Raw genomic sequence first — 55,689 nt, 5'->3', positions numbered from 1 at the left:
GAACCGGATTACGGGGTCGTCCTCACCGATGCCGATCGGCACTTCCGCGACGAGGTTCGCGGCTTCCTGGCATCTGCACTAACGGACGACGTCCTTGGCTCCGGGCCCTCCGAGGTCGACCGGTTGCAGCGAATGCGGGTGTGGCAGCGCCGACTTCACGATGCCGGCCTGGCGGCGATCTCCTGGCCCGTGCAGTTCGGCGGTCGGGGCGCCACCCCGGTGCAGCAACTCGTCTTCAACGCCGAGATGGCCGCCGCACACGCCCCCGAGCCCATCAACCGCAGCGCCGTCAATCAGCTCGGTCCCACCATCATTCAGTGGGGTACCGACGACCAACGCCAGCGCTACCTGCCGAAAATCCTTTCCGGCGAGGAAGTGTGGTGTCAGGGCTTCAGCGAACCCGACGCCGGAAGCGATCTCGCCGCCCTGAAGACCAGGGCCGAACTGTGCGGCGACGAGTTGATCATCAACGGCCAGAAAATCTGGACCTCCAAGGCGCAGTACGCCGACTGGATCTACATCCTGGCGCGAACCGATCCGACAGCGGACAAGCACCGCGGGATCAGTTACATCCTTGTGCCACTAACCACGAGCGGGATCGAAGTCCGCCCGATCCGCCAGATCACCGGACAGTCCGAGTTCAACGAGGTGTTCTTCGATTCGGCGCGGGTTCCGCTCGCCAACGTACTCGGGCCACTGCACGGCGGTTGGCAGGTGGCCAAATCCACGCTGGGCTACGAGCGGGTGGGCCAAAGCCGCACCCACCGCATCGAACGACGGCTGGCGATCCTGGCCAGAATGGCGCAGGAACAGGGGGCGTTGCGGCACGAGGGCCGCGGCGACGACAGCTACGTGGCCGATCGGATCGTCAGTTTCGCCGCGCAAGTTGAGGCATTGCGTCAGATTGCGGCACAGGCAACCGCCGCCGGCGTCCGTGGTGTCAGCCCCGGACCCGAAGCGTCGGTGGCCAAGCTCATGACCTCGGAGGTCGACCAGGCGATGGCCGACTTCGGGCTGGACCTCGCCGGACCGGCCGGAACGCTGGAGCGCGGCTCGGTGGGGGCGGCCAAGAACGGCAACGTCGCACAGAGCTACCTGCTCATGCGGGCCGCGACATTCGGCGCGGGCACATCGGAGATCCAGCGCAACGTCATCGCGGAGAAGTTGCTGGGGTTGCCCCGTGACCCCTGACAGCGTGACGTCGTTGAGCGAAATCGCAGCAAGCGCAGAGGAACTCGCCCGGCTGCGCGAAGCGGCCGACGCCATCCTGCGAAAGGCGTGGTCGTCTCAGGCGTTTCGGGCTCTGCTCGACGGCCCTGGGGCGGTGTTCGACCCGAAACTGTGGCAGACCATCACCGAAGCGGGATGGGCGGACGTCTTGGTGAGCGAGACCGGCGGCGGGGGCGGCAGCGGCCTTCGCGAACTCTGCGTTCTGGCCGAAGCGGCCGGCGCCGCATCGGCACCCGTCCCTCTCGCCGTCGCGGCGGCGGCGGAGTGGTGTGAGGACCGCTGCGCCGACGGCGTCAGTCTCTTGCTGCTCGAGCGCGGTGAGCGCACCGAAGAGGGCGTCTCGGGGGTATGGCCGCTCGTGCCGTACGGCGCGGTCGCTACCAGGCTTTTGGTCTGCGCGGGCACGGGCGAGGCCACGGTTCTGGGCGCGGTCGAACCCACCGCGCCGGGCGTGCTCTGCGAACCGGTGACCCCCCTCGACCATAATCCTGCGGCGCGAATCACGTTGCACGAAACACATATTGACGTCATCGAGTCCGGCGAGTGCGCCGGACGTCGCCACCGCGAGGCGGCCTTGCGGAGTCAGGCTGCGCAGGTGGCCGAACTGGTCGGCATCGCGTCAGCCGCCAATGACGCCGCAACGGAGTACGCGAAGCTGCGCGTCGCCTTCGGCCGCCCGATCGGCACCTTCCAGGCGATCAAACACCGCCTGGTCGACCAGCGGTGCGCCATCGAAGTCGGGCGTGCGCTCGTCAATCGGGCCGCCGACGCGTGCCAGCACGAGCATCCCGATGCCGCGGCGCTGGTATCGCTCGCCGCCTTCTGGGGCGTCGACGCCCTACGCGCGGTGCCAGAAGGCGCCAGCCAGGTGTTCGGCGGAATCGCCTACACGTGGGAACACGACGCGCACATCTACCTGCGCCGCGCGGCGAGCGCGGCGGCGACCCTAGGCACCCGCGCCTACCACCGAGACGTTGCCGCGCGGTGGCTCACCGCGCGTTACCCGGCGACCGAGACCCGCGAGAGTGTGCCGTGAACCGAAGGGGTGAAACGCCTTTCCTAACCGGTGTGCGGGTGCTCCAACTTGGCGACGGGATCGCCGGTTCGGCCGCCGCGGCGCTCCTGGCCAGCCTCGGCGCGGAGGCGACGAAGGTTGTTGGTGCCGGCGCGCCTCATCGGGTGGGACCCGTGTTCGGCATCCCAGCCGGGCCGGTCGCGGCCGTTGACCTCACTCTCGATCGCGGCAAGCGGATCGTCCACCCGCCGACGGACCTCTCAGCATTGATCGACGAGCACGACATCGTGATCGTCGATCACGGCCGTGCCGTCACGCCACCGGCCGCCGAGAACGCGGTCGTCGTCACGGTCAGCCCGTTCGGCCTCGACGGGCCGCGGTCGTCGCAGCCCGGCGGCGAGCTCGTCGCCCAAGCGGCCGGCGGCATGCTCGCGACGATCGAAGGTTCCGATGGAGCACCGGTCCCCGCGCCCGGGTACGTGGCGTTGAAGGCGGCTGGAGCCGTCACGGCGCTGGCGGCATTGCACGGCCTCGATCGGCGCAACGACGGCGACAGCCCAGTGCTCGTCGACGTGTCGGTCCAGGAGGCGGTCGCGTTCACCGCGGCGCTCCCGGAATGCGCCCACGTCCTGTACGGGTGCCCCGGAAGAGCCGGCAGCGGGCGCTACCTCGCGCCGTCGGGACTCTTTCCCTGCCGTGACGGCATGGTCCGCATCACCGCCGTCGAGAACCACCAGTGGCGGGGACTGCTCGCGGCGTTGGGCCATCCGGCCTGGGCCACCGGTCTCGACGAACGCCAGGCCCGGATCGACCACGCCGATCTGATCAACCGACACGTAACAGCATGGGCGGCAACGCACGACAAAGAAGCGTGTGCGGCGCTGCTTCAGGCCAACGGCGTGCCATCCACACCGGTGAACGCGGCCGGGGAGATTCTGACGTCGCCGCAGTTTGCCTTCCGCGGCGCGGTGTCCGCAGCACAGCTTGGGGGGGTCGCCCTTTGCCTGCTCCAACCGCCGTGGCTCACCTACGGCGGAAGAGAGGCGGACCACCGCCGTACCGGCCGCCTGAGCGATTTGCGGGTCGCCGAGCTGACCCACGTCCTGGCCGGGCCGATCATCGGGGCGCTCCTCGGTGCCATGGGCGCGCGCGTGTTGCGGCTCGAAGATCCCCAGCGCCTTGACATCTATCGGCGTACGGGCCCCTTTGCCGGCGGCCGCCCAGGGGTCGAGCGCGGCGCGTATTTCTCAGTGGCCAACCATTCCAAACAAAGCCTGCTCATGGACCCGGCCCGCGCGGTGGACGACGTCGCCGCGGCGCTGTCCGACGCCGACGTCCTCATCGAGAACGTCGGCAGCGCGCGACTCTCCAGGCTCAAGGTGGATCCGGCCGACGTGGCAGGCTCGGGGAGGCTCGCGCTGCGGGTCTCCGGCTTCGGCTCGGAAGGCCCCATGGCCGGATATCGGGTATATGCCAACAATGTTCAAGCCTATGGAGGGCTGGCCGGACTGACCGTCGGACCGGATGGAGCACCGGCGCGGCTGGGCACCGTGATCGCCGATCCGCTGTCCTCGGTCGTCGCCGCCGCGGTGGTCGCCGCGTGGGCGGTCGGGCCGGCGCGTGACACCGGCGCCGTCATCGATCTCTCCATGGCCGAGGTCGTGGCGTCGACCGTGGCGGAGTTCGTCGCGGCGGCCTCCGCTCCCGGCAGTACGGTGGGCCCCGACTCCGCGCATCGCGGCGTCCATCGTGCGGCCGATGGCCGCTGGGTCGCCGTTGAGATCGCGGAGCCCGATGAGTGGAGGCGTGCAGCGGAACTGACTGCGGTGTCAAGACATTCGCAGCAACCAACGATGGCCGAGAATCTGGCGGCGCTGATTGCGGCCGCACCCGCCGACGAGGTTTCCGCGCGTCTGGGCGCGTCGGGTCTGCGCGCCGCCGCGGTGCAACGGGCCGAGGACCTGGTTGCCGATCCGCATCTGGTGATTCGCGGATTCTTCCCCGAAATCGCGCACCCGGACCCGGACATCGGTACTGCCCGACTCGTGGGGTTGCCGTGGCGATTCGTCGGTCACGGACCGGTCCCGCTCCTGCCGCCGCCGGCCCTGGGCAGCGCCAACGCGCACCAAGGAGGCATGACCAATGTCCGCTGATCGCCCCGCGACCGTGTGGGCGTCGACCTTCGTACCCGGAAAGTCACCGATCCCCGGGTACGGCCAGGACGGCTACAGCGTCGCCTGGGTCGACACCTCCGACGGGCGGCTGCAAGTGTTGGTATCCGGCCCTCGCCCGGCGCCCGGCACCGTCGGCCGAGTCGTCCAAAAGACGTTGGAGGACAACATCATCGAATTGTTCGAGGCGCAACCGGAATGACAGGGGCACACGTCGCCGGTATCGGCGTCACACCGTTCGGTAAACACGCCGACACCGCGCTCGCGACGCTCGGCTTCGAGGCCGCCGAGGCGGCACTCGCCGACGCGGGCATCGGCTATGACGCTGTGGGCGAGGTATTTACATCTTCCTCGATGGCACCGCCCCAGACCGGCCTCAAGGTGGCACTTCGCCTGGGCCGCACCGGGATTCCGGTGACCGCCATCGAGAGCGCCTCGGCGGGCGGCATGGTCGCCCTGCGGCACGCCGCGTGGGCGGTGGCCTCGGGTCGCTGCGAAACCGCGCTGGCGATCGGCTACGAGAAGACGACGGCGCTGGAACCCGGCGGGGTGGTGCCGGCGGCGGTCGACTTCTGGGACCGGTTTCCGCCGCAGATCCACTACGCGATCGAGGCGAATCGATGGCTGTATGAGGCAGGGTGCGGACCGGAGGTTTTCGGCGCCGTCGCCGCGAAGTCCTACAACCAGGCAAGGTTGAATCCGCTTGCGGCGCGGCGCAACGACGACGAGGTGACGGTCGAGCAGGTGATGGCTGCGCGGATGGTGGCCGAGCCGCTCACCAAGATGATGTGCCACGCGTCGGTCGATGGCGGTGCGGCGATCGTCGTGACCTCCGCGCAGCGCTCCCGGTCCGTGGCGATCAACGCGATCGAGCAGACAAGCTGGCCACAGGACCGCGGGTGGCCGATAGCCGGTCCGTGTGTCGGCCCGCCATCACAGATCACGCTGACCGCTCAGCGCGCGTTCGAGGCGGCGCAGGTGGCGCCGCACGAAGTGGGAGTCGTCTCCCTGCATGACATGTGCGCGAGCGAAGAGATCACCGCGCTTGTCGCTCTCGGGCTCGTCAACGTCCAGGAGGTGGCCGCGCTTGCCCATTCAGGGGGCCTGGGATCCAACGGCAAGCTGCCAACCAACACCGACGGCGGCTGCCTCGCTCGTGGTCACGCGTTCGGCGCGACGGGACTGGCGCAGACAGCGGAGGTCGTCAGTCAACTTCGCGGAGAAGCGGATTCGCGGCAGGTTCCCGATCCCCGGGTCGGACTGGCACAGGCGATGGGCGGCGGCGGCTCATGCGTCGTCGCAGTTTTAGGCCGGTGATTGTCGGCATGGGCGCGGCGCAGGCGCAATGGGTCGGCTATCAATCCCGTAGCGAGGTGGGTCGATGACTGTTCTTGACGATCCCGTCGGGCTTTTTTGCGCCGAGGCGCTGCAGGATCCGTATCCGTTGTATGACCGGATGCGCGCCGAGGCGCCGGTGCATCGCATCGGAAGCTCGGCGTTCTACGCGGTGTGCGGTTGGGATGCCGTGATGGAGGCCGTCGAACGGGTCGACGATTTTTCGTCGAACCTCACCGCGACAATGGTCTATCACGACGACGGGACGGTCACCCCGTTCGAGATGTCTCCGCCCGGCGACTCTGCGCACGCCCTGGCCACCGCGGACGACCCGGTGCACGCCATGCACCGAAAGATCTTGTTACCGCACCTGTCCGCCAAGAGGGTCCGCATCATCGAGGAGTTCGCCGCCCACACCGCCGACCGGTTGTGGGACGAGCATCTGCGCGGCGACCGCATTGAGTGGATGAGCGCGATGGCCAACCGGCTCCCGATGATGGTCGTGGCCAGACTGCTGGGCCTTCCCGACGACGACGTCGACAAGCTCATTCGTCTCGGCTACGCCACCACGACGCTGCTGGACGGGATTGTCACTCAGGCGCAGCTCGACGCGGCCGGAGCCGCTGCGATGGAACTGTCCGGCTATGTCGGGGAACATTTCGAAAAGGCCAGCGTCGAGGCCGAACACGGCCTGATGGCGGACCTGGCCCAACGCTGTGCTGCCGGCGAGTTGGAGCAGCACCCGGCGCTGACGATAATGCTCACTCTATTCAGCGCCGCCGGCGAATCCACTGCATCGCTTTTGGGCAGCGCGGCATGGATTCTCACCGACCGCCCCGAAATCCAACGGCAGATCCGTGAGAATCCCGAACTGCTGGGCGCCTTTATCGAAGAGGTACTGCGCTATGAGGCGCCGTTTCGTGGGCACTACCGCCACGCGCTGCGCGACACCACGCTCGGCGGAGTCGAGGTGCCCGCTAATTCCCATGTGCTACTGATGTGGGGAGCGGCCAATCGCGATCCCGCGCACTTCGACGCGCCAAACGAATTCCGCCTCGAACGGAGCAACGCCAAGGGGCATGTGACCTTCGGTAGGGGAGTCCACTTCTGCCTGGGGGCCGCGCTGGCCCGCCTAGAGGCCAAAATCGTGTTGGGGATGCTGCTCGAGCGCACCGCGTGGATCGAGGCGACCGACGTGGGAGAGTGGTTGCCCAGCATTCTCGTTCGGCGACGGGAGCGTCTGGAGTTGGCCACACGTTAGCGGAGTCAGCCGATGGCGCCGCGGTCCTTGAGCGCGGAGATCCGCTCCCAGTCGCGACCGAGTTCCACGATGAGCGCCACGGTGTGTTCGGCGAACGCATTTGGCCAGTCCAGCAGCATGTGTGGTTGGTGCGGTGGAAGCCGATGAGCAGGTTGCGCGGTGTCAGCGGCCGAGCAACTGCGCCAGGGGTGTCAGCGGCTGCACGCCCCCACCGCGATTGAGAACTGGTTCTAGCAAACGCATTTGCCGCATGATGCGGCGGTGGAACAGCCGAACGAGTTCGGCGTCCATGTTCTCGGGTGCCCGCAACACAAATGCCTCCAAGGCCTCATCGCCCGCACGCCAGTCGGCGCACCGGGAGCCAAGCAGATGCTCAATATCGTCAAGGTTTTCGGATTCGATCGCGGAATCGTGCCGACAGCAATCGGCAACGTAGCGTGCGGTTTGCGCGGTTTGACGCCGGCGAAAGCGCTCAACTTCGGTCTCGGCGGGCAAATCCTCGATGATGGGCGCCAACGCGTCGATAAGGCCGCCGTGCCGGACATCTGCCGGCGGCGGAAGTCGGTAATCGCCGAGGGCGAGGCCCTCGACGGCGGCCATTGCTTCGACGGCGTTGAGCGAGCATTGCTGAAACCACTCCTCATATTGCAGCAAGTCACTCATCGGAAAAGGGTTGTGCAAGACCATCACCAACGAGAGAGGCGTGGTGAGTGAGAACTGCGCGGTGTGGAACTCGACCACCGGCAGGTCCAGTTCTACGCCGGAGACCTCCTCATAGCGCCGAAATGCGCGCTCGAGGTCGCCGAACGGCTCGGAGATGTCGCGCAGGCGCAGTCCTGCGAGGTCATGCGCGGTGTCGCCGAGGTAGGCCAGTTCGACGTCGAGGAGTCCGGTCACGCGCCCATCGGCGAACATGAACTGCCCTGGATCGCCCAGGACGAAGCGAGGGTCGAACCGATGCGCGGGAACGTGGCGGCGGATCCAGCCGATGCCGAATTCGAGAAACGGTTCGGGGCGCTTTTTGGTAGACCGGTACCGCGCGACGGACTCTTCGAAGCTCGACAACGCTTGCTGCTGAGGGTCTTTGGGTAACTTGAGTCCGACGGCGGAGAATTCACCTGGATCCAGCCGATGGATCCGCGCAAGGATTTCCATGTATTCGTCGATGACCGAGTTGCGCTCTGTTGCGCTCGGCGAGGTTGACAGATTGCTGGCGCCGGACAAGCGATCCATCACGATGGCCGGTGGCGCGTCAATCCGACCGTGAATGTGTGGAACTGGGATTCCTTGCTTCTCCAGAGCTTCAAGGACTTCCGCTTCCCGATAGGTGGACATCGAGAACTCCATGCCCACGCGGTCGCCACGCACATACAGCGGCATGACTGTGCCGTCACGTTCGACGTCGGCGAACCAGGCTGGACGCCAACGTGGTTGACGCTCGAAGGCCCGCACGGGCCCGAGGTTACTCTCGAGCCAGCTTCGTACCGCCTCATCGGGTGTCATGTCACCTGGGGCCCTCGTCGGCGAGATGGACCGCGTGACCGCGTCGTTGTCCGCGCGCGGCGCCCGTGACGACCGCTACTTTGCCGGTGACGCGATTCATGTGCTTCCTCCGTTGTTGGCGATTTCGCCGTCAGGCCATGAAGGTCGTCACGCGATAATTCCGCCGTCCTTGAGGACAATGATGTCATCCCAGTCCTTGCCCAGTTCGAGTAACAGCGCTTCGGTATGTTCCGCGAACTCCGGCGACGGCCCGAGCCGCAGCGGAGTCTCGTCGAAGAGCACTGGGCTGGCCACCAATTCGTACGACTCGGTGTCACCATCAACGGATACGATCCCGCCGTTGGCACGCACCTGAGGGTCGGTTGCCACCTCGGCGGTGTTGAGCACCGGCGCCCACTGGCCGTCGAAATCCGCCAGCGCCTTGCGCCAGTGGTCGAGTGGCTCCGCAGCGATGACCTCGCGCAGCACGGCGATGGCTTCACCGGCGTTCTTGGCGAGCAGCTCATGGCTGGCGAACCGATCGTCCGCCGCGAGTTCGGGAACCCCGACCCGCGCACAGAAGTCGGCGAAGTACCGAAAAGCCTGCAGCATGGACAACCCCAGGAACCTGTTGTCGCTGGTGCGGTAGAAGCCGGTGAGCGGGTTGTGCGGTGTCACGTTGGCGCCGGCCGGGTTCGCAACCCACGGCTCGCCGCTGACCAGGGCGGCGTTCACCGCGACGCCCATCGCCCAGACACCCACGCCGAGCAGTGAGATGTCCACCGTGCGCGGTACGCCGGTGCGCTCGCGTTCGAAGAGCGCGGCGGCAATGCCGCCCGCGATCGTCATGCCGCCAATCGAATCGCCGTAGGCCGGACCGGGTTGGGCAACAACGCCATTCAGATCACTGGGGGTGGTGCTGGCGGCCCCGGCGGCACGACTCCAGAACCCGGTCATGTCATAGCCGCCCTTCCGGCCATCATCCCCGAGGGGGCCGTAGGCGCTGCCGCGCGCGTAGATGATGTCGGGGTTGGCCGCACGGAGGTCGTCGACATCGATCTTGAGCTTCGCGCGTGCGTCCGGCAGGAAGTTGGTCAGGAAGACGTCACTGTTCCGGGCGATCTCCATCAACAGCTCATGGCCGTCGGGGGTCGAGATATCCAGCGCGACGGACCGCTTCCCCCGGTTGGCGTGTTCCATCACGGGGTTGCGCGGACCTTCGATGGTGATCTTGCCGAGTTGCCGCAGGCCGCGCTGTGAATCGCCGGTGCGGGGATGCTCGATTTTCACGACGTCGGCGCCCCAGTCGGCCAGGACGGCTCCCGCGGCGGGGACGAACGTCCATTGCGCGACCTCCAGGACGCGCACGCCCGCCATCGGTCCGCCCATCATTAAGCCCCTCAGCGGTAGTCGAGTACGACAGGCAGGTGATCGTGCGTGTGCACCAATGTCGACACGCGGGGCACGCGGTCGCCGACCACGTGAATCCCCTTGGCACGCCGCGCCACTTCCTCCAGGAGCAGACGAGCTTCGCGTCGGGCCAGGGCGGCGCCCATGCAGAAGTGCTCGCCGACCCCGAAGCCGAGGTGATTGGCGGCGTCCTGGCGGTGGATGTCGAACTGTTCGGCGGTCGGGCCCCAGTGCTCTTGGTCGCGGTTCGCGGAGGCGTAGGCGAGCAGCACCCCGTCGCCTTCCTTGATGTCCGAGCCGCGCAGGCGAACGTCGCGCGCCGCCTGCCGGGCCATGCTCATCACCGGCGTCCAGTAACGCAGCACCTCCTCGACCGCGTTGCCGCTGAGGTTCGGGTCGGCGAACATTACTGCGGATTGGTCGGGATGCGCGTCGAGACAGTCCGCGATTCCCGCGATCAGGCTCTGCGTCGTCTCGCTGCCGGCGGCGAGCAAGGTGAGCGCGTAGATCATCACCTGCATCTCGTTGAAGGGTTCTCCGTCCACGGTCACCTCCGTGAGCAGCGTGAGCAGATCGTCCTGCGGACGTTCCTTGCGTTCGGCGACGAGCCCCATCAGGTAGGGTCCGATGTGCTCGAAGATGAACGCGTAGTCCTCATCGCTCGCGGCTCCGCCACCGACGTTCGCGATCGTGGTCGCCCACCCGGCGACCTTGGGCCAGTCCTCCTCGGGCACTCCCAGCAGGTAGGCGAACACATATACGGGGATGGGCTCGGCGACTCGTTGAATCCAGTCGAATTCACCGTCCGGCAGACCGTCGAGCACGTCGTTGACGACCTGGCGGACCCGCGCCTCCATCTTCGCGACCGCGGCCGGTGTGAACCGCACACCAACGGCTTTGCGGTGCACCCGGTGCACCGGCGGATCCATGAACATGATGCCGCGGTTCCCGTACCCCTGGGGTTCGCGGCCCTCCCGGTGCGCGATCAGGTCCATCATGATCCCGATGCGCTCCGACTTGAACTTCTCGGGTCGAGCGGAGATGTTTTTGATGTCGTCATATTTGGTGATCACCCAGAACTTGCCCTCGACGTACCAGTGCACGGGATCGTGTTCGCGCAACTGCGCGAACGTGGCGTTCGGGTCGCCCAGATAGAACGCCGGCTCGTCGAAGCGGGCCGCTGTGATCGTCACCATAAGACTGAACAATAGAACATCGACTGTTAATCTGCGAGTAGCCCTCCGCTCCAGCCGAGGCGCCCGCCCAGGCATTGGCAGAAGAACAAATTCTGTTTTATTGTTGCATAGTGAGCGCCGGCCTATCGCGTCTTCGGGTGTGCGATCTGGGCGGTCAACTGGCCGGCGCCGGGGCGACAAAGATCCTGGCGGCCTTCGGCGCCGAGGTCATTCGAGTCGAGGACCCCGTCACGCGCGGTATGTGGGACGCCCTGCGCGGCGTCGGCCCGTTCGTCGACGAACGTCGGGGCGTGAATCTGGGCGCGGGCTTCAACAACCACAACGTGGGCAAGCTCGGTGTGACCATCAACCTGCGCCTCGAGGCCGGCAAGGAGCTGCTGCGTGAGCTGATCGCCGTCTCCGACATCGTCTGCGAGAATTTTGCGGCCGGCGTGCTGGACAGGATGGGTTTCGGCTACGACGAGCTGCGCCGGGTCAAGCCGGACATCATCTACGTCTCCAACTGCGGCTTCGGACACAGCGGCCCGTACCGCGATTTCAAGACCTGGGGTCCGATCGTTCAGGCGCTGAGTGGGCTGACCTTCACCGCCGGGTTACCCGATCACGAGCCCGCGGGATGGGGCTACTCGTACATGGACCACGTTGCCGCCTACTACATGACGGTCGCGATCCTGGCGGCCCTGCATCAGCGTGAACGCACCGGCGAGGGCCAGCACATCGATTTGGCCACGGTGCCAGCGGGTATCGCGATGCTGCCCACCGAAGTGTTGGACTGGACCGTCAATAAGCGGCCCGAGCGCCGGCCGGGGCTCCCGGACGGTAACCACGCCGACTTCGGTGAGATGGCTCCGCATGGGATCTATCCGTGCCTGGGGGACGACCGGTGGATAGCCATCGCCTGCCGCGACGACCGGGACGTCGCGCTGCTGTCCAAAGTCATCGACGAACCGCGCCTGATCGACGACCGGTTCGCCACCCTGGAGCAGCGGTTGGACGGCGCCGACGCACTCGACGAACTCGTTAGCGCGTGCACCCGGACCCGCGAAGCCTCCACGCTGTCAAGCGAACTCAGCGCGGCCGGGGTTCCGGCGAGCGTCGTCAAATCACCCCGGGAGCGGATCGACGAAGACCCGGACCTCGCCGAGTGGGGACTCTTCCCGACCGTGGCGCACCCCGAAATCGGGACGGTGCGCGTCGAGGGCATTCCGCTGCGCATGTCGGCCTCGCCGTGGAGCATCTCGCGGGCCGCGCCGTGCCTGGGCGAACACAACCGGGACGTGCTGGGCGGGCTGCTCGGGCGCAGCGACCAGGAGTTGGACGACTTGACTAAGCACGGTGTGATCTGAACGCGCTGAGCGGGATCCGCGTCGTCGAGATCAGCGGCCAGTTCACCCCCGTCGGGGGAAGGCTGCTCGCCGAACTCGGCGCGGAGGTCGTCGTCGTCGAACCCCTCGCCGGGTCCTCACATCGGTCGCGGCCGCCGTTCGCGCACAACAACATTGGGCCGGACACCAGCCTGCGCTGGTGGGGCGGCAACGTGGGCAAGCGGTCGGTGACGCTCGATCTCGACACCGCGCAGGGCGTCAGCGCACTGGAGCGCCTGGTCTCCGGCGCCGACATCGTGATCTCCGACGCCGGCCCCGTCGGCGATGCCCGGCATCCGTCCCTGATCTGGGTGGCGGTCACCCCCTTCGGGCTCGACAGCTTGCGGGCCGACCAACCGGTCACCGACCTCACCATGCTCGCCGGCGGCGGTCCGGTCTGGAACTGCGGATACGACGACCACTCCGTGCCGCCGATCCGCGGCGCCGGCGAGCAGTCGGCCAACATCGCCGGCTTGTATTGCGCCATCGGAGCGCTGGTCGCCCTGGCGCACCGCGACCAGACCGGCGAGGGTCAGCTTGTCGACGTCAGCGTCAACGCCGCCTGCAATGTCAGCTCCGAACAGACGACGTACCACTGGCTGGTCAACAACGAGACGTGCGTCCGGCAGACCGGCCGTCACGCGTACTTCACGCCGAGCCAGCCGACCCAGGTTCGATGCGCCGACGGCGCCTACGCCACCACCGGCGTGCTGCCGCGCAAGCCGCCGGAATTCGCGAAGCTGCTGGGTTGGCTTGCGGACCTCGGCCTGACCGACGACCTTCCCGAGGCGGTGTTCTTGGAAATGGCCGCCTCTCGCGACGAGCCGGTCGACATCGCGAAGATCGGTGCCGACGACGAGACCACCGCGATACTGACGGCGGCCCGCGACGCGATCACCTTGATCGCTTCCCGGATGCCGGCCAACGAGTACTTCCTGGAAAGCCAGCGACGCGGATTCCCCGCCGGAGCGGTGCTGTCACCCGACGAGGCCTTCGAGAACGAACACATAGCCGCCCGCGGGTTTCATGTTCCGGTTGACCACCCCGAACTGGGGGAGACCTTCCGCTACCCGGGCACGCCATACCTGTTCGGCGCCAATCCAGCAGTCGGCCGCGCACGGCCTCCCCTGCTCGGGGAACACAACGCGCTGCTCGACGAACTCGCCGACGACACCGCATGAGCTCCGGTGCCCGCCTCACCCATATCGGGCTGTGCGTCAGCGATCTGGAAAGGTCAGTCCAGTTCTATTGCCTGGCATTGGGATTCGACGAATGTGGTCGACTGCGGGTCGACGGTACCGAGACGGCGCGGCTGCTCGGTGTGCCCGGGCTGGTGCTCGACCTCGTCTACCTGCAGCGCGACGGGTTCCGCCTCGAGTTGCTCAGCTACCCGGCGCCCGGGGTTCGGAAGAAGCGCCGGCCCCGCCGGATGAACGCGGTGGGCTTTACGCATCTTTCGTTCCGCGTCGACGACCCGAACGCGTTCGTCGCGGGTATCGAGCGCCTGGGTGGCCAGGCTCGACCGGAGCGGACGGTGACGTTCGAGGGGGGCAATCGGGGACTGATGGCCACCGACCCCGACGGCAACTGGATCGAGTTGATCGAACGCACACCGCCAAGCAACTGAGCAGTTAGTCACTCAACGTCCGATTGTTCATCGCGATGATAGAGTCATGGCTGTGCCAGCGACCAGCGAGTTGATGTATTCGCCGTTCTCCAAGGCGATCTTCGACGATCCCTACCCGGTGTACCGGAGATTGCGCGACGAAGCGCCCGTCTACCGGGATCCCGAAAACCGCTGGTGGGTCCTGTCCAGGTTCGACGACGTGTCGCAGGCACTGCGGGACTGGGAGACGTTCTCGTCCAAGCGCGGTCCGGCGCCGGAGAACCCGGACAACGACGGACGCAAGTACTCAGTGATCTCGATGGACCCGCCCCGTCACGACCGCATTCGCGGCGTCCTCAAGGGTTTCTTCACGCCAAAAGCGGTCGCCGCCATGGAATCTGCCCTGCGGGCGGTGGTCGACACGCACCTGGGCCGGCTGCGACCGGGTACCACCATCGACGCGATGCAGGCCTTCGCGTTCTCGGTGCCCACGGACGTGATCGGTGATCTCCTCGGCGTGCCGCACAGCGACCGTGCGCAGCTGCGCGTCTGGTGGGAGGCCTTCCTCACGCGGGAGGAGGGGCAGGTCGCGATGCCGGCCCAAGCCATCGAGGCCAACCGCCTAATCAGCCAGTACATCGGTGACCTGATCGAACGGCGCCGCACCGACCCGGGTGACGACTTGATCAGCATCGTGCTGCAAGCCACGTTCGACGACCCCGAAGCCGGCAAGCAGCGCGCACTGACCCCGCACGAGGTGCTGATGTTCTGCAATCTCCTGTCGGCGGCCGGCTCGGAAACCACTCAGAAGCTGATCTCCAACGGCCTCGTCGCGCTCGCCGAGCACCCCGACGAGTGGCAGCGCATCGTCAAGGACCGCAAGCTGATTCCGGCGGCGGTGAACGAGGCGCTGCGCTACGACACGCCGAGCCACTGGGTGGCGCGCACCTTGACCCGGCCCATCGAGCGGCACGGCGTCACCATGGACGCCGGCGACTGGGTCCTGCTGCTCCTGGGTAGCGCCAACCGCGACGAACGGCGCTACCACGATCCGGACCGCTTCATCATGGGCCGACCGCGCGGCACCGACGTGTACTTCGGGTGGGGAATCCACATCTGTCTCGGGCAATGGCTGGCGCGCCGGGAGGCCCAGCTGGTGTTCGACTACATCGCCGACAAGTTCCCCGACTACGCCATCGGGGCACGCGAACGGGTGCTCACCGCGACGGTGCGCGGATACACCAGCGTGGAGATGACCCTGCGCTGACCATGGAGATCGCCTTCACCGACGAGCAGCAATTGCTCCGCGACACCGCCGCGCAGCTGGGGGAGAGCGTGGGCGTCACCAGCGCGGACGAGATCCCGACCGGCGAGGCGCTCGCCGCCCAGTGGCGCCGCCTGGTGGATCTCGGTGTGCCAACGCTGCGTTCGCCCCGCCTGTGCGGCCTAGAGGCGAGCGGCGTGGAAACCGTGATCGTCATCGAAGAACTCGCCAGAACCCTCAGCGCCGTTCCGGTGGTGGGCCAGGCGGTGCTGGCCACCGAGCTCCTGGAGGCGGCCGAAGCCGAGAAGGAACTGGAGCTCGTCGCGGAAGGCAGCCTTCGGCTGGCGCCTGTGCTGGGCCCCGACCTGATGGGTTTCGGCTCGGCTCACCGACCGGGGGTGGCATTCGACGCCGCGGGCGCCACCCACGGATTACTGGCCGCCCATACCGACGGACAACGCCGGCTTGTGTGCGCACCGCTGGGCGGCGCCGAGCACCGCGCGCTCGACCTGACGCGTGAATTCCATTGCTTTGCAGCCGATGCGGCCGCGTCGGCGGTGGTGACCGGAGAACCCATCTATGACGAACGGTGGCGGCGGGTCGAGTCGTTAGCTTTGACCGCAGTCGCCGCCGACCTGGTCGGCGTCATGCAGGGTGCCCTCGACGACGCGGTCCGCTACGCGGGCGAGCGGGCTCAATTCGGGGTGAAGATCGGCTCGTTTCAGGCCGTGGGCCACCTGCTCGCGGATGCCCTGGTGCGAGTGGAAGGCGCCCGGAGTTGCCTCTGGCACGCCGCGTGGGCGATCGACCACTTGCCGGCCGACGAGGCGCGCCTTGCGGCGATGACGGCCAAGGCATACGCCTCGGCCGCGGGCCGGGAGGTGGTGGAGACCACGGTTCAGGTCTTCGGTGGCATCGCGATCACCTGGGAGCACGTGTCGCACCTGAGGCTGCGCCGGACCCTGTTGGACCGGCGGTTGTTCGGTGACGAGACGGTGCACTACGAGGCCATCGCCGCGCTGCGGCTGGCCAACCGGGAGCTCGCTTAACGATGGACTTCAACGACAGCGCACCCGAAGCGCGGTTCCGCGCCGAGCTCAGGCAGTGGCTGTCCGACCACGCCCCCGACGCCGCGATCCCCGACGACCCGGCCGCCCGGGCGGATGCGCAAAATGCCTGGCACCAAACGCTTTACGAAGCCGGATACATCGGGTTGTCCTTCCCCGTCGAGTACGGGGGACATGGTAAGGCGCCGGTCTACGAGGCGATCCTCAACGACGAGCTCGGGCGGGCCGGCGCCGCGCCCATCGAGGGCGTTGGTCACCTCAGCAACGCATTGCGGCTGTTCGGGACCGACGAGCAGCGCGACACGCTGTTACCCGGCCTGTTGTCCGGCCGCGTGCGCTGGTGCCAGGGGTTTTCCGAACCCGAGGCGGGATCCGACCTCGCCGGCCTCAAGACGCGGGCCGATTTGGTCGACACCGCCGGGCGTGAAATGTTTCGCGTCAACGGCCGCAAGATCTGGACGAGCTTCGGTGCGGTCGCCGACTGGTGCTTCCTGCTGTGCCGCACAGAGCCTGACGCGCCGAAGCACGCGGGCATCTCCGTGTTGCTGGTGCCGATGTCGACGCCCGGCATCGAGGTGCGCCCCATCGTCAACGCCGCACGCAACCGCGAGTTCACCGAGATCACCTTCGACAACGTGGACGTCCCCGCGAGCAACCTGCTCGGCAAGCGCGGGGATGGCTGGTCCATTGCCAACCAGTTGCTTGCCTACGAGCGCGGTCCCAGCGACATCAACTGGATCGGCCGCCTCAAGACGCAGCTGCGGCGGCTCGAGGAGGACGTGCGCGTCGGCTGGCTCGAAGACTCCCCGTCGGCTCGGGCCCGGCTCGGGCAGGCCTATGTCGAGCTGCGCGCGCTGCAGATCAAGGTCATGAGATCCCTCACGGAGCGCCAAAACGGCAAGCTTCCCGGGCCCGAGGGGTCGGTGGACAAGTTGCTCATGACGCGCGCGGACCAGTTCTTCGCCCACGCCATGATGGACCTGTCTGCCAGTGGCCCGCTGCTCACCGAAGGCCTGGAATGGGACATCTACGTGTGGTCGCGCGCCGCCGGCATCTACGGCGGGACCGCCCAAATCCAGCGCAACATCGTCGCGCAACGGGTGCTGGGATTGCCGCGGGCCTGAGCCCAATCAGCCGTGCCGGTCCGCCGTCAGGTGCTTGTAAGCCTCTTCGAGTCCTTTGAGTCGTCGAATCAGGGTCTCGTCCTTTCCATCCGACGTGGCGAGTTTGGCTTTGACCTCGGCTATTTCGGCGGCGAGGCGTTCGGCCGCCTCACCCTTGGTGAGCAGGTCCTGGTCGGCCCAGTCGTCGTGCGGGATGCGCGACGGTGGCGTTTCGGGTGGTGTCATGGTTCTCCTTGGTGCGGCCTGTTCGTTTGAGCTCCGGCCGCGATCGGCGCTATAGTCAACTAGTCACAATCTGTTCACTTGTACCGTATCGCACGACTTCGAGAGACGATTCCCACAATGCCGCTGCAACCTTCGATGAAGCTCCTGTCCGTCGACGACCACCTGATCGAGCCACCGCAGGTCTGGGCGGACAGGCTCCCGAAGAAATTCCTCGACGACGGTCCCCGCATCGTCGACTTTCCGCGCGAAGGGGCCCCACCGGTGCAGCAGTGGGTGTACGAGGGCAGGGCCTACCCCAACATCGGGCTCAATGCGGTCGCCGGCAAATCGCCGGAGGAGTTCGGCGTCGATCCGATCCGCTACGCCGACATGATTCCCGGGTGCTACGACCCGAAAGCCCGGCTGGCGGACATGGACATCGACGGAGTGCACGCGATGCTGTGCTTTCCGTCCTTCCCGCGCTTCTGTGGCACCGTATTCCTGGAAGGCGAGGACAAGGAACTCGCGCACCTGTCCGTCCAGGCGTGGAACGACTTCTCGCTCGACGAGTGGTGCGCCACCGACCCCGCCCGGTTCATCCCGATGGCGATCACGCCGCTGTGGGACCCGGCCCTGATCGTGGCCGAGATCGAGCGGGTAGCGGCCAAGGGGGCGCGGGCGATCGGGCTGCCGGACAATCCGACCAACCTGAAGCTGCCCAGCTACCACACCGCGTACTGGGAGCCGGTGTGGTCGGCGCTCGAAGAGACCAACCTGACCGCGGTGATGCACTTCGGTAGTGGCGGATTCCCACCCCAGACCGCACCCGAGGCGCCGTTCGCGGTGATGATCACGTTGATGGGTACCACGTCCATGGCCGCGGCGACCGAGCTCATCTTCTCGCCGGTGTTCCACAAGCACCCGAACCTCAAGGTCGCGTTCTCCGAAGGCGGCGTCGGCTGGATGCCGTACCTCGTCGAGCGCGCGGACTACGTCTGGCGCAAGCACAAGTACTACCAGAACATCCATCCCACGGTGGCGCCGTCGGAATTGTTCCGGCGCAACATCTCCGGATGCTTCATCGAGGACGAAGTCGGCATGTCGATGCGCCACCAGATAGGAATCGACAACATCACCTGGGAATGCGACTACCCGCACTCGGACTCGTTCTGGCCCAAGAGCCGTGCGCGCGCCGAGGAGATGCTCGCCGACGTGCCCGACGAGGAGGCCGCCAAGATCGTCGAACTCAACACGCGGCGCTGGTACGCGTTCCCGGAGGACGGCTTCAAGTCCTGCACGGCGGATGCCGGATGGCGCCCCAACGGCGGCAACCCGCCACAGTACGACTACGACGAGGTCATGGCCGACCACGGCGGGATCGGATTGGAGGGCTTCCTGAACAAGATGGAAGAGCAGAAGTCGCACAAGGTTTGATCTGGCTCACGCACCTGCACGTCAATCGACCGGGACGGCGATATCGGTCGGGTTGGCGCGCCCACGAAGCACTTTGGAGTCGACGACCCGCCACCGCCCCGATTCCTGACCGGCCCTGGCCAGTGCCGCGGCCGAGGCCGCGACGCCACCCGACAGCTTGGCGACCTCGGTCAGCCGCGCCGCCTCGTTCACCGGGTCGCCGATCACCGTGTACTCGTAGCGGCCAGGGTGACCGACGTTGCCGGCCACGGCCATGCCGGCCGACACGCCGATGCCGGCCCTGATTGGCGCGCCGGGCGGATTCAGCAGGCTGTTGAGTTCACGCGCGGTCGCCAGCGCGTGCGAGGCGCAGTCGACGTCGTCGACGGGAGCGCCGAAAATCGCCAGTGCGGCGTCCCCTTCGAACTTGTTGACAAGACCCCGGTTTTGTTCGACGACGTTCACCACTGCCGCGAAAAACTCGTTGAGCGTAGCGAGCAACTCGTGGGGCTCCACTGTGATGGCCAGTCGGGTCGAGCCGACCAGATCCACGAACAACACCGCGACGTCGCGGTTGACCCCGTCGAACTCGATCCGGTCACCCGCGCCGGCGAGTTGCTCCGCCCGACGGGCCACCTCACGGCCGACGTGGCGGCCGAACAGGTCGCGGACTCGCTCGCGGTCACGCAACCCGGTCGCCATCGTGTTGAAGCCGGCCTGCAGCAGGCCCAGCTCGGACGCGTCGAAAACGGGCACGGACACATCGAATTCGCCGCGCTGAACCGACTGCATGCCGTCCCTGACCTCGTCGATGGGACCGGCGATGGTTGACGCGTTGAACGCGGCGACCACCAGACCACAGGCCAGGGTGCAACCGCCGAGTACTAGAACAACCAGCGCAAGTCGATGCGCGGAGTACTCGACGAAGAGCGCGCTCGCGGCGACGAGCATGACCATCAGCGTCGGAACCCCCGTTCCGATCATCCAGGCGCTTACCGCGCGCAGCCGAAGGCCTGGCCCTTGAGGCTGTGTCGGTGGGTGGTCGGTGAGCAGCTCGGCCGTTGTTGGTCGTAGCGCGATCTTGCACATCCAATAAGACAGTGCGGTTGTCACGATGGCGCCCAGGATCATCGACACGCCCAGCGTTGCCGCCAGCCATGGTCTGCCGAGATTGATGAGCACGAAAACCGCGCTGGCCGTTGACCACACCGCCCCGTGGAGGACGGCCATTCTCCTGGGTATGGCCAAGACGACGTGCCGCGCGGTACCGTCGCTCGCGCCCGCCGGCAGGCTCATCCACAGGTAGCCGCAGATCACCGCAAAGGGCAGGCTGATAACGCAATAGCAGAGCGCCACAACGACGTTGAGCCTCAGCACATGGTGTTGGGCGAGCGCCGTGCCGGTCGGGAGACCCCACAGTGCCAGCGCGGCGATCACCGCCGCACCGACGAGGGTCGGGATGACCGCACCGGATATGAGCAGTGGTCTTCCGGCGGGAGCAAACGGTGAACGCAGGCGGCGTGGGACCAGCTTCACGGCGACGCCCGGGCAGCGCCTAGGTGTTCCCGCCAGTCCTCCACCATGACCAGTCGCCCCGATGACGCGAGCGTCATGAACAACGTGTCGCCATCGGCGCTCAAGGCGACGTTGGTGGTCATCGGGTCGTCGGCCGGAATAGCGCCCAGCAGTTCGCCGTTGGGCGAGAAGACGGTGACACCCCCCGTCCCGAGGGTCGCGACGAGGATCCGGCCGGCCGCGTCGACGCAGAGCCCGTCGGCCCCTCCGACATTCAGCGGACCGCCGCTGGGCACGGTTGTTAAACCGCGCGCCCGGGACACCACACCGGGCCCGTCCAGTGTGAATTCCCAGACCCGGCGCGTGCGCGTCTCGGCCACGTAAAGCAACGCCCCATCCGGGGACAGCGCAACGCCGTTGGGCATCTCGAGCGGGTAGACGATCTCGCGAAGCCCACCGTCGACGGTGCCGTAGAGCAGTCCCGTCATGCCGCGGTTGCGGTTGCGCACGGCTCCGCCGTCGGTGACATAGAAACCACCATCGCCGTCGATGCAGATGTCGCTCGGCCGCATCAGCGCCAACGTGGTGCCGGAGCGCGTGGCGAATTCGGTGTACAGGGTGCTGACCTGGCCGCCGGATTCGACCAGCTGCAGCGCGGGAACGACGGGGTGGTCGGGCGGGCCGACCGGCCGGAAAAGCGTTGCGCAACCGGCGAAGTCGTACGGCCACGGCCCTTGTCCGAAGGTGGAACCGCCGTTCTGGCAGACCACCAGCCGGCCGTCCGGAAGCCGTGCCACCCCGTTGGGGCCGCCGCCGGTCTCGGCGACCGTTTCGGCGACGCCGTCCGGGCGGACGCGGGTGATCTTGCCGGCCGCCATCTCCGACAACACGACGGAACCGTCGTCCAAGACGACCGGGCTTTCGGGAAACAAAAGTCCATTGGCCAGGCAACGGCCAGCGTTCACGGCTGCTGTTCCCCCTCGCTCCGCGCCGCCGCGTTGGTCTGCCACCACGCCGTGAAGACCGGATCGGTCAGCGGCAGGTCACCGACCCCGGTCTGATTTCGGGGCCAGGAGGCGGCTTCTTGAGTCAGCGGCGACGTTCGGCGGCTCACGCCGTAGAACAGCCGATGCCTTCGGTGCAGGAAAAGCCAACGCCCGCCGTGGCGTTCGTAGCGGTCCTCGTACTTGATGAGCTGTTCGACGAACCCGTCGGTGTGGGTCTGGGCGAAGCACTGGGCCCAGACCTGCCCGTGGGCGCGGTCCTCGGCGTCCAGCTCGATGAGGTGGTTAGCGACGAGGATGACAGCGAACAAGCTGGCGTCGACGCTAGCCGACATCAGCCGGCGCAGCGCCTCTCGACCCTCACCGTGGTCGCCGAAGCGGGCGTGCGGGGCGAACAGTTCGGCCATCGCGTCGACATCCCGCGTTTCGATCGCGGCGGCGTAACGGTAGGGCAGTTGACGAATCTCCTCCTTCGCCAACAGTTCCCGGACTTGCGCGTCATGCATCGGGGCTAGGGCACCGAGGTCGGCGGGCCCAGTATGTAGCGCCCGGATTGCGGATGGTGATACCAGCCGCCGGCCGCCGATGTCCCGCCCTCGACGTGTAGCGTCTGCCCGGTCACGTAGGCGCTCAGGTGGGTGGCGAGAAATAGTGCAGCTCCGGCCATCTCGTCAACGTGTCCGGCGCGACCCATTGGCACCATCAGTTTGGCGTTCTCGGTGCCGTTGGGCGCCATCGTTGCCAGACTTTCGGTGAGCGTGAAGTCGGGCGCCAGCCCGTTGACGCGGATGTTGTGCGGCGCCAGTTCGAGTGCCGCGGTCTTGGTGAAGTTGACCACCCCCGCTTTGGCCGCGGCATAGGCGGCAAACCCGGGCGCGGCCCGTACCGCCTCAATCGTGCTGATGTTGATGACGCTGCCACCCCGCCCCGCCTCCACCAGGGCCCGCGCGATGCGCTGCGTACAGAGCAGAACCTGAGTCAAATTGATCCGGATCAGGGCATCCCAGCCATTGGGAGAGGTGTCGAGCAGTCCGGACCAGAAGACCCCGCCGGCATTGTTGACCAGAATGGACGGCACCCCGAGTTCGTCGACGGTGGTGGCCAGCGCCGCGTCGACCTGTTCGGCTTCGCGTACATCGGTGACGCACGCGAGGCCGCCGACGCGCGCGGCCACCGCCGTGGCACTCCGCGGGTCCTTTTCCCAGATGGCCACCCGCGCGCCGAATTCGGTGAAGGCCGCGGCGATGGCGCTTCCGATCCCCCCGCCCCCGCCCGTGACGACCGCGACCTGGCCGTCGAGCGATGCGGCGTTCCGGTGCAGCGTCATTCGCTTCTCCTCACGCCCATCGGACCGCATCGGGGAGGGGCCTTCACCAGCTCACCGCGAGTGACAGATTAACACTGAGTGTTCTATTATCCAATCAGTGGCGGCTGCCACGGTGGCGCGGAGCGTGCCGCCGAATCGGACGATGGAGGACCAGATGCAGCGTCTGAGCGGCAAGGTCGCCGTGATCACAGGCGCGGCGCGCGGACAGGGCCGCAGTCACGCCATCCACCTCGCCGACGAGGGCGCCGACATCATTGCGCTGGACATCTGTGCCGACATCGACACCAACGGATACCCGCTGGCGACGCGCGCCGACCTGGACGAGACGGTCAACCTGGTCGAAAAGTCGGGCCGGCGCGCGGTGTCCGCGGTCGTCGATGTTCGCGATCGCGCCGCGCTGAAGAAGGCGATCGACGAGGCGGTCGCGGAGTTGGGCGGTCTGCACGTGGTCGTGGCCAACGCCGGCATCTGTCCACTGGGCAACGACGTTCCGTCGCGCGGTTTCACCGACGCGTTCGACGTCGACTTCATCGGCGTCGTCAACGCCGTCCACGTATGCCTGGAGCACCTCCGGGCTGGCGCATCGATAATCGTCACCGGATCCATCGCCGGCCTGGTCGACCAGAAGGATCTGGCCAGCGGCGGTGGCCCGCAAGGTCCGGGCGGCGCCGGCTACGGGCTGGCCAAGAAGATGCTGCGCGAGTATACAAAGGGATTGGCCCTGTCGCTGGCTCCGGAACAGATCCGAATCAACACCGTGCACCCGACGAACGTCAACACCGATATGCTGCACAATCTTCCGATGTACCGGACGTTTCGCCCGGACTTGCCCGACCCGACCCGCGCGGACGCCGAGATCGTCTTTCCGGTGCTGCAGGCGATGCCCGTGCCGTGGATCGAGCCGGAGGACGTCTCCTATCTCGTGGTGTACCTCGCCTCCGACGAATCGCGCTACGTCACTGGACAGCAAATGTTCGTCGACGCGGGTGCGGGTCTCAAACTAGGTCTGTAGCGATCGAGCAACAGCGGCAGTTCAGCGTCCACGAAAGTCCGGGTTGCGTCGCTCGGTGAAGGCCGCCATGCCCTCGGCGACGTCGTCGGTCGCGGCGACCTGCTCCACCAACAGCGCCTCGGTGCGAAACGCGGCATCGCGGTCGACGTCGAACGCCTGATTCAGCATCGCCTTGGCCGCCGCCAGCGCACGGGTGGGCCCATCAGCGAGCCGCTGGGCCCAGGCCGCCGTCTCAGCTTCCAGGTCATCGGCTGCGACGACCTTGTTGACCAAGCCGAGGCGCTCGGCCTCCGCCGCGGACAGCTCCTCGCCGAAGAACAACAGCTGCTTTGCCACGTTGAACGGGACTTTGCGCGCCAGCAGATAGGCGGCACCCCCGTCGGGTGCGAGCCCCCGGCGCGCGAAAAGCTCAATGATCCGGGCAGTTTCAGAGGCCACAACGAGGTCGCAGGCCAGCACCATGCTGGCGCCCACCCCGGCGGCAATGCCGTTGAGCGAGCACAGCACCGGCTTCTCGCAATCGAGCAACGCTGACACCACCGCCTGAGACCCGGTGCGCAAGATGCGGGCGGCGTCGCCCGCAACCCGATCTTTCTTGGGCTGCATTCCCGGGTCCCGGAGATTCGGTCCCGTACAGAAATGCTTGTCACCGTGGCCGGTGAGCACCACCGCCCTGACGCCTGGCTCGTCGGATGCCGACCGCAGATTTTCGATCAGGGCCTGCTGCACCGCTCGCGTCACCGAATTGCCGGCCTCGGGGCGGTCCAAGACCAACCAGAGCACCGCGCCGTCGGTGCGGACGGCAAGGCCGGGGGTCACAGCCGCATCGGCACGCTGGCCGGACCGCGTACGGAATTGGTGTGCACGTAGGTCACCGCGCCTTCGTCGACATCCCAGGTGGGGAAACGCTTCAGCGTCTCTTCGAGGGCAACCCGGGCCTCCAGGCGGGCCAGTGCCGCACCCAGGCAGAAGTGCGAGCCGTGGCCGAAGCTGACGTGGCGAATTCCCGTGCGCTCGACGTCGAGGACGTCGGGGTTCTCGTATTGGCGTTCGTCACGGCCCGCCGAGCCGGTCAGCAGGGCAACGCGCGAGCCCGCCGGGATGAGCGTGCCGTTATAGGTGACGTCGCGTTCCGTGTAGCGGCCCTGCACTGGCGACGGCGCGTCGTAACGCAGCAGTTCCTCGACGGCGTTGCCGATGAGGTCCGGCCGGTCGACCAGCTTGGCCCGCTGGTCGGGGTACTGCGCCAGTGTCAGCGCGGCCCATCCCAGCAGACGCGCAACGGTCTCATTGCCGGCGACGTTGATCATCGCGATGAACATCAACACTTCGCCATCGTCCAGGCGACGGGTCTCGCGGCCCGCCTGGGCCAGGTCGGAAGTCATCAGGTTGCCGACGATGTCGTCGGTCGGCGCGGCCCGCCGTCGCTGAATCTGATCGGCGTAGTAGCCCAGCAGCTTCGCGTTGGCCTGCTGGCCCTCCTCATTCAGCTCGGTCGTGCCCTCGTCGCGGTGTAGCTGGGCATCCGACCACTCGCGCAGGTTGTCGTGGTCTTCCTCAGGGAAACCCAGCAGCGAGCTGATCACCATCACCGGGAGCTTCATCGAGAAGTCGCGCACGTAGTCAAAGCCGTCGGTGCCGACGAAAGCATCGAGGTAGGCGCAGCACAGCGAGCGGACCCGGTCCTCCAGCTGGGCGATCTGGGTGCGAAAGAACGTGCGATTGACCATCTTTCGCAGTGCGGTGTGGTCGGGTGGGTCCATCATGATCATGGCCCGGGGCGACGGCCACGGCTCGTCGGTGATTGCATCCAGGGTGATCCCGTGCGACGACGAGAACGTTTCGGTGTCCAGCGACGCTTCCAACACGTCGGCAAACCGGCTCAACGCATAGAAATCGTACTGGTCGTTGTAGTACGTTGGCGCTTCGTCGCGCAGCCGCTTCCAGACTCCGTACGGATTCTGGTGCAGCGCGCGGTCGAACGGATCCCAACGTAACTCGATCGTCGTCATCGGCACCGTCCTCTCGCCAAAGAACACTAATACATAATCTGTATAGTTGCACCATGCTGACGGCGTGGTGATCGTCTGCCCGGTGTTGAGGAGGACGAACGATGGAAACCCGAAAACTCGAGCACGTGGTCTACGAGAAGGATGGCCCGATCGCTCGGATCATCCTGAACAACCCGGATGCCGCAAACGCTCAGAGCTCGGAAATGGTCCACAGCGTCAACGAGGCGCTGGACGATGCGCAGTACGACTACGACATCAAGGTCGTCATCATCAAGGCCAACGGTAAGGGGTTCTGCTCCGGCCACATCCCGACTGGCGCGTACCCCGAGTTCATGGCCGAACTGCAGGCGTCCGGCAAGGTGTGGCGTTCCGCCGCGCAGTTGTTTCTGTGGCCGGTGCTGAAGCTGTGGGAATTTCCCAAGCCCGTGATCGCTCAGGTGCATGGGTACGCGATCGGCGGGGGCACCACGTGGGCGCTGATCCCCGAGATCACCGTCTGCTCCGAGGACGCGTGGTTTCAGATGCCCCTGGTGCCGGGTTTCGGGCTGCCGGGCGCCGAGACCATGTTCGAGCCGTGGGTCTTCATGAACTACAAGCGGGCTGCCGAGTACCTCTACACCGCTCAGCGGTTGAGCGCGGCCGAAGCGCTCGAGTTCGGTCTCGTGAACCGGGTGGTCCCCGCCGACCAGCTCGAGGCCACCGTCGAGGAACTGGCCGCACAGATCGCCAAGGCGCCCCTGATCACGTTGCAGGCCGTCAAGTCCGGCATCATCCGCGCGTGGGAGACGATGGGCTTTCGGACGCACCAACAGACGACCAACGACCTGCAGGCGATGGTGACCGGCAGCAAAGAGTTCCAGGAGTTCATGGCGGAGCTGATGAAGAAGGGCTCCAAACCCACCGAGCGCATTTAGCCATGCCTTTGAAACCGATCATTCGCTTCGGCGGTGATGAGAGCACCGAGTCACTGCGGGCCTCCGTCCGCGAGTGGCTGGCAGCCAACCTCCCGGACGAATTCCGCCGCACCGCGGCCAATCCCGACTACCTACCGCGCGACGCCCACGAGCGTGCGGTCGCATTCTGCAAGAAGTTGCACGCGCGGGGCTGGTTTGTGCCGCATTGGCCCGCCGAGTACGAGGGCGGCGGACGCGGGATCGTCGAACAGGTGATCATTCGCGAGGAGCTAGCCCATGCGGGCGCCCCGCTGGTGAACACCAACGGGGTCAACATGCTTGCGCCGGTGCTGTTCAAATACGGGACACCCGAACAGAAGGCGGAGCACCTGCCCGCCATTGCGCGTTCGGAACGCATGTGGGCGCAGGGTTATTCGGAGCCGGAGGCCGGCTCGGACCTGGCGTCGCTGCGCATGACGGCCCGGCGAGACGGCGACGACTACGTCTTGGACGGCCAGAAGACCTGGACCAGCAATGGCGTGCTCGCCGACTGGATCTTCGTGCTGGCCCGCACCTCGCCCGTGGCGGACAAGCGTCAGGCCGGCATCTCGTTCTTCCTCGTCGACCTGGAAAGTCACGGGATCACCCGTCGGCCCATCCGGTCCATGACCGGTTACCCGACTTTCGCCGAGGAGTTCTTCGACGGTGTGCGCGTGCCCGCCGCCAATCTTGTCGGGGCCGAGGGCGAGGGGTGGACAGTCGGGAAGGCGCTGCTTGACGCCGAACGGTCGAACATCACCAGGGCGGCCCAGGCGCAGCGCTATCTCGATGAGCTCGTCGACTGGTGCCACGCGCAGAAGGGCTCGGCGCACGACCCCCTGTCCGATCCGGCCAACCGCATCGCGCTGGCCCGCGCCGTCGAACGCGTCGAGGTGGGCCGCGCCCTGTCGTACCGCGTGGCGTACCTGCAGGCGGCCGGGGCGCTTGACCCGACGCTGGCGTCGTTGTCGAAGTTGTACCACTCCGAGCTGACGGCCGAGTTGCGCGGGCTCGGGGCCCAAATCCTGGGCCCGGCAGGCGGACTCATGCCGGATGACCCCGGCGCCGTGCTCGACGGGCACTTTTCGGAAGGCCTCTTGCTGTCCCTGCTTCACACGATCGGCGGCGGCACCAGCGAGATTCAGCGCGACCTGATTTCGACGGTCGGTCTGGGGATGCCGCGCTGATGTCAGGAGTAGGCGGCCCGTCCGTCGGCGGCCGCCGAACGTTGTTGCGCCACGGTCGCCATCGCCAGCTCGAGCGGGTGAAAGACGGCGAGCTGAGCGGCCTCGGCCGAATTGATCAGCCGCTTAGTCATTTCGACCGCCCCGGCGTCGGCTCGGCCGAGCTCATCGGCGATGACGACCGCCCGCGCGATCGCCGAACCCGGCTCCACCACATCGCTGACCAGCCCCAGCCGCTCGGCGTCCCCCGCGGAGAGGCGGATTCCACGCAGCAGCAACGACGCCGCGCGGTGCCGCCCGAGCTGCTGGGTCAGGCGCCACGCCAGCCCGCCGTCGGGGACCACGGCGCGGGCCACGAACGGCGCGGCGAAGTAGGCGTCGGACGCGCACACCACGAGGTCGCACGACAGGGCCAGGCTCCACCCGAGGCCGATGGCCGCGCCCTCGACCGCGGCAAGGGTCGGCACCGGCACCGCTCGAATCTGCTCCATCACCCGTTGAGCGTGTTCGACGCGCCCCGCCGGGCCCAGCGGGCCGCTGCCATGTGCCGGCCCGGTCTTCAAATCGCCACCCGCGCAGAAGAACCCGTCCGCACCCGCCAGTACAACGCCGTGAACGTCATCCGCGACGACGCCGTCAAGCACCTCCGAAAGTTCGGTCCACGACTCGTAGCGCAGGGCGTTGCGCTGTCGCGGCCGGTTGAGCAGCAGGAGGGCTATGCCGTCGCGGTCCTCCCGGCGGATCAACGGATCGTTTGCTGTCACTGGCGGCCGAGGAACTTGTCGATGGCTTCCCGGTGTTCGGGCGTGGTGAAACACTCTGTCTCTGCGGAGATCCCGTATTCGAGGATGCCGGTGATCGCGCGCTGGGCGTGCAGGTTCAACGTCCGCTTCGTGTCCTGCACGGCCCGTGGTGGTAACGCGGCCAGGCGGTGGGCAATCGACAGCCCCTCCTGCTTGATCTCCGCGTGCGGAACGACCCGGTTGGCCAGGCCCAACTCGACGGCCTTGTCGGCCTTGATGCGTTCGCCGAGCATCAGGTACTCCTTGGCCTTCAGCAGGCTCATCAGCAGCGGCCAGAGCACCGACCCGCCATCGCCGGCCACCAGCCCGCTCGCGACATGTGTATCGGCGAAGAACGCCCGGTCGGACATCAGGACGATGTCGCACAAGACCGCGATGCTGCACCCGAAGCCGACCGCGGGCCCGTTGACAGCGGCGACGACGGGCAGCGGAAAGTCGATCATGTCGCGCACGATGCGTCGGGCGTCGCGCATCCCGGCGCGGCGGCTCACCGGGTTGTTGACGTGAGTTTCCAGCCACTCCACCAAATTTCCGCCGGCGGAGAAGTAATCGCCCGTGCCGGTGATCAACACCGCGCGCGCGTCGGGATCTTCGGCCAGGGTCGCCCACAGTCTCGTAAATGCCGTGTGCATCGTGTTGTTGACCGCGTTGGCGTCGTCGGGGTTGTTCAGCGTCACGATCCGGACGGGACCGTCGGCGGCGACGAGGATCTCCTCGCACCCGGTCAGTTCCGACGTGCCCTGCGGTAGCTCGGTCATGGGCAGTCAGCCGTCCACTTGCGGAGCAAGCCACGCCGACCGCCTGGTTTGGACGAACGCGTCTCGATCATGGTTGACCGCCCAATCCGGAGATCGCTTCTGCAGGAACGCCGTAAAGGCCTCGATCTGTTCGGCGGTTCCTATCGACGACCAGTAGCCCGTCACGTCGACGGGCGGCAGCACGCGCGCCATTTCGCGTTTGACGGCCGCGCGCGCGGCTGGGCCCGTCCTCCGGACTCGCTCGAGCAACGCATCGACCTCCGACCGCAGGGCGTCGTGCGCCACGACCTTGCCGACCAGTCCGAGACGCTCGGCCTCTTGCGCGTCGACCCAATCATTGCCGTAGATCAGGTGATTGGCGCGCAGGGTACCCAGCCGCTGCGGCAGGCGGGCGGCGACGAACGCCTCATACACGCCGCGGGTCAGGTCCGGGACCCGGAACCGGGCGCGATCGGAGGCAACAACCAGATCGGCGAACAGGGTCATCACTAACCCGCCACCCATGGCGATGCCGTTGACGGCGCAGACGACGAGTTTGGGTATCTTGCCGAGTGTTTCGAACGGCGTGCCGTCGTAGGACTCGGTGAACGCATCCCACCCGCGATCGGCATTCTGCACGGCGTTCATGTCGCCGCCCGCGCAGAACACGTCGCCCGTCCCGGTGATCACCAGGAAGTTCAGGTCCGGTTCGTCAGCGACGATCATCGCTGCCCGTTTGATCCCGTGGTAGCCGTCTGCGGTGACGGCGTTCCTCTTCTCCGGTCGGTTGATGGTGACGGTCAGGGTGTCGCCGTCGATCCTGCCTTCGAGCTCGGGGGCGCAGAGGTCGATGTCGACGGATTCCGGTAGCGCGCTCACTGTTCCTCGATCACTGCGAGCAGTTCACCGACGTCATAGCTTTCCCCGGCGCTGATCTTCCAGGTGACGATGCCACTGGCGGGCGCCTCGATGTCCATCTCGACCTTGTCGGTGGCGATCTGGTATAGCGGATCCCCTTCGCAGACATGGGCGCCGTCCGCCACGTAGATCTCGGTGACCTCCGCTTCGGTGATCGCGTCGCCCGGTTTCGGCATCCGCACCTCCGTCACACGATCCCCCTGACCGCTTCGATAAGCCGCGCGGCGTCCGGGCGGCAGGCGGCTTCCAGTGTCGCCGCCCGCGGCACCGGTGTGTAGGTGCCGGCCACCCGCTGGATGGGGCTCGCCAGCACGCCGAAAAGCTCCGTCCCGACGGCTGCGGCGATTTCGGCTCCCGGGCCGCAGAATCCGACGGATTCGTGGGCGACGACCAGACGGCGGGTTTTGCGGACTGATTCGAGGATGGTGGCCAGATCCAGCGGCACCAGGGTGCGCAGGTCGACCACCTCCACCGAAACACCCTCGGCTGCAAGCTGTTCAGCGGCGGCCAGGGCGGCATGCACCAGGCTGCCGTAGGTGCAGATCGTGACGTCGGTGCCGGCACGTTTGATGTCGGCCTGGCCGAGCGGGATCAGGTAGTCGGCCGTCGGCACCGGTCCCTTGCCGCCGCCGTAGTACAGCTTCATCGACTCGATGAACAGGCATGGATCCTGTTCTGCCAGGCAGGCATTGAGCAACCCGGCCGCGTCGGCGGCGGTGCTGGGCCACACGACCTTGATGCCCGGTGTGTGCATCGCCCAGGCCTCGAAGGCCTGGGAGTGTTGCGGGCCGGCCGCTGTGCCCACCATGGCGCGGATGACCATCGGGGCGCCCTGCCGGCCACCGGACATGTACCGGATCTTGGCGGCGTGGTTGGCGATCTGGTCCATGGCCACACCGAGAAAGTCCACGAACATCAGCTCCGCAACCGGCCGCAGCCCGCCCAACGCCGCACCCACGGCGGCGCCGACGATCGAGGACTCGGCGATCGGAGTGTCGCGCACCCGGTGGCTGCCGTACTTCGTCGACAACCCGGCGGTGATCTTGAACATGCCGCCCGACGGGTCGGCAATGTCCTCCCCGAGGAGCACGATCGAATCGTCAGCCGCCATCGCGCGGTCCAGCGTGCGGTGAATCGCCTGCACGAGGCCGAGGGTCTCCGTTTCGCCCTGGGGAACCGCGGCGCGCTCCGTCACCGGTGCCGCGATCTCGATGCCGTGCCCGGCGAACACGTCGCGGGTCAGTTCATCGGCATCGGGGGGGTCGGCGTCGCGCGCCGCGGAGAAGGCCGCGTCGATCTCGGCAACTAGTTGCGAATCGATGCGGTCCAGGTCGGCCTCATCGGCCAGGCCCTCGCCGATCAGCCGCCGCCTGTATCGCGCGAAGGGCGGGTCGGCGCGCTTGGCGGCCAGCTCGTCCGGGTCGGCATAGGGCATCTGGTCGCCGAAGTAGTGCCCCTGCAGGCGGTAGGCGACGGCTTCGACGAACGACGGACCGGCGCCCGAGCGAGCCCGCTCGGCCGCCTTGGCCACGGCCTGGTACACCGCGTGCGGGTCCGTGCCGTCGACCGTGATGCCGGGCATCGCGTAGCCCGCGGCCCGGTCGGACAATCGCGCCGTGCGGGTGTAGCCGGCCACCGGCGTGCATTCGGCCCACGCGTTGTTCTGGCAGAAGAACACCACCGGAAGCGCCCACAGCGCCGCCATATTCATGGCCTCGTGGACGTAGCCGATGCTGGTCGCGCCGTCGCCGAAGCTCACCAGCACCACGCGGTCACTGCCCTTGACGGCCTCCGCCAAGGCGATCCCGTTCGCGATCAGCGGGCCCGCGCCGACGATGCCGGTGGTCCACGCGATGCCGTGGTCGGGGTCGTAGATGCCCATGGCGCCGGCCTTGCCCTTCGACAGGCCGGTGCCGCGGCCCAAGATCTCGGCGAAATACCCGGGCAAGTCGATGCCCTTGGCCACCACGTCGCCGAGTCCGCGATAGGTGGTGACCAGTTGGTCGGTGCTTGACAGGGCGAGCGCGGCCCCGGCCGACATCGCCTCCTGGCCGTCCACCGGCCAGTAGCTCATCGCGATTTCCCCGGAGGACAGCCCTTTTCGGACGCGTTGGTCGCTGTGGTGCACCTTGCTCATCAGGCGGTACAACTCGATGGCACGGTCGCTGCTCGGGGCAACGGTTCCCGTGTCTACTTGCGTGGCCATCACCACTCCTTCGCGATGTGCACTCCGCCGACGAGCATACAATACAATATGACGATATTTGTTCAGTCGTCCGATAGCGGCTGGCTTGACGAACGAGGGGAATTGCAATTGCCATGCCTGAGCGACTAGCCCTGCAAACCGGTGACGGTCTGCCCGCCCACGTGCACGGTGCCGCCGACCCACGATTCGCCTGCGCAGTGAAGACCTTCGCCAAGCTTTTTCCCGGCCCGCGGTACGGCGGTGGGGCGCTGTCCGTGTATGTCGACGGGGAACCGGTCGTCGACGTGTGGACCGGCTGGTCCGATCGCGAGGGACGGGTGCGCTGGTCTGCGGACACCGGCGCGATGGTCTTCTCCGCGGGCAAGGGCGTGGCGTCGACGGTGCTGCACCGGCTCGCCGACCGTGGGTTGCTGTCCTACGACGACCCCATCGCGCACTACTGGCGCGAGTTCGGCGCCAACGGTAAGGCCGACATCACCGTGCGTGACATGATGCGTCACAGGACGGGCCTGTCCCGGCTCGGGACAATCACCACGGAGCAGTTGCTCGATCACCGGTTCATGGAAGCGCGGCTGGCCGCGGCGCCGGTTGACCGCCTCGCCGGCCGCGCGGCGTATCACGCGTTCACCTACGGATGGTTGGCATCCGGATTGGCCCGCGCGATCACCGGCAAGGGCATGCGGGAGCTGTTCCGCACGGAGATCGCGGGACCACTGGACACCGACGGCATTCATTTGGGACGGCCGCCGGCCGACGGGCCCACCAAGGCCGCGCAAACGATGTTCCCGCAACGCTTCTCGGGCGGCCCGGTGCTGGGCCGGCTGATCTCGCTGATGGCCGGACTGCCGGTTCCGGGCCCGCTCGGCGCGACCTACGTACCCGGTATCACCTCCCTGGTGCAGGGCGACTTGGCGCTGCTCGACAGCGAGATTCCCGCCGTGAACGCGGTGGTGACCGCGCGGGGGCTGGCCAAGATGTACGGAGCGCTCAGCAACGGTGGAACTATCGACGGGCAGCGGTTCCTCTCAGAGGAATTGGTCGCGTCGCTCACGGGCAGGCGCAGCTTGCGGCCGGACCTCAACGTCTTCTTCCCGATGTCATTTCACCTGGGCTACCACGGATCACCGGTGCCGGGCCTGCTGCGGGGCTTCGGGCATGCCGGTCTGGGCGGCACCATCGGCTGGGCCGACCCGATCAGCAAGAGCTCATTCGGCTTCGTCCACAACCGGCTGCTGACGCCGATGGTCGCCGACCAGCTCCTCTTCGTGCCGCTGCTGATACCGATCCAGCGAGCCGTCACCGCGGCGCACGCCCGCGGATTCGTGACTGTGCCCCGGTTCGGCGCCCCACCTGCCGACGAGGCGCGTCGCGAAAGCGCCGGCCGCTGACCGGACAACGTTGGGCGGTATCGTCTACGGGTCTCTATCCGGCCGGCACGGGAAGCAGATGGATATCTCGCGGGCAGTTCCCCACGCGGAACTCGAAGCGCTGTCTCGCAGGTATGCGGCGGCGGTCGATCGCCGAGATCGCGACGCGCTGCTGGCGGTGTTCGCGCCCGACGCGTCCATGCTCGTCGAAAGGCCCGGGCGCGAAGCGGGAACGCTGTCCGGTCACGACGAGATCCAACGGATAATCGGCATCGTCGCACGCTGGCCGCGCACGGCTCACCTCATCGGCCAGGGCCTGTATGTCGTGGAGGAGAAGTCGGCGATCGGCGAAATCTACTGCACCGCCAATCACTTTCGTGGTGGCGAGCCGGACGGTCACAACCACGTCATGCACATCCGCTACCTGGACAAGTATTCGCTCGACGGTGAGGGGCGGTGGAGGATCGTGCACCGCAGGGTCGTCGTCGATGCGACCGAAGACCGGCGCGCGTCGATCGGCTAGGGCGCGCGGATCGCATCGAGCTGCGCAGCGAGCAGCATCCGGTCGAAATAGCAACGTTCCAGAACCAGATCGGGCCCGCGGAAGCCGAAGAGATTGATGCTCAGCATGTCGATCGGTGTGCCGGGCGCGGTGGTTCGGGTCTCAACGGCAAGCCCGTCCTCCCCGTGGTAGATCGCCTCCGCGGCATATCGCAGCATGGGGAGATCCGCCCACTGTTGCAACAACATTGCGCGGACCGCCTCGTCCCCGTCGAAAACGGTTCCCGTAGGGATGATCTCGTAGCGGGGATGGGTGAAGGTAGCCATCGCCACCTCCAGGTCTCGCGCATTCTCGGCCGCCACGTGTCGTAGCACGAGCTCTTCGCGGGTGCGCCGCAGGGCGCTATCGGGGCTCACTTCGGTTCGAAGACAGCGAGGTTACGGCCGTCCGCGAGCGGCACCCACGCCACGGCGACGCGATCACCGACCGTGGGAGGTGGACCGAACACGTTCGACATCAGGCGAACTCCTTCGTCCAGATCGACCAGGACCACCGAGTAGGGCACTTTGTCGGCGAGGGCGGGGATCGCGGCCCGGTGGTGCACGCTGACCGCGTAGACGACCCCGTGTCCGCTCAGCTTCTCCCACTGAAGCGCCAACCCACCGCAGTGCGGGCACACATAGCGCGGGTACCACACGAGCCGAGTGCAGGATTCGCACCGCTGCATCGTCAATTCGCGCTGGCGGGTTGCATCCCAGAAAGGAGCGGACACCGGACTGGCCGGGGGGACAGGCAGCGGCTCCGTCACAACGTGGCCTCGGTTCCCAGAATCACTGTGGAGGTGGCCGAGAGTACCCCGCCGGTACCATGCGCCACAGCCGTTTTCGCGTGTGGGACCTGACGTTCGCCGCACTCGCCACGCAATTGCCGCGTGGCTTCGACGAGCAGGAAGGCTCCGAACGCCCCGGGGTGGGTGTAGGCGAGGCCGCCGCCCGACGTCTGGCCGGGCAGGGCACCGCCGGGTCCCAATGCGCCGTCCGCGACGAAAGCGCCGCCTTCGCCCTTTCCGCAGAAGCCCAGATCTTCGAGCGCCAGCAACACCGTGATGGTGAACGAGTCGTAGAGCTCGACCACGTCGATGTCGACCGGGGTGAGGCCGGCGGTCCTGAACGCGGCGGGCCCGGAAACCGCCCCGGGCGTGACGGTGAGATCGGGCATCTGGGAGATCATCGCGTGCGAGGCCGCCGACGCCGCACCCAGAACGAAGGCCGGCGGCTTGGCCAGGTCGCGGGCGCGCTCGGCGCTCGTGACCACCAGCGCCGTGGCGCCGTCGGTGACCAGACAGCACTCGAGTTTGTGCAACGGTTCGGCGAGGAAGCCTGAGTCCAGCACGTCCTGCACGCTGATCGCCTCGCGCAGGTGAGCCCGGTCGTTCAGCGCGGCCCACCGCCGGGTGTCGACGGCGATCTGCGCCAGTTGTTCGGCCGTCGTCCCGTACGTCGCCATGTGGCGGTTGGCGGCTAGCGCGTAGGCGCTGATCGGGAGCATCACCCCGAACGGCGTCTCCCATTCGAGTCGCTCGGGGGTGGCGAACACTCCGAGGCCCTTTTCGCCACGCTTGCGCGCGGCGCGCGGGGTCGAGGCGTAGACGATCACCACGGTCTCGGCCTCGCCGGCCGCGATCGCCGCGGCGGCGTGCTCGACGTACAACCCGTAGCTGGCGCCGCCGGTCTGCGTCGCGTCGGTGAAGCGGGGGGCTATGCCCAGGTACTCGGCCAGCTCCACCGAATGCATCAGCGTTCCGCCGGTGCAGGTGCACAGCCCGTCGACGTCGCGCAGCGACAAACCCGCATCGGCCAGGGCGGCGGTGATGACGCGCGCCTCGAGCTCGCGCAGGGGAACGTCGATCACCCCGCTCGCCGAAACCTCGTCGGCCACACCGACAATCGCGGCCACACCTCGGGTCGTCAACTTGCTGTCCCTTCGAAGATTTCGCGTAGCGCGGGTTGACTGACCTTGAGCGATGGCGTTCGGGGCAACTCCTCGACGATGACCAGGCGGGCCGGGACGTAGTACCGGCTCACCCGTTCACGCACGTAGGCGAGCAGGTCCTCCGGCGTGGCGCGCGCGCTGTCGGTCAACTCGACCGCCGCGACCGGCACCTGGCCGAGCCGTTCATCGGGCAGGCCGGTCACGCCGGCATCGCGGACAGCCGGATGGCTCCGGAGCACACCGACGATCTCGGCCGGATTGACCTTGAAACCCCCGCGAATGATGACGTCGTCGATGCGCCCGTCGATGAACACGAAACCGTCGGCGTCGACCCGGCCGAGGTCGGTGGTGCGCACCCAGTCCCCGCCCGTGGTGCGAACCTCGATGCGGCCCTGCTCGCCGGGCGGCACTTCGGTGTCGTCCTCGAGGGACACGACACGGATCTCCCGGCCGCGCTGCGGGCGCCCCACGCTTCCGCGTTTAAGGGTGGCCCACTGCCGGTGCAACTGGAGGTTCCACCCGGCCACGCCGCCGGCGAATTCCGTTGCCCCGTAGGACGGCAGCACCGCGACGCCATAGCGACACTCGAACCTGGTCTGCACGTCGACCTGGAGATGCGCGGTGCCCGAGGTCACCACCTCGACGCTCGAGAAGGCGTCCGGATCCACCCCGGCGTCGAGCACCATCGCCATCGCCGACGGCACCAGGCTCACGGCCTTCGGTCGGTGCCGGAGTAGCAAATCCACGAAGTCGGGAACCCGGAATCGCTCCAGGAGCGCGATCTTTCTTCCCTCGCAAATGTTGAGCAGGGTGCGGAACAGCCCGGACATGTGCACCAGGGGAGAGGAGACGATGGCGACACCCGAACGCAGTCTCAGTTCGGCGTCCTGCCCGGCGCCAACACTGTAATGGGCGCCCGCCGCTGCGACGGTGTGCTCAAAGGAGCTGTAGGACAGCGGTATTCGCTTGGGTGGACCCGTGGTGCCGCTGGTGAGCATCTCGACGGCGATGCCGTCGCGGGACGGTCGGAACGGGCCCGGTCCCGGATGTTCCAGCCCCTCCACAACGGCCACGTCACTCGATACCCGAACGCCCAGCGATCCGGTGGCGGCGTCGACGACTCCGGCGCGCTCCCAGTCAGTCTGCAACGCCACCACCGCGGGCAACCGCAGCCCGCGGATGTCCGCGCAGAGCCCGGCGCTGCCCTGTGACGGGTTGATCGTGACCACGCAACCGCCGGTCAGCAGCACGCCGAGCAGGGCCCCGACCATCGCGGGATGATTGCGCAGCACCAGCCCGACGAGGGATCCCTCCCCCAAACCCGCTCGCCTCAAAGACGCTTGAACGCCCGCGGCGATGTCCGACAAATGCTGCCAATCCACCCACCGGCCCTCGTACTCGATCGCGGGCGCTCGCGGGTCGAGGGCGAGGACCGCGCGGATGCGGTCGGCGAGTTGCTGGCTCAAGCCGCGGCTGCCGCGAGCTCGGTCGCCGCGGGGATCACCTCTTGGGCGAACAACTTCATCGACTCGTATACCTTCGTGCGATCCATGGCGCCGCCGCGCGACATGCGCAAAATGATGTTGCGCCAGCCCATGTCGATGACGGTGCGCATCTTCTCGACGATGCGGTCCGGGTCACCCATGAGCGTGAGGTGCGAATTCAGCACCTGTTCGTAGCTTTGCTTGTCGTGTTTTTCGAACCAGTCCGAGTAGGCCTTGTAGTCGGCCGGTATCTCGCCGCCGCGCTCGAACGGGCTCGAATACTTTCGATGAGTCTGAATGGAGAGCTCGACGCTTTCCCGCGGGTAGCTGCGGGCGAACGCGTCGTCCTGGTGGCAGAAGGCGTTGAGCAGCGCCCACACGTGGCCGGTGGCGGCGTCGAGTCCCTTTTCCGACTGCACCTTCAGATAGATGTCCAGGGCCCCCTGCAGATCGGGGTCGACCTGATAGGGGTTTCCGATGATCGCGCCGAACCCCTTCTCGGCGAGCCATTCGAAGCTCGACGGCGTCTTCATCACGGTGCCCCACACGGGGATCGGCTGCTGCGCCGGCCGCGGATAGATCGTGACGTCCTCGAGATGGAAGTACTTGCCGTGGAAGCTGACGTTCTCTTCGGTCAGGAGGCGGCTGACGATCTCGACGCACTCCTGGTATCGGCCGGTGGCCTCCTCCATCGAGATGCCGAAGCCCTTGAACTCGTGCGCTTGATAGCCGCGCCCGAAGCCGGCATCGAAGCGCCCGCCGGACAGGACGTCGACCAAGGCGATCCGTTCGGCCAACTGAATCGGCTCGTGGAAGGGCGCCACCATGCAGGCTGTACCTATGCGGATGCGGTCGGTCTGCGCGGCGATGGCGGTCGCCACTTGGGGCAGGTCCGGGAGCATGCCGTACGGGGAGAAGTGGTGTTCGGCCAGCCAGATCTCGTCGTAGCCGAGCTCCTCCGCCCAGCGCGCCTCCTCGAGCACGTTGGCCAGCACCTCCCGCTCGCTGAGGTGGTTGGGCTTGTCGCCGAGGATGAACACGCCGAACTTCATGTCGGTCCCTCCCGCTCGCTTCGGAAAAGTAGTTGCACTGACTGCCACAATAATGCACGATTGAACACATATCGTCAATCCGTTTAGTAGGGAGGGCCGTGGCTCTGTTCGACTCCGCGGTCGGAACCGCGTTGCCGCCAAGCACCTTCCGCTGGTGCGAGACCGACGTGATCCTGTACGCCTTGGGGGTGGGCGCCCGCCCGCCGTCCGAGCTGAGGCTGCTCAACGAGGCTTGCGGTCCCGACGTGCTGCCGACGTTCGCCCTGGTGGCCAACTGGTGGGCCGTGAAGGACCTGCGCAGTGTGCTCGACCTGGGGACCTATCCGATCGTGCACTCGGCGCAATCGCTGGAGTTGCGCCGGCCGATCGGGGCCGGCGGGGAAATGTCGGTGCAGGCCGAGGTGTCGGCGGTGTGGGACAAGGGCAAGCACGCGGCCGTCGAGTTGACCAGCCGGGGCGCCGTTCCGGACGGGACCGTGTTCGTCGCCAGGTCCCAGACCATGGTCCTCGGTGCGGGGGGATTCGGCGGCGACCGTGGACCCGCCGCCGAACCGGACCCCGACGGGCCGCCGGACGCCATATTCGATGACGTCGTCCGGCCCGAGCAGGCCGCCCTCTACCGCCTCTCGGGTGACCGCAACCAGCTGCACATCGACCCGGAGGCGGCCCGCAAGTACGGCTTCGACGACGTCTTCCTGCACGGGTTGTGCACGCTCGGGTTCGCCGCGCGGGCGGTGATCGACCGGATCGGTGACGGGGACCCCCGGTCGCTGACATCCTTGGGCTGCCGGTTCTCCAAGCAGGTGAAGCTCGATGCCCCGCTGCGGACGGAGATCTGGCGAACCGAAGGTTCGGTGCGTTTCCGGACGCTGCAGGGTGACGCCGTCGCCCTGAGCTCCGGAACCGCCACGCTGGCAGGTGTGTGAACATGGATCAACGACGAGCCCGCGGATTGCGCAACCGGCAGGCGCTAATTCATGCCGCGATCGAGCTGTTCACCACTCAGGGCTACGAGGGGACCACCGTCGACCAGATCTCGGCGGCGGCCGGGGTCGCGCCGCGCACGTTCTTCCATCACTTCGCCAGCAAGGAAGACATCCTGTTCGACGGCTACGCCGAGCGGCTGCAGGAGGCGATCCGCCGCTTCCGCGCCGCGCGATCGGACTCGTTGTGCGACGCCCTCGCCGAGACGTCGATGGCGGTAGCGCAAGCGATAGTCGATCAGCCCGACATGTTTTTGGTCCGCGCGCGGATGTATCACAGCCTGCCGGCGCTGCGCGCGACGATGCTGCGGATCAACGAGGACTGGATCGATCAGCTCACCGCCGAGGTGGCGCGCTGGCTGGGCAGCGATACCCAACCGGACTTGCGGCCTCGGCTGGCCGCCACGCTGATCAACGCCGCCAACCGCGCAGCGATCGATTCGTGGGTTGCCGCCGGTGGCCGGGGTGAGTTGTCGCAATTGATGGCCGAATCCGTGGAGTTGGTGCGGCCCTCGATCGCCGCGATCGAGCGCACCGTCGCAACGTCCGGACCGGGTCGGGGAGGTGGCAAGCGTGTCGGGTGATTCCCGTCCGCTCGCGGTCGTCACCGGGGGAGCGCGAGGCATCGGTGAATCGATTGTGGCCGCGCTCATGTGCAGCGGGTACCGGGTGGCCGCGATCGATGTGAACGCGAAGGCCATTGCGCGCGCGGCGGATTCGGATGAGGCGAGATCGGGATTGCTCGTCCCGATGAACCTGTCGATTACGGACCGTGGCGTGGTCGAGGACGCGCTGAGCGGGTTGGCCGACCGGTATGGGCCCGTTCGGGCGTTGGTCAACAACGCGGGTATGACGCTGCCCGGCACGTTTCTCGAGCAGACGGACGAGGACTGGGACCGCATCGTCGACGTCAATCTCAAGGGCACCTTCGTCATGGCGCAGGTCGCCGCCCGGCAGATGGTCGCCCACGGCGGCGGGGCCATCGTGAACGTCAGCTCGGTGTCAGCCCACGGGGTGCGCACCGGGCCGCCGGCCTACGCGGCCGCCAAGGCCGGTGTTGAAGGGCTGAGCCGGCTGATGGCCGTTCAGCTCGGTGTCCACGCCATCCGGGTCAACACCGTCGTGGTCGGCACCACCGCGACGCCGTGGCTGTTGTCGCGCAAGACGGAGGACGAGCTGGCGCAGATGCGCCAGACGACAGTGACCGGAAACATCGGTGAGCCGGAGGATGTGGCCGGGGTGGTGGCCTTTCTGTGTTCGCCCGCCGCCAAACACGTCACCGGCCAGCTCATTTCGGTGTCGGGCGGGCAGTGGATGCCATGACGTCGATGCGGAACGACAAGACACATGCTGATGTAGTGTTTACTGCTACGAAACGATGCCAGGGGATGTCGTGGAACTGAAGAGAATCCTGTTCGACGTCAGCGAGCAGGTCGCGACCATCACGATCAATCGACCGGAACGGCTCAACGCCACCGACGACCTGACCCGCACCGAACTCGGCATCGCGTGGGCACGGGTGCGGGAGGACCCGAACATCCGGGTCGCCATCATCACCGGAGCCGGCGACCGCGCATTCTCCGCGGGTCAGGACATCCGGGCAACGGCCGAGGGCGGCATCCGCAACAAGGTTCCTGGTTCGCGGTTGCACCACAACGTGTGGAAGCCGGTCATCTGCGCCCTCAACGGAATGGTCGTCGGCGGCGGCCTGCATCAGGTCGCCGACGCCGACCTCATCATCGCGGCCGAGCACGCGGAGCTGATCGACACGCATCTGGCCGTGGGCAACGTGTTCGCGCTCGAGCCCGCGGTGCTGCTGCGCAGAATGCCGCTGTCGATGGTGATGCAGCTCGGGTTGATGACCAAGCAGGGCCGGATCAGCGCGCAGCGCGGCTACGAGATCGGCCTGATCAACGAGGTCGTGCCCGCGGATCGGCTACAACAGCGGGCGCGCGAAATCGCCTTGGACATAGCGAAGCTCTCGCCGGCGACGGTCCAGGCGTCGATCAAGGCGATGTGGAGCAGCCTCGATGTCGGGCTGCGCGCGGCCAACGACGTCGCGTATCGCTATGTGCTGCAACACCAGCTGACCCATCCCGACTACCGGGAAGGGATGCTCGCATTCGCGGAAAAGCGCGAACCGCGATGGGTCGTGGAATGAGTCGATGAGTTCTGGAATGACACGCAATGGGTGAATCCGCACGAACGTTCAGCTACGACCCGCTGCCGTACGCGCCCGTCGTCCCGTCGATGCTGGCCGACCTGGTCGCCGCGTACGGAGAGAACGACTTCGTCGTCAGCTCGGCCGGCGGGGGCACCATCGAGCGGATCAGCTACGGCCAGGCGGATACTCGGTCTGCCGAGATGGCGCGGCGGCTGCTCCGAGCCGGGATCACCAAAGGCGCTCGGGTTGGAATCCTGGCGCCCAACGGACCCGACTTTGTGATCGCCTTCTTGGCTGCCACCCGAATCGGCGCGGTCGCGGTGCCCATCAACACCTTCTTTCAGCCGCCGGAGTTGAGGTGGCTGCTTCGCGACGCCGACATCCACACCCTGCTATCGGTCGACTCGCTGCTCGGCATGGACATGCTGGCGCGGGTCACCGATGCTGCGGGTGAGTTTCCGGCCCCGGGTGCGCCCCTGAATCTCGAGCGACTACCACAGTTGCGCAACGTTTTTGGGCTCGGCGACACCGAGCGGCCCTGGCCGAGTGTGTGGCCGGAACCGGTGCCCGAAGTGTTTTTGCGAGCGTGCGAATCCACCGTCCGCCCGTCCGACGACCTGGTCGTCATCTACACATCGGGAAGCACTTCGGACCCTAAGGGCGTCATCCACACGCACCGCACCGCGATCACACACTCTCGCTTCGTCGCCACGCAGCACAAGTGGAAACCCGACGACCGGGTGTACATCCCGATGGTGTTCTTCTGGGTCGCCGGGTTGGTCTTCGGCCTGCTCGGACCGATGCAGACCGGCGCCACCATCATCACCGAGCACAAGTTCGACCCCGGCGACGTGCTGCGCCTGCTCGAATCCGAACGGGCCACCTACGCAACGGGATTCCCCCACGTGGGGCGGGCGCTGGCGAATCATCCCGACTACGCGTCCACCGATCTGTCGAGTCTGCGCGCGGGATACCACCAGGTCCTGCTGCCGCCGGAACTGCGCGCGGTCGATCCGTCGCTGCTGGTTACACAACTGGGGATGACCGAAACGTGCAGTTCGCACACCTGGTGGCCACCACACGAACCGGTGCCGGAAAGCAAACGCGGTTCGCTCGGGGTTGCGGCACCCGGCTATCAGCACAAGATCGTCGATGAAACGGGCGTGGAGCTGCCCAACGGGACGGTAGGAGAAATCTGCGTGCGGGGCACGGCCATGATGCGCGGCATGGTCGGACGGCAGCGCAGCGACCTGTTCGACGACGACGGCTGGTATCACACGAAGGACGCCGGATACCTGGACGACGACGGCTTTCTGTTCTTCACCGGACGCACCGACGACATGATCAAGACGTCGGGCGCGAACGTGGCGCCGGTGGAGGTCGAGGCGGTGATCGGCAACGTCGATGGCGTCCGGATCGCCTATGTCGTCGGCGTTCCGGACACGGACAAGGGCGCGCTCGTCTGCGCCGTGGTCGTGCTCAATCAGGGGCGGTGCACACCGCAGGATGAGCTCGCGGCGGCGTGCCGGAAGGAACTGGCCGCGTACAAGGTTCCCAAGCGGTGGGTGATCCTCCCCGACGCCGATCGGCTGCCCTACACCAGCACGAACAAGATCGACAAGCCCCGACTGGTGCAGTTACTGAGGTCGGGGGAGCTGGCATGACCGGGTTGGAGGCGCGGGTCGCCCGACTGGAGGCCATCGAGGAAATTCGTCAGCTGGCGGCGCGTTACGCGGTGGCGTTGGACATGCGCGACTTCGATTCCCTGGCAAATCTTTTCGTTGACGACGTCGGTGTGCCGGGCAAGCGCCGTGGGCGCGACGCGATGCGCCAATGGTACGACGCAGAGGTTCGTCCGACGCTACTGGGCAGCGCGCACGGTGTCCTCGGCCACGTCATCGACGTCCACGACGCCGACACCGCGAGCGGACTTGTCTACTCGCGCAACGACTTGGAAACCGAGACCGCGTGGTTCATCGAGATGCTGGCCTATCTCGACCGCTACGAACGGCGCGCCGGCCGTTGGTATTTCGCGCGTCGCACCCCGCTGTTCTGGTACCGCAGCGACATCACCGACCCGCCGATCGGTCCGCGGAAGGTGCGCTGGCCCGGCGGCCCGAGCCAGGACGGCTCTTTCCACGACGCCTTCCCGTCGTGGGACGCATTCTGGGCCGCCGACCCGGGACGCTTCGACGCGCCGGTCCCCGCCCCCGCCGCCGTCGGTGACTGGCTGCGCAGTTTGCGCCGGGGGGCTGAGGCTCCGCGGGTGAGCCAAACTGGACGCGGAACCGCGGGGCCCTGAATGTCCTCCCAAGCAACGAGTTTCGCATTCACCAACGAGCAGGACGAGCTGCGTCGCGTCGTGCGCTCCTTCCTCGAAAGCAAGGCCGACGAGGCGCAGGTGCGCCGCCACATGGAATCACCGCTGGGGTACGACCCGTTGTTGTGGGCGCAGATGTCCGACGAACTGGCCTTAGTGGGGCTTGCAATTCCCGAGGAATTCGGCGGTCAGGGGTACACCTTCGTCGAACTCGGCATCGTCGCCGAGGAGCTGGGACGGGCGCTTGCTCCCTCCCCGTTCTTCGCGTCGGCGGTGCTGGCGTCCAGCGCGCTGGTTGAGTCGGGCGACCACGAGGCCCAGCGACGATTCCTGCCGGGCATCGCGTCCGGAGCGACGATCGCCAGCCTGGCGGTGACCGAGGAGTCGGGCCGCTGGGAGGCCGGGACGATCCACACGCGGGCGCGAGAGACGGCCCACGCGTGGGTGCTGGACGGGGCGAAAACCTACGTCCTCGACGGTTGTAGCGCCGATGTGCTTTTGGTAGCCGCCCAGAGTGACTCCGGATTGTCGCTGTTCGCCGTCGATCGCTTCGACAACATCGCCCGGCGCGCGCTGTCCACCCTGGACCAGACCCGAAAACAGGCCCGTATCGAATTCACCGCAACGCCGGCGTCGCTCGTCGGTCGTGAAGGCGGCGCCGTGTCGGTGCTGCGGCGGACCCTCGCGCTCGGCTGCGCCGCGCTGGCCGCCGAACAGGTCGGTGGCGCGCAGCGCTGTCTCGAGATGGCCGTCGCGTACGCGAAGGCACGCAGGCAGTTCGGCAGGCCCATCGGCTCATTCCAGGCCATCCGCCACAAGTGCGCCGATGTCTTCTTGGACATCGAATGTGCCCGCGGGGCGGCCTATTACGCGGTGCGGGCCGCGGCCCAACGTGCGGCGGAATTGCCGGCGGTGGCGTCATTGGCCAAGGCGTGCAGTTCCGAGGCGTATGCTCGGGCCGCCGCCGCCAACATCCAGATCCACGGCGGCATCGGATTCACCTGGGAACATCCCGCCCATTTGTACTTCAAGCGTGCTCAATCGTCGGGACACCTGCTCGGCGACGCCTCCTATCACCGGCGACTGCTCGCCGACGAGATCGGGATCTGAGCGGTCAGAAGTCCGTGCCTCCGTCGATGTTGACGGCCGCGCCGGTCATGAACGCCGCCCTGTCGCTGAGCAGGAAGGCGATCAGCTCGCCCGCCTCCTCGGGACGTCCGCCGCGGCCGAGGGCGACGCGCATGTTCCAGTCTGGGTTGCTCGCCAGGTGCGTATAGATCGCGTCCTGAAGCGCCACGCCATATTGCGCTGCCCGCTGGGCGCGGATGAAGTCGTTCACCTCGGTGTCGAACAGCCCAGGGCACACGGTGTTCACCCGGATACCGTCCGGGCCATGCGTTTTGGCGAGAATCTTGGACAACGTCAACACCGCGGCCTTCAGCGCGTTATACGGCGGAATGAGGACCTTCGGCGCCCGAACGGAATACGCGGCCGTCGTCACGATGGTTCCGCCCCCATTGCGTTGTAGGTGCGGGATGACCGCGCGGCAGGAGCGCACGGTCCCCATCAGAATCAATTGGTAGTACCAGTCCCACGACTCGTCGCCGTGTTTGAGGAACGGCCCCTGTTGATTCATCGGTCCGGCGGTGACGGCCAGGCCGCGCAGCGGTCCCAGGCTTGCTACCGCGCGGTCGACGGCACGGTCCACGCCATCACCGGCGGCTGCCGCGTCGACCGCGATGCCGACGGCGCCCACGCCGTAATCTGCGGTCAATCGCTCCGCACGCGCCTGGGCGCGGTCTCCGTCACGAGCCAGCAGCGCCACGTTGGCGCCGTTGGCGGCGAGTTGCTCGGCGGCGGCGAACCCGATGCCGGTAGTCCCGCCAACCAGAACGAAGTTGTGTCCCGCCACACCAAGCTCCACGCGCTGCCCTCGTTTCTGGCGTCACCGCCGACGACAGCCATACTAAACAGAAGTACGCCAAGTGTTGCAATGACCACTTTGGGGCCACCGTCCAGCGGCTTCACGGCCCCCCGACGGAACACAATGCACAAATTTGTCGCGTAGCATAGGGCGGCATGTCGACGAAACCAGCCCCCACCGAACTCGAGTCGGACGGGGAATTCGATCGCCGCGACCAGATCCTTGAGGCGGCGAACGAATGTTTCACCCAACTCGGCATTCAGCGCACCAGCGTCCAGGACGTCGCGCGAAAGGCCAACGTGTCGCGGGGCACGGTGTACCGGTACTTCGAAGACCGTAACGTGCTCATCGACGCCGCCATCGAATTCGGCGCGCAGCGGTTCTATCGCGAGGTCGCCTCGGCGATGGCCAAGAAGAACACGCTGGCGGAGCAGGTCGGCGCGATGGCGGAAACTCACGCCAGGATCCTCCTCGACCATCGGACAAGGAACCGTTTGATGGCCGACGACGCCGAACTGATGCGGCACATGATCTCCGACGGTGACACGGCGGTCCGGCGTACCACGCAATTTCTCGAACCGTATGTGCGGGCCGCGCGCGAGCGTGGCGAGGTGGGCACCGGTGTCGACGTTGCTGCTGCGAGCGAATGGCTGGCCCGAATCATCTGGTCGTTCTCTACCGTCAACGAGGCCCAAACGTTCGACATGTCCAAGCCGGACACTGTCCGGCGCTATGTGGAGGCGTTCGCGATCAATGGGCTCCGCTGACGGACCATGCGGAAGCCGCTCAACTGAACAATAGATGTACTATTGTTCTCCATTGTCGGACGGCTTTGAACGCGTGGATTATCGATCGGTGGTCAGCACATGGGCGAACGGACGTTGGCCGGCAAGCGGGTTGTGGTGATCGGGGCATCGGCCGGGATCGGGCGGGCATTCGCGGTGCGTGCCGGCAAGGAGGGTGCCGACCTGCTCATCGCGGCGCGCCGTCAAGACCGTCTGGACGAGGTTGCCGCGGAAGCCGGGTGCCCCGCCGCCATCAGCGTGGATGTGCGTAACGCTGACGACTGCGTGCGGCTTGCCGATATGGCCCGCCGGACCGTTGGCGAAATCGACCTGCTGTTCATCTCGGTGGGTTACGCGCCGCTGAGAATGTTCGCCGACACCTCCGTCGACGATTGGATGGACGTGATGCGGACGAATGTGGTTGGTGTACATAACGTCGTCCGGTCCTGTCTGCCAGTTCTCGCTCCCGCGGCGATCGTCAGCGCCATGTCCTCCGAGACCGTCGGACAACCACGAGCCGCGCTGGGCGCCTATTCCTCCAGTAAGGCCGCGCTGTCGGAAAGCCTCAATGCTTGGCGCACAGAGCATCCCCGGTTTCGTTACTGCTGTGTCACCGTGGGCGGCACCGTTCCGACCGAGTTCACCGCCGCATTCGACCCCGAACTGCTCGGCACGGTCGTTCAGGATTGGGTCGCGCGCGGCCTCCTGCAGGAGACATTGATGTCGCCGGACGACGTGGCCGACATGCTGGCAGGAACGTTCGCCAGCGCAATGAATTTTCCCACGGTCGGCCTCGAGCAGCTTGTCATTCGTCCACCGTCACCACCCCGTCGTGGGCTGACGGTATGAGGCCGGATGAAAGGGCAGTGATGACAACGCAAGTCGAATCGGCGTGGCCCGATTACCCCGATTACCGCATCGACGCGACGCTTTGCCCATATCGGGGCGAGGTGTGGTTCGGTGACGTGCTCGTCGCCCAGAGCGACCGGTGTCTCGTGGTGACCGAGACCGACCACGAGGACCGCCTGTACTTTCCCGAGTCCGCCGTGCGGTGGCAGCTGTTCCGCCCGTCGGATCACAGCAGCGTGTGCCCGTTCAAGGGTCGGGCCAGTTATTGGAGCCTTAACGGGGCAGGTTCTGGCGTTGAAAACGTGGTGTGGACCTACCGCACGCCGCTGCCAGAGGTCGCGGCGATCGCGGGACACGTCTCGTTCTACGGCGACGCGCTACGTGTAGTCGTCGTCGAAGTCTGGCCGGACGGCTCAGAGGTTGCCGTGAGATTCCCGCTGTGGGGAGACGCCGACGAACTGTCCAGGATTATCGACGTCCAGGAGGTGGCCGATAACCGGTTCATCGGGCCCGCACATGGGCCGACTCATCGCAATGTCGTCGAGGGCGGCCAGCTGCTCGGGGAGGCGATCGTGGCCGCGTCAAAAGCGCTTCCAGGACAGAGAGTCACGTCGGCATCGATGATCTTCGCCAAAGCGGCCTCGTTCGACGCGCCCGTAGACCTGTCAGTCGACGTGCTTCGCCGGGGTAGATCGTTCTCGACGGCCGAAATTCGCATCAGTCAGCGGGGCGTATTGCGCAGCGCAGGTGTGGTGCTTGCAGCCTCCGGAGCGGCCGACGTGATGCGGCACGGCGAGCCGATGCCGGACGTTCCGGGACCCGAGTCGGCGGCGCCGTTTGCGGGCTTCGGTATGACGGGCCGCGAGATTCGGGTCGTGGATGGTGCGTACGATCCGGATCCCGATCGGGTGGGCCCGCCGATCATCAACGCGTGGGTGCGATTCCGCGATGCGCCGCCGACCCCCTACCTGAACGCCGCGTTGCTGGCCCAGTCGACGACGCATTGGACGATCGCCGCGGGCATGTTGCCGCATCCCGGCCTGGGTGAGGCGCGCGCGCATGCCACATTATCGACCGGGATCATGAAGGCCACCATCGCGTTTCACGACGACGTCGACGTCGCGGACTGGCTGCTCTACACCAATCACGCGTTCTGGTCAGGACGCGGGCTCGTGCAGGGCGACGGCCGAGTCTTCAACCAAGATGGACGGCTCGCCGCGTCCTACACCATCCAGGCGATGGTGCGTGAGTTCTCGACGGACCCCGCGGCGATGGGCCGCGACAGCCGGACGGCGATGTAAGGCCGTCCCGTCATTTCAATGCGTCAGCGCAGACCGTTGATGGCGAATTTTTCGACATAGCGGCGGACGGTGGCCGGTTTGCTCATATCAAAGGTCAGACCCTGATTGACGGTCGAGAACGAATAGATGATGCGGGCCAGCCATTCGCTACCGGCCGTCACGTCGACTCCGGCGCCGACCTCGCCGCGTTTCTGGGCATCGCGAACGTAGGGCTCCAGAAACTTCGTGGTGCGCCGGACGGCGGCGTCGCCGTCGGCCACCATATGACGCATCAACTCCGCGTCGTCGGCCATCAGCCGGTTGCGAGTCCGGTGGTCGAGCAGGATCTTCGCGTGCGTCTCGGCCATCGCGCCCAGTTGCTCGGCCAAAGTCGATTTCTTGGCCATCGCCGTGGCGACTTCGCGGTAGAAGCGTTGGGCGCCATGCTCGATCGCGGCCTCGATCAGGACATCGCGGTCGACGAAGTACCGGTAGATGGTGCCCCGGGAGACCTTGGCCATGCGCGCCACGTCCTGCACACTGGTGCGCTGAATGCCCAGCTGCGTGAAGCACTCGTTTGCCGCGTCAAGAATTTGGTCACGGCGGTCAGCCTCGGCGGCGACCTCCGCCTCGCCGGCGACTGGGTCGGTCAACATCACACTCCTATGCGCCCAACGGCAGTGATCCCGGTTATTCATGGTACGCGACGTGCGGCGTTGGGCCCGGGAGCCGGACCGGTCCGCGAGGCCGGCTACACCCCTGCGGATGCGCGTCTTCGTCGCGGCATGAGGGCTCGCGATGGGTGCACTAGGCACCGCCGCGGCGATCTGCAATTATTGGATAATTGAACGTTGGATGTTCCATTGTTACACCGCAGCAAGGAGTGGTCTTGGCTCGTCTGGAGGACAGATACGCGCTGGTTACCGGCGGAGCTCAGGGGTTGGGCGGGGCCATTGCCGAGGAGTTGGCCGGCCTGGGTGCCCACGTCACTATCGTCGATCTGAACGGGGAGAAGGGCCTTGAGCGCGTCGAGCGCATTCGTGACAATTCCGGGCGAGCCTCCTTCATCAGGGCCAATGTGGCCCACCGCGATGCGATTGAAGCCGCCGTGCACGAGGCGGCGGAAACCGGAGGTGGCCGCATCGACGTCTTGGTCAACGCGGCCCAGTTCTTCGCGATGCCGAAGGCGCTCGAACTGGTCACCGATAAGGACTGGGAGCTCTCGGAGGCCACCGGGCCCAAGGCGACCTTCCGGTTCATGCAGATCTGTTTTCCGTTCCTCCGCGAGTCGGGGCGCGCGTCGGTGATCAACTTCGTGTCGGGCTCCGCCCTCGCCGGCATCGCCTACACCGCTCCTTATTCAGCGGCCAAGGGCGCGGTGGCGGCGCTGACCAAGGTCGCCGCCAACGAGTGGGCTCGCCACCGCATCCGAGTGAATGCGGTGTGTCCGTTCGCCCTTACGGAGGCACAGGAAAAGCTGATCGGCACCGAATGGGACAACTACACGCGGACCGCGGCGGCGTCGCCCATGAAGCGCGGCGCCAGCCCCGTGGAGATCGCGCCCGCCGTGGCGTTCTTGGCAGGAGACGATGCGGCTTTCGTGACCGGCACGGTGCTCCACGTCGATGGAGGCATGACCGAGCTGTCAACAGTGGACTATTCGCAATCACCGGGAGTGTTTGGCTAGCAATCAAATTCACCCATAGCGCATGACTCACATGGCAGATTTTCACCGACCGGTTCCGGCGCTGACCGCCCTGAATCGGCCCTTCTGGACCGCTGGTGCCGACGGAGTGCTGCGCATGCAACGCTGCACCAACTGTGGGCGGCTGTGTCACCCGCCCGCGCTGCTGTGCCCTGTCGACCATTCCGCGATCGACTATGTCGACCTCAGCGGTCGCGGATTCGTCGAATCCTGGACGGTGAACCGCCACCAATGGTTCCCGGGTTTGGCGCCGCCCTACCTCATCGCATTCGTCAATCCGGTTGAGGACAGGCGGGCGCGTCTGCTGACCAACCTGGTGAACGTCCATCCCGACGAGATCACCCCGGACATGCGTGTTCGGGTCACATTTGATCGGTGCATGGACGGCGAAGACGAGGTGTTCATTCCCTTGTTCGAGCCGGAGCGCTGATGAGGACTTTGGTGACCGACCGGGCTGTCATCAGCGGCATCGGTCAGTCGGCAATCGGCCGCCGGTTGGGGCGGGACCCGCTGGAGCTCACCGCCGAAGCGTGTCTGGCCGCGGTTGCCGACGCGGGTCTGTCGTTGGCCGACATCGACGGCCTCACAACCTATCCCGGGTCGTCGCAACCCGGCGTCGGGTTCTCCGGGGCGTCGCTTCGCGACATCCACGACGCGTTGGGGATCAAGTCGAACTGGGTCGCCGGGGGAGTGGAATCGCCGGGACAGCTCGGCGCCGTGGTGGACGCGATGCTCGCTGTGGCCAGCGGGCTTGCCAACCATGTCCTGTGCTGGCGCAGCATCTGGGAGGGCACCGCACAGGGTGCCGGCCGGCGCAGGGGCTATGGGTCCGGTGGTGGGCGGCCCGCCGGAATGCTGGGGTGGCAGATGCCGTTTGGCGTGACGGCGGCCAACCTGGCGGCGCTTCAAATCCGCGCGCGGATGCTGCGATACGGTCTGACCCGGGAGCAGCTCGCGTCGATAGCGATCGCGCAGCGAGCGCACGCCGCGCGCAACCCCGCAGCAATCTATCGCGAGCCACTCGACCTGGACGCGTATCTGAGCGCGCGGATGGTTTCCGACCCGCTGTGCATGTTCGACTGTGATATCGCTTGCGACGGGGCCACCGCGTTCGTCGTCTCGCGTCCCGAACACGTCGCCGCGCTGGATCACCCCGGCGTGGCCGTCGAGGCCCTCGACTGTGCTCACCACGACCGGTTCGCCTGGGAAGGAGGCGAAGACATCACCCGCATCAGTTCGCGCTGGTCCACTATCTGGGAGCGCACCGATTTCACGATCGACGATGTGGACGTGGCTTCGTTGTATGACGGGTTCAGTGTCTTCGTGCTTTGCTGGCTGGAGGACTTTGGTTTCTGCGCGGTCGGCGAATCCGGCGCGTGGGTCGCGGACCCGGCGCGGATCTCTCTGGGCGGACAATTGCCCATCAACACCGCGGGAGGACAGCTGTCCGGGGGACGCCTGCACGGCTTCGGGCATCTCCATGAAGCATGTCTGCAGATCCGCGGCGAGGCTGGCGAGCGACAGGTCGACGGCGCGACGCTGGCCGCGGTCGGCGTCGGAGCGGCCAACAGCGGCACCACAGCGATGCTGCTGCGGCGGGCGTGAGAATGCCGTCGTGCACAATGATCATGCGATCCGGAGGAGGATATCCATGGCCGACGATCACGCGCCGATGTTGGGCTTCATCGGACTGGGCAATCTGGGCGCACCGATGGCCAAGCAATTGGTCGACTGGCCGGGCGGGTTGATCGTCTTCGATGTACGGCCCGATGCCGCAACGTCGTTCGCCGACGCCGGAGTGCGGGTCGCCGACATCGTGGATGACGTGGCGGCGGCCGACATCATCAGTGTCATGGTGCTCAACGACGAGCAAGTGCGCGACGTGGTGGCGCGGCTCGCCCCGCGGGCCAAGCGCGGTACCGTCATTGCGATCCACTCGACGATCGACCACCGGACCGCAGTCGAACTGGCTGCGGAACTGGGGCCCAACGGCATTCACGTTATCGATGCCCCGGTCAGCGGTGGCGTGGAAGCGGTGAAGACGGGTGATCTAGCTGTCATGGTGGGTGCCGAGCGCCAGGTCTACGAGCGCGTCAAGCCGGCGTTCAAACAGTGGGCGTCTATGGTGGTTCACGCCGGAGAACCCGGCGCGGGGACCCGGATGAAGCTGGCGCGCAACATGCTAACTTTCACATCTTTTGCGGCTGCCTGCGAAGCAATGAAGCTCGCCGAGTTGGCAGGTCTTGATGTGCAAGCATTCAGCAGGGTCGTGCGCCACACCGATGCACACAGCGGCGGCACCGGAGCGATGATGTTCCGCGACGACATGAGCAAGCCGCTCGCCCCCGACCACTTCCTCTACCAACCCTTCCTGCACACCCGCGAATTGGGAGAGAAGGATCTCAGCCTGGCGCTGGGGCTCGGCGGGGAAGTGGGAGTGGACCTGCCGCTGGCGAGGATCGCTTTGCAAAACCTTGCCGAAGGACTGGGGGTACCCCATGCCACTGCGACCGAATCTGGTTGACAGGCAGCATGGCAGACATCGCTGGAGCACTAACAGACAGTTTCTTCACCATCCACGGCCACTGCCACCATCCGAGCACTGAGCAACATTGCTCATCAGCCTAATTTCCCAACGCGCGCGGCACTTCGCACCACTCGCCATCCAATCAACGCAGTACGGCCACGCTCAACTCCCTCATCTAGGGAGTGTCAAGGATCAACCGAAACCACTGTCACGCACCAGCCGAAACACTGTCACCCATCACCCGGAACTGAAATGTCAAGCATCAACCGAGGTCATAGCCCACATCTGTGCCCCCGGCAGGATTCGAACCTGCGACACCGGCTTTAGGAGAGCCGTGCTCTATCCCCTGAGCTACGAGGGCGGACAGGGTGAGCTTACCGGGGAGGAACTCGGCGGCGCCCTCACCGCAGTTCGGCAATGACCTTCGCGAACGCGTCGAGGTTGTTGTCCTGCACGGTGAAGCAGCTCAGGCCGTACTTCTCGCGAAGGCCGACCAGCGTGTCCGCCATCTCGCGGGGTGAACCGCTGAGCACCGACGGCATCGACAGCAACTGGTCATCGGGCAGGTCTGGTGCGTACTGGCGGGTCATCCTCAAATCGGGCGCGCTCTCACCCTCCCGCGGCATCGCGGTGATCACCATGTTCAGCTCCAGCGTGTCGAATCGCTCACCCGCGGCGTTGCGAACAAACTCGATACGTTCGGCCAGCGGGTCGTCGACGTCGTGCACCCTGGCGCCGGTCAGCCCGATGATGTCGGCGTGCCGCGCGGCCAGCGTCAGCACCCGGTCGCCGTTGCCGGCGATGAGGATCGGCGTCGTCGGGTGATGTTCCTTCAGGTACGTCGTCATGTGTCCCAGGTAGTCGACCCGCGCGCCGGCGCTGGGGTACGGCAGCTCGGCGGCCTCGAATTCCTCGCGGACGTATCCGGTGCCGAGCCCGATCTCCAGACGGCCGTCGCTCAATACGTCGAGGGCCTGCAGGTCCCTGCTGAGCAGGGCCGGCTTGTAGAACGCGGCGTTGAGCACATACATGCTCAGCTTGATCCGGCTCGTCACCATCGCGACCGCGGTTAGCGTCGGCGACGGTGCCGCCGCGCCGAGATGATCTGGCACGCACAAGATGTCGTATCCGAGATCTTCCGCCCGCTTCACCTTGTCGACCAACGCCGAGCGCGACTTGAAGAACCGCATGCTCAACCCGAAGCGAAAATCCTTGACCACCAACAACCTCCGTTCGACGAATGAGAACACTTACCAGGAACGCGCCGCGGCCGCCAGACCCCGCACCAGCTCAGAGGTGACCGGCGACAAGCCGTCGGCGCCCGGCAGCGGGCTGCGCGGGCTAAGGCCCCGCACGCGGACCGACAGTTCCAGCTGGGTCCCGCCGCCGCGAACCCGGTTCACCGGGTTGTTGGGATGCAGTCCCCGCAGTTCCGGTGGGATGTCGTCGATGTCGGTGACGACCTGATAGCCGGTCAGCCGGATGTGCCGCGCCAGGTGGGCCGCCAACACGCGGTTGCGTCCCCCCGCGAGCAGCTGGGTGCCGCGCCCGATTCGGCCGTATCCGTGCAGCGAGACGGCGACATCGACATGATCGAGAAACTCTGCCAGCCTTGGCGATTCGTCCGGGTCGTAGCGGGCTGACGGCAGGTGGTGCGGGTAACGAGCGGGATGACGCACCACGTACACCGAGGCGTCGGCGGCCTCGGCGGCGCGTTCGGCGATGACGTCGGTCATCTCTTCCAGGCCGCCGCCGTGGATGGCGAGGAAACCGAAACGCGCTCGCAGCTGGCTCTCCTCGGTCACGCCTGGCTCGCTCAATAGCGCCGAAAGTGATTGCGGTGCAGGGGTTGTCGCGGCGACGGGGCGGGGCCAGCGAGACGGGTCCCAGCGGTGCAGAAAGTCGATCCATCGTTGCGGTAGTCCGTGCTGCGCGGCGCCGTCGATGATCCTGGGCAGATAGC

At 66.7% G+C, this 55,689-nt stretch carries 56 protein-coding genes, 1 tRNA gene and 1 pseudogene (2 of these 58 cut by a window edge); 32 read left to right on the top strand and 26 right to left on the bottom strand.

Annotated elements, in window-relative coordinates:
- The 6 genes from AC5Y4S_RS13640 to AC5Y4S_RS13615 form a co-directional block, all read left to right on the top strand.
- Positions 1-1,191: the 3' portion of an acyl-CoA dehydrogenase family protein gene (locus tag AC5Y4S_RS13640; RefSeq protein WP_500033240.1), read on the top strand. The gene continues 6 nt to the left of window position 1, outside the view; only the last 1,191 of its 1,197 coding nucleotides appear in the window; its start codon lies beyond the left edge, outside the window; the stop codon is at positions 1,189-1,191.
- The gene (locus AC5Y4S_RS13635) at positions 1,181-2,266 is read left to right on the top strand and encodes an acyl-CoA dehydrogenase family protein (protein ID WP_500033239.1); all 1,086 of its coding nucleotides are present in this window, start codon (positions 1,181-1,183) and stop codon (positions 2,264-2,266) included. The genes AC5Y4S_RS13640 and AC5Y4S_RS13635 overlap by 11 nt, the downstream gene beginning before the upstream one ends.
- 32 nt (positions 2,267-2,298) lie before the next feature.
- On the top strand, positions 2,299-4,398 hold the full coding sequence (locus AC5Y4S_RS13630) for a CoA transferase (protein WP_500033238.1): 2,100 nt from the start codon (positions 2,299-2,301) through the stop codon (positions 4,396-4,398).
- Positions 4,388-4,618 carry a hypothetical protein gene (locus tag AC5Y4S_RS13625; protein ID WP_500033237.1) on the top strand — a complete coding sequence of 77 codons (231 nt, stop codon included), beginning with the start codon at positions 4,388-4,390 and terminating at the stop codon, positions 4,616-4,618. The genes AC5Y4S_RS13630 and AC5Y4S_RS13625 overlap by 11 nt, the downstream gene beginning before the upstream one ends.
- Positions 4,615-5,733, top strand: coding sequence for a thiolase family protein (locus AC5Y4S_RS13620; RefSeq protein ID WP_500033236.1), 1,119 nt, complete (start codon positions 4,615-4,617; stop codon positions 5,731-5,733). Before AC5Y4S_RS13625 ends, AC5Y4S_RS13620 begins: the two co-directional genes overlap by 4 nt.
- Positions 5,734-5,797: 64 nt before the next feature.
- Positions 5,798-7,012, top strand: coding sequence for a cytochrome P450 (locus AC5Y4S_RS13615; RefSeq protein ID WP_500033235.1), 1,215 nt, complete (start codon positions 5,798-5,800; stop codon positions 7,010-7,012).
- Positions 7,013-7,174: 162 nt separating this feature from the next.
- On the opposite strand, the gene AC5Y4S_RS13610 is transcribed toward AC5Y4S_RS13615, so the two are convergent.
- The 4 genes and pseudogenes from AC5Y4S_RS13610 to AC5Y4S_RS13595 form a co-directional block, all read right to left on the bottom strand.
- On the bottom strand, positions 7,175-8,464 hold the full coding sequence (locus AC5Y4S_RS13610; RefSeq protein WP_500033234.1) for a phosphotransferase: 1,290 nt from the start codon (positions 8,462-8,464) through the stop codon (positions 7,175-7,177).
- 61 nt (positions 8,465-8,525) lie between these two features.
- Positions 8,526-8,615: pseudogene (locus AC5Y4S_RS13605) on the bottom strand (SDR family mycofactocin-dependent oxidoreductase); the annotation flags it as partial.
- Between the two features lie 47 nt (positions 8,616-8,662).
- Entirely contained in the window at positions 8,663-9,883 is a 1,221-nt protein-coding gene (locus tag AC5Y4S_RS13600) for a CaiB/BaiF CoA transferase family protein (protein WP_500033233.1), read from the bottom strand.
- A gap of 11 nt (positions 9,884-9,894) precedes the next feature.
- Entirely contained in the window at positions 9,895-11,100 is a 1,206-nt protein-coding gene (locus tag AC5Y4S_RS13595; RefSeq protein WP_500033232.1) for a cytochrome P450, read from the bottom strand.
- Between the two features lie 110 nt (positions 11,101-11,210).
- Here AC5Y4S_RS13595 and AC5Y4S_RS13590 point away from each other — a divergent pair, with 110 nt between their 5' ends.
- From AC5Y4S_RS13590 to AC5Y4S_RS13565, 6 genes are read left to right on the top strand one after another with little or no spacing between them, the layout of a single operon-like run.
- Positions 11,211-12,446 carry a CaiB/BaiF CoA transferase family protein gene (locus AC5Y4S_RS13590; RefSeq protein ID WP_500033231.1) on the top strand — a complete coding sequence of 412 codons (1,236 nt, stop codon included), beginning with the start codon at positions 11,211-11,213 and terminating at the stop codon, positions 12,444-12,446.
- Positions 12,443-13,645 carry a CoA transferase gene (locus AC5Y4S_RS13585; RefSeq protein ID WP_500033324.1) on the top strand — a complete coding sequence of 401 codons (1,203 nt, stop codon included), beginning with the start codon at positions 12,443-12,445 and terminating at the stop codon, positions 13,643-13,645. The genes AC5Y4S_RS13590 and AC5Y4S_RS13585 overlap by 4 nt, the downstream gene beginning before the upstream one ends.
- Positions 13,642-14,091: a VOC family protein gene (locus AC5Y4S_RS13580; RefSeq protein ID WP_068186399.1), complete on the top strand. Its 450-nt coding sequence runs from the start codon at positions 13,642-13,644 to the stop codon at positions 14,089-14,091. The genes AC5Y4S_RS13585 and AC5Y4S_RS13580 overlap by 4 nt, the downstream gene beginning before the upstream one ends.
- A gap of 46 nt (positions 14,092-14,137) precedes the next feature.
- Entirely contained in the window at positions 14,138-15,337 is a 1,200-nt protein-coding gene (locus AC5Y4S_RS13575) for a cytochrome P450 (protein WP_068186401.1), read from the top strand.
- 2 nt (positions 15,338-15,339) lie between these two features.
- Entirely contained in the window at positions 15,340-16,383 is a 1,044-nt protein-coding gene (locus tag AC5Y4S_RS13570; RefSeq protein ID WP_500033230.1) for an acyl-CoA dehydrogenase family protein, read from the top strand.
- A gap of 2 nt (positions 16,384-16,385) precedes the next feature.
- A complete protein-coding gene (locus AC5Y4S_RS13565; protein ID WP_068186405.1) occupies positions 16,386-17,525 on the top strand; it encodes an acyl-CoA dehydrogenase family protein in 1,140 nt (379 codons plus the stop codon).
- A gap of 6 nt (positions 17,526-17,531) precedes the next feature.
- On the opposite strand, the gene AC5Y4S_RS13560 is transcribed toward AC5Y4S_RS13565, so the two are convergent.
- Positions 17,532-17,750 (bottom strand): hypothetical protein, encoded by a 219-nt coding sequence (locus tag AC5Y4S_RS13560; RefSeq protein ID WP_068186407.1) that lies wholly within the window; start codon positions 17,748-17,750, stop codon positions 17,532-17,534.
- A 117-nt stretch (positions 17,751-17,867) separates the two neighbouring features.
- On the opposite strand from AC5Y4S_RS13560, the gene AC5Y4S_RS13555 reads away from it, so the two are divergent.
- On the top strand, positions 17,868-19,163 hold the full coding sequence (locus tag AC5Y4S_RS13555) for an amidohydrolase family protein (RefSeq protein ID WP_500033229.1): 1,296 nt from the start codon (positions 17,868-17,870) through the stop codon (positions 19,161-19,163).
- 21 nt (positions 19,164-19,184) lie between these two features.
- Here the strand turns inward: AC5Y4S_RS13555 and AC5Y4S_RS13550 are convergent, their stop codons facing one another.
- Genes AC5Y4S_RS13550 through AC5Y4S_RS13535 form a run of 4 tightly spaced genes read right to left on the bottom strand, consistent with a single transcriptional unit; the run spans position 19,185 to position 22,988 of the window.
- The gene (locus AC5Y4S_RS13550; RefSeq protein ID WP_500033228.1) at positions 19,185-20,678 is read right to left on the bottom strand and encodes an adenylate/guanylate cyclase domain-containing protein; all 1,494 of its coding nucleotides are present in this window, start codon (positions 20,676-20,678) and stop codon (positions 19,185-19,187) included.
- Positions 20,675-21,622, bottom strand: a complete 948-nt coding sequence (locus tag AC5Y4S_RS13545; protein WP_500033227.1) for an SMP-30/gluconolactonase/LRE family protein — start codon at positions 21,620-21,622, stop codon at positions 20,675-20,677. The genes AC5Y4S_RS13550 and AC5Y4S_RS13545 overlap by 4 nt, the downstream gene beginning before the upstream one ends.
- Positions 21,619-22,167 (bottom strand): nuclear transport factor 2 family protein, encoded by a 549-nt coding sequence (locus tag AC5Y4S_RS13540; protein ID WP_500033226.1) that lies wholly within the window; start codon positions 22,165-22,167, stop codon positions 21,619-21,621. Before AC5Y4S_RS13540 ends, AC5Y4S_RS13545 begins: the two co-directional genes overlap by 4 nt.
- Before the next feature lie 5 nt (positions 22,168-22,172).
- Positions 22,173-22,988 carry an SDR family NAD(P)-dependent oxidoreductase gene (locus AC5Y4S_RS13535; RefSeq protein WP_500033225.1) on the bottom strand — a complete coding sequence of 272 codons (816 nt, stop codon included), beginning with the start codon at positions 22,986-22,988 and terminating at the stop codon, positions 22,173-22,175.
- 154 nt (positions 22,989-23,142) lie between these two features.
- On the opposite strand from AC5Y4S_RS13535, the gene AC5Y4S_RS13530 reads away from it, so the two are divergent.
- On the top strand, positions 23,143-24,000 hold the full coding sequence (locus AC5Y4S_RS13530) for a mycofactocin-coupled SDR family oxidoreductase (protein WP_500033224.1): 858 nt from the start codon (positions 23,143-23,145) through the stop codon (positions 23,998-24,000).
- A 21-nt stretch (positions 24,001-24,021) separates the two neighbouring features.
- Here AC5Y4S_RS13530 and AC5Y4S_RS13525 read toward each other — a convergent pair whose 3' ends face one another.
- Both AC5Y4S_RS13525 and AC5Y4S_RS13520 read right to left on the bottom strand, forming a co-directional pair.
- The gene (locus AC5Y4S_RS13525; RefSeq protein WP_500033223.1) at positions 24,022-24,819 is read right to left on the bottom strand and encodes an enoyl-CoA hydratase/isomerase family protein; all 798 of its coding nucleotides are present in this window, start codon (positions 24,817-24,819) and stop codon (positions 24,022-24,024) included.
- Entirely contained in the window at positions 24,816-26,012 is a 1,197-nt protein-coding gene (locus tag AC5Y4S_RS13520) for a cytochrome P450 (protein ID WP_500033222.1), read from the bottom strand. Before AC5Y4S_RS13520 ends, AC5Y4S_RS13525 begins: the two co-directional genes overlap by 4 nt.
- A gap of 101 nt (positions 26,013-26,113) precedes the next feature.
- Between AC5Y4S_RS13520 and AC5Y4S_RS13515 the strand changes: the two genes are divergently transcribed.
- Positions 26,114-26,926 carry an enoyl-CoA hydratase-related protein gene (locus AC5Y4S_RS13515; RefSeq protein WP_500033221.1) on the top strand — a complete coding sequence of 271 codons (813 nt, stop codon included), beginning with the start codon at positions 26,114-26,116 and terminating at the stop codon, positions 26,924-26,926.
- A 2-nt stretch (positions 26,927-26,928) separates the two neighbouring features.
- Positions 26,929-28,131 (top strand): acyl-CoA dehydrogenase family protein, encoded by a 1,203-nt coding sequence (locus tag AC5Y4S_RS13510; protein WP_500033220.1) that lies wholly within the window; start codon positions 26,929-26,931, stop codon positions 28,129-28,131.
- A 2-nt stretch (positions 28,132-28,133) separates the two neighbouring features.
- Here AC5Y4S_RS13510 and AC5Y4S_RS13505 read toward each other — a convergent pair whose 3' ends face one another.
- Genes AC5Y4S_RS13505 through AC5Y4S_RS13485 form a run of 5 tightly spaced genes read right to left on the bottom strand, consistent with a single transcriptional unit; the run spans position 28,134 to position 32,792 of the window.
- Positions 28,134-28,892: an enoyl-CoA hydratase/isomerase family protein gene (locus AC5Y4S_RS13505; protein WP_500033219.1), complete on the bottom strand. Its 759-nt coding sequence runs from the start codon at positions 28,890-28,892 to the stop codon at positions 28,134-28,136.
- On the bottom strand, positions 28,889-29,689 hold the full coding sequence (locus tag AC5Y4S_RS13500; RefSeq protein ID WP_500033218.1) for an enoyl-CoA hydratase/isomerase family protein: 801 nt from the start codon (positions 29,687-29,689) through the stop codon (positions 28,889-28,891). The genes AC5Y4S_RS13505 and AC5Y4S_RS13500 overlap by 4 nt, the downstream gene beginning before the upstream one ends.
- Positions 29,690-29,695: 6 nt before the next feature.
- Positions 29,696-30,547, bottom strand: a complete 852-nt coding sequence (locus tag AC5Y4S_RS13495; protein WP_500033217.1) for an enoyl-CoA hydratase/isomerase family protein — start codon at positions 30,545-30,547, stop codon at positions 29,696-29,698.
- The gene (locus AC5Y4S_RS13490; protein ID WP_500033216.1) at positions 30,544-30,762 is read right to left on the bottom strand and encodes a lipoyl domain-containing protein; all 219 of its coding nucleotides are present in this window, start codon (positions 30,760-30,762) and stop codon (positions 30,544-30,546) included. The genes AC5Y4S_RS13495 and AC5Y4S_RS13490 overlap by 4 nt, the downstream gene beginning before the upstream one ends.
- Positions 30,763-30,773: 11 nt before the next feature.
- Positions 30,774-32,792 carry an alpha-ketoacid dehydrogenase subunit alpha/beta gene (locus AC5Y4S_RS13485; RefSeq protein WP_500033215.1) on the bottom strand — a complete coding sequence of 673 codons (2,019 nt, stop codon included), beginning with the start codon at positions 32,790-32,792 and terminating at the stop codon, positions 30,774-30,776.
- 113 nt (positions 32,793-32,905) lie between these two features.
- Between AC5Y4S_RS13485 and lipL the strand changes: the two genes are divergently transcribed.
- Positions 32,906-34,180 carry an esterase/beta-lactamase LipL gene (gene lipL, locus AC5Y4S_RS13480; protein ID WP_500033214.1) on the top strand — a complete coding sequence of 425 codons (1,275 nt, stop codon included), beginning with the start codon at positions 32,906-32,908 and terminating at the stop codon, positions 34,178-34,180.
- Positions 34,181-34,238: 58 nt separating this feature from the next.
- Complete coding sequence (locus AC5Y4S_RS13475; RefSeq protein ID WP_500033213.1) at positions 34,239-34,682, top strand: nuclear transport factor 2 family protein; 444 nt, start codon at positions 34,239-34,241, stop codon at positions 34,680-34,682.
- Here AC5Y4S_RS13475 and AC5Y4S_RS13470 read toward each other — a convergent pair.
- From AC5Y4S_RS13470 to AC5Y4S_RS13450, 5 genes are read right to left on the bottom strand one after another with little or no spacing between them, the layout of a single operon-like run.
- Positions 34,679-35,077, bottom strand: a complete 399-nt coding sequence (locus AC5Y4S_RS13470) for a nuclear transport factor 2 family protein (RefSeq protein ID WP_500033212.1) — start codon at positions 35,075-35,077, stop codon at positions 34,679-34,681. The genes AC5Y4S_RS13475 and AC5Y4S_RS13470 overlap by 4 nt on opposite strands.
- The gene (locus AC5Y4S_RS13465; protein WP_500033211.1) at positions 35,074-35,433 is read right to left on the bottom strand and encodes a Zn-ribbon domain-containing OB-fold protein; all 360 of its coding nucleotides are present in this window, start codon (positions 35,431-35,433) and stop codon (positions 35,074-35,076) included. Before AC5Y4S_RS13465 ends, AC5Y4S_RS13470 begins: the two co-directional genes overlap by 4 nt.
- Before the next feature lie 32 nt (positions 35,434-35,465).
- Positions 35,466-36,632, bottom strand: a complete 1,167-nt coding sequence (locus tag AC5Y4S_RS13460) for an acetyl-CoA acetyltransferase (protein WP_500033210.1) — start codon at positions 36,630-36,632, stop codon at positions 35,466-35,468.
- Positions 36,629-38,119, bottom strand: coding sequence for a class I adenylate-forming enzyme family protein (locus AC5Y4S_RS13455; protein ID WP_500033209.1), 1,491 nt, complete (start codon positions 38,117-38,119; stop codon positions 36,629-36,631). Before AC5Y4S_RS13455 ends, AC5Y4S_RS13460 begins: the two co-directional genes overlap by 4 nt.
- Complete coding sequence (locus tag AC5Y4S_RS13450) at positions 38,116-39,189, bottom strand: LLM class flavin-dependent oxidoreductase (RefSeq protein ID WP_500033208.1); 1,074 nt, start codon at positions 39,187-39,189, stop codon at positions 38,116-38,118. The genes AC5Y4S_RS13455 and AC5Y4S_RS13450 overlap by 4 nt, the downstream gene beginning before the upstream one ends.
- Before the next feature lie 98 nt (positions 39,190-39,287).
- Between AC5Y4S_RS13450 and AC5Y4S_RS13445 the strand changes: the two genes are divergently transcribed.
- The 7 genes from AC5Y4S_RS13445 (at position 39,288) to AC5Y4S_RS13415 (ending at position 45,766) form a co-directional block, all read left to right on the top strand.
- Positions 39,288-40,115 (top strand): MaoC/PaaZ C-terminal domain-containing protein, encoded by an 828-nt coding sequence (locus AC5Y4S_RS13445; protein ID WP_500033207.1) that lies wholly within the window; start codon positions 39,288-39,290, stop codon positions 40,113-40,115.
- 2 nt (positions 40,116-40,117) lie between these two features.
- Positions 40,118-40,756 (top strand): TetR/AcrR family transcriptional regulator, encoded by a 639-nt coding sequence (locus AC5Y4S_RS13440; protein ID WP_500033206.1) that lies wholly within the window; start codon positions 40,118-40,120, stop codon positions 40,754-40,756.
- Entirely contained in the window at positions 40,746-41,495 is a 750-nt protein-coding gene (locus AC5Y4S_RS13435; protein WP_500033205.1) for an SDR family NAD(P)-dependent oxidoreductase, read from the top strand. The genes AC5Y4S_RS13440 and AC5Y4S_RS13435 overlap by 11 nt, the downstream gene beginning before the upstream one ends.
- Positions 41,496-41,565: 70 nt before the next feature.
- Positions 41,566-42,333 carry an enoyl-CoA hydratase-related protein gene (locus AC5Y4S_RS13430; protein WP_081665400.1) on the top strand — a complete coding sequence of 256 codons (768 nt, stop codon included), beginning with the start codon at positions 41,566-41,568 and terminating at the stop codon, positions 42,331-42,333.
- 26 nt (positions 42,334-42,359) lie between these two features.
- Positions 42,360-44,000 (top strand): class I adenylate-forming enzyme family protein, encoded by a 1,641-nt coding sequence (locus tag AC5Y4S_RS13425; RefSeq protein ID WP_500033204.1) that lies wholly within the window; start codon positions 42,360-42,362, stop codon positions 43,998-44,000.
- Positions 43,997-44,638 carry a nuclear transport factor 2 family protein gene (locus AC5Y4S_RS13420; protein ID WP_500033203.1) on the top strand — a complete coding sequence of 214 codons (642 nt, stop codon included), beginning with the start codon at positions 43,997-43,999 and terminating at the stop codon, positions 44,636-44,638. Before AC5Y4S_RS13425 ends, AC5Y4S_RS13420 begins: the two co-directional genes overlap by 4 nt.
- Complete coding sequence (locus AC5Y4S_RS13415; protein WP_500033202.1) at positions 44,639-45,766, top strand: acyl-CoA dehydrogenase family protein; 1,128 nt, start codon at positions 44,639-44,641, stop codon at positions 45,764-45,766. It begins immediately after the preceding gene.
- Positions 45,767-45,770: 4 nt separating this feature from the next.
- On the opposite strand, the gene AC5Y4S_RS13410 is transcribed toward AC5Y4S_RS13415, so the two are convergent.
- Positions 45,771-46,580, bottom strand: coding sequence for an SDR family NAD(P)-dependent oxidoreductase (locus AC5Y4S_RS13410; protein ID WP_500033201.1), 810 nt, complete (start codon positions 46,578-46,580; stop codon positions 45,771-45,773).
- 155 nt (positions 46,581-46,735) lie between these two features.
- Between AC5Y4S_RS13410 and AC5Y4S_RS13405 the strand changes: the two genes are divergently transcribed.
- The 3 genes from AC5Y4S_RS13405 (at position 46,736) to AC5Y4S_RS13395 (ending at position 49,515) form a co-directional block, all read left to right on the top strand.
- Positions 46,736-47,347, top strand: coding sequence for a TetR/AcrR family transcriptional regulator (locus AC5Y4S_RS13405; RefSeq protein ID WP_068186454.1), 612 nt, complete (start codon positions 46,736-46,738; stop codon positions 47,345-47,347).
- Between the two features lie 99 nt (positions 47,348-47,446).
- The gene (locus tag AC5Y4S_RS13400; RefSeq protein WP_500033200.1) at positions 47,447-48,214 is read left to right on the top strand and encodes an SDR family oxidoreductase; all 768 of its coding nucleotides are present in this window, start codon (positions 47,447-47,449) and stop codon (positions 48,212-48,214) included.
- Positions 48,215-48,234: 20 nt separating this feature from the next.
- On the top strand, positions 48,235-49,515 hold the full coding sequence (locus AC5Y4S_RS13395; protein ID WP_500033199.1) for a DUF427 domain-containing protein: 1,281 nt from the start codon (positions 48,235-48,237) through the stop codon (positions 49,513-49,515).
- Between the two features lie 23 nt (positions 49,516-49,538).
- On the opposite strand, the gene AC5Y4S_RS13390 is transcribed toward AC5Y4S_RS13395, so the two are convergent.
- Positions 49,539-50,150 carry a TetR/AcrR family transcriptional regulator gene (locus tag AC5Y4S_RS13390; RefSeq protein WP_068186458.1) on the bottom strand — a complete coding sequence of 204 codons (612 nt, stop codon included), beginning with the start codon at positions 50,148-50,150 and terminating at the stop codon, positions 49,539-49,541.
- 233 nt (positions 50,151-50,383) lie between these two features.
- On the opposite strand from AC5Y4S_RS13390, the gene AC5Y4S_RS13385 reads away from it, so the two are divergent.
- The 4 genes from AC5Y4S_RS13385 to AC5Y4S_RS13370 are packed head-to-tail and all read left to right on the top strand — an operon-like array spanning position 50,384 to position 53,723.
- Positions 50,384-51,181: an SDR family NAD(P)-dependent oxidoreductase gene (locus AC5Y4S_RS13385; protein ID WP_500033198.1), complete on the top strand. Its 798-nt coding sequence runs from the start codon at positions 50,384-50,386 to the stop codon at positions 51,179-51,181.
- Between the two features lie 22 nt (positions 51,182-51,203).
- Positions 51,204-51,629, top strand: coding sequence for a Zn-ribbon domain-containing OB-fold protein (locus AC5Y4S_RS13380; RefSeq protein ID WP_500033197.1), 426 nt, complete (start codon positions 51,204-51,206; stop codon positions 51,627-51,629).
- 11 nt (positions 51,630-51,640) lie between these two features.
- Entirely contained in the window at positions 51,641-52,804 is a 1,164-nt protein-coding gene (locus AC5Y4S_RS13375; RefSeq protein WP_500033196.1) for a thiolase family protein, read from the top strand.
- Between the two features lie 46 nt (positions 52,805-52,850).
- Complete coding sequence (locus AC5Y4S_RS13370) at positions 52,851-53,723, top strand: NAD(P)-dependent oxidoreductase (protein ID WP_500033195.1); 873 nt, start codon at positions 52,851-52,853, stop codon at positions 53,721-53,723.
- Between the two features lie 291 nt (positions 53,724-54,014).
- Here AC5Y4S_RS13370 and AC5Y4S_RS13365 read toward each other — a convergent pair.
- The 3 genes from AC5Y4S_RS13365 to AC5Y4S_RS13355 all read right to left on the bottom strand — a co-directional run.
- Positions 54,015-54,087: transfer RNA gene (locus AC5Y4S_RS13365), tRNA-Arg, on the bottom strand.
- A 40-nt stretch (positions 54,088-54,127) separates the two neighbouring features.
- Entirely contained in the window at positions 54,128-54,952 is an 825-nt protein-coding gene (locus AC5Y4S_RS13360; RefSeq protein ID WP_500033323.1) for an LLM class F420-dependent oxidoreductase, read from the bottom strand.
- Between the two features lie 24 nt (positions 54,953-54,976).
- Positions 54,977-55,689, bottom strand: partial view of a poly-gamma-glutamate hydrolase family protein gene (locus AC5Y4S_RS13355; protein ID WP_500033194.1) — the 3' portion only. 343 nt of this gene lie beyond the right edge of the window; only the last 713 of its 1,056 coding nucleotides appear in the window; the start codon falls outside the window, past its right edge; the stop codon is at positions 54,977-54,979.

This window comes from Mycobacterium sp. NGS64, from assembly GCF_059812245.1.
This window is presented reverse-complemented; position numbering and strand designations above follow the sequence as displayed.

Bases quoted from the DNA above. Each gene is read 5' to 3' on its own strand.
- AC5Y4S_RS13625 (WP_500033237.1), top strand. From the start codon at position 4,388: ATGTCCGCTGATCGCCCCGCGACCGTGTGGGCGTCGACCTTCGTACCC.
- AC5Y4S_RS13620 (WP_500033236.1), top strand. From the start codon at position 4,615: ATGACAGGGGCACACGTCGCCGGTATCGGCGTCACACCGTTCGGTAAA.
- AC5Y4S_RS13615 (WP_500033235.1), top strand. From the start codon at position 5,798: ATGACTGTTCTTGACGATCCCGTCGGGCTTTTTTGCGCCGAGGCGCTG.
- AC5Y4S_RS13600 (WP_500033233.1), bottom strand. From the start codon at position 9,883: ATGGGCGGACCGATGGCGGGCGTGCGCGTCCTGGAGGTCGCGCAATGG.
- AC5Y4S_RS13595 (WP_500033232.1), bottom strand. From the start codon at position 11,100: ATGGTGACGATCACAGCGGCCCGCTTCGACGAGCCGGCGTTCTATCTG.
- AC5Y4S_RS13580 (WP_068186399.1), top strand. From the start codon at position 13,642: ATGAGCTCCGGTGCCCGCCTCACCCATATCGGGCTGTGCGTCAGCGAT.
- AC5Y4S_RS13575 (WP_068186401.1), top strand. From the start codon at position 14,138: ATGGCTGTGCCAGCGACCAGCGAGTTGATGTATTCGCCGTTCTCCAAG.
- AC5Y4S_RS13570 (WP_500033230.1), top strand. From the start codon at position 15,340: ATGGAGATCGCCTTCACCGACGAGCAGCAATTGCTCCGCGACACCGCC.
- AC5Y4S_RS13565 (WP_068186405.1), top strand. From the start codon at position 16,386: ATGGACTTCAACGACAGCGCACCCGAAGCGCGGTTCCGCGCCGAGCTC.
- AC5Y4S_RS13560 (WP_068186407.1), bottom strand. From the start codon at position 17,750: ATGACACCACCCGAAACGCCACCGTCGCGCATCCCGCACGACGACTGG.
- AC5Y4S_RS13555 (WP_500033229.1), top strand. From the start codon at position 17,868: ATGCCGCTGCAACCTTCGATGAAGCTCCTGTCCGTCGACGACCACCTG.
- AC5Y4S_RS13540 (WP_500033226.1), bottom strand. From the start codon at position 22,167: ATGCATGACGCGCAAGTCCGGGAACTGTTGGCGAAGGAGGAGATTCGT.
- AC5Y4S_RS13535 (WP_500033225.1), bottom strand. From the start codon at position 22,988: ATGACGCTGCACCGGAACGCCGCATCGCTCGACGGCCAGGTCGCGGTC.
- AC5Y4S_RS13530 (WP_500033224.1), top strand. From the start codon at position 23,143: ATGCAGCGTCTGAGCGGCAAGGTCGCCGTGATCACAGGCGCGGCGCGC.
- AC5Y4S_RS13520 (WP_500033222.1), bottom strand. From the start codon at position 26,012: ATGACGACGATCGAGTTACGTTGGGATCCGTTCGACCGCGCGCTGCAC.
- AC5Y4S_RS13515 (WP_500033221.1), top strand. From the start codon at position 26,114: ATGGAAACCCGAAAACTCGAGCACGTGGTCTACGAGAAGGATGGCCCG.
- AC5Y4S_RS13510 (WP_500033220.1), top strand. From the start codon at position 26,929: ATGCCTTTGAAACCGATCATTCGCTTCGGCGGTGATGAGAGCACCGAG.
- AC5Y4S_RS13500 (WP_500033218.1), bottom strand. From the start codon at position 29,689: ATGACCGAGCTACCGCAGGGCACGTCGGAACTGACCGGGTGCGAGGAG.
- AC5Y4S_RS13490 (WP_500033216.1), bottom strand. From the start codon at position 30,762: ATGCCGAAACCGGGCGACGCGATCACCGAAGCGGAGGTCACCGAGATC.
- AC5Y4S_RS13485 (WP_500033215.1), bottom strand. From the start codon at position 32,792: ATGGCCACGCAAGTAGACACGGGAACCGTTGCCCCGAGCAGCGACCGT.
- lipL (WP_500033214.1), top strand. From the start codon at position 32,906: ATGCCTGAGCGACTAGCCCTGCAAACCGGTGACGGTCTGCCCGCCCAC.
- AC5Y4S_RS13475 (WP_500033213.1), top strand. From the start codon at position 34,239: ATGGATATCTCGCGGGCAGTTCCCCACGCGGAACTCGAAGCGCTGTCT.
- AC5Y4S_RS13450 (WP_500033208.1), bottom strand. From the start codon at position 39,189: ATGAAGTTCGGCGTGTTCATCCTCGGCGACAAGCCCAACCACCTCAGC.
- AC5Y4S_RS13440 (WP_500033206.1), top strand. From the start codon at position 40,118: ATGGATCAACGACGAGCCCGCGGATTGCGCAACCGGCAGGCGCTAATT.
- AC5Y4S_RS13425 (WP_500033204.1), top strand. From the start codon at position 42,360: ATGGGTGAATCCGCACGAACGTTCAGCTACGACCCGCTGCCGTACGCG.
- AC5Y4S_RS13420 (WP_500033203.1), top strand. From the start codon at position 43,997: ATGACCGGGTTGGAGGCGCGGGTCGCCCGACTGGAGGCCATCGAGGAA.
- AC5Y4S_RS13415 (WP_500033202.1), top strand. From the start codon at position 44,639: ATGTCCTCCCAAGCAACGAGTTTCGCATTCACCAACGAGCAGGACGAG.
- AC5Y4S_RS13405 (WP_068186454.1), top strand. From the start codon at position 46,736: ATGTCGACGAAACCAGCCCCCACCGAACTCGAGTCGGACGGGGAATTC.
- AC5Y4S_RS13400 (WP_500033200.1), top strand. From the start codon at position 47,447: ATGGGCGAACGGACGTTGGCCGGCAAGCGGGTTGTGGTGATCGGGGCA.
- AC5Y4S_RS13395 (WP_500033199.1), top strand. From the start codon at position 48,235: ATGACAACGCAAGTCGAATCGGCGTGGCCCGATTACCCCGATTACCGC.
- AC5Y4S_RS13390 (WP_068186458.1), bottom strand. From the start codon at position 50,150: ATGTTGACCGACCCAGTCGCCGGCGAGGCGGAGGTCGCCGCCGAGGCT.
- AC5Y4S_RS13380 (WP_500033197.1), top strand. From the start codon at position 51,204: ATGACTCACATGGCAGATTTTCACCGACCGGTTCCGGCGCTGACCGCC.
- AC5Y4S_RS13370 (WP_500033195.1), top strand. From the start codon at position 52,851: ATGGCCGACGATCACGCGCCGATGTTGGGCTTCATCGGACTGGGCAAT.